At 63.2% G+C, this 57,671-nt stretch carries 40 protein-coding genes and 5 pseudogenes; 36 read left to right on the top strand and 9 right to left on the bottom strand.

The features are described from left to right. Nucleotides 1-281 precede the first annotated feature (281 nt). The 4 genes from EX20_RS21095 to yjfF all read left to right on the top strand — a co-directional run bounded on the left by EX20_RS21095 (nucleotide 282) and on the right by yjfF (nucleotide 4,936). The gene (locus EX20_RS21095; RefSeq protein ID WP_034194609.1) at nucleotides 282-1,244 is read left to right on the top strand and encodes an ABC transporter substrate-binding protein; all 963 of its coding nucleotides are present in this window, start codon (nucleotides 282-284) and stop codon (nucleotides 1,242-1,244) included. A gap of 70 nt (nucleotides 1,245-1,314) precedes the next feature. Next, nucleotides 1,315-2,829 carry a sugar ABC transporter ATP-binding protein gene (locus EX20_RS21090; RefSeq protein WP_034194608.1) on the top strand — a complete coding sequence of 505 codons (1,515 nt, stop codon included), beginning with the start codon at nucleotides 1,315-1,317 and terminating at the stop codon, nucleotides 2,827-2,829. Further along, complete coding sequence (locus EX20_RS21085; protein WP_034194607.1) at nucleotides 2,826-3,851, top strand: ABC transporter permease; 1,026 nt, start codon at nucleotides 2,826-2,828, stop codon at nucleotides 3,849-3,851. The genes EX20_RS21090 and EX20_RS21085 overlap by 4 nt, the downstream gene beginning before the upstream one ends. Further along, nucleotides 3,848-4,936: a galactofuranose ABC transporter, permease protein YjfF gene (gene yjfF, locus EX20_RS21080; protein WP_011880600.1), complete on the top strand. Its 1,089-nt coding sequence runs from the start codon at nucleotides 3,848-3,850 to the stop codon at nucleotides 4,934-4,936. The genes EX20_RS21085 and yjfF overlap by 4 nt, the downstream gene beginning before the upstream one ends. A gap of 100 nt (nucleotides 4,937-5,036) precedes the next feature. On the opposite strand, the gene EX20_RS21075 is transcribed toward yjfF, so the two are convergent. Further along, entirely contained in the window at nucleotides 5,037-7,391 is a 2,355-nt protein-coding gene (locus EX20_RS21075) for a sensor histidine kinase (RefSeq protein ID WP_034194606.1), read from the bottom strand. After that, nucleotides 7,384-8,208, bottom strand: coding sequence for a response regulator transcription factor (locus EX20_RS21070; protein ID WP_011880598.1), 825 nt, complete (start codon nucleotides 8,206-8,208; stop codon nucleotides 7,384-7,386). The genes EX20_RS21075 and EX20_RS21070 overlap by 8 nt, the downstream gene beginning before the upstream one ends. A gap of 1,745 nt (nucleotides 8,209-9,953) precedes the next feature. On the opposite strand from EX20_RS21070, the pseudogene EX20_RS32965 reads away from it, so the two are divergent. The 4 genes and pseudogenes from EX20_RS32965 to EX20_RS32945 all read left to right on the top strand — a co-directional run. Beyond that, nucleotides 9,954-10,211, top strand: a pseudogene (locus EX20_RS32965) (response regulator); the annotation flags it as partial. Between the two features lie 106 nt (nucleotides 10,212-10,317). Beyond that, the gene (locus tag EX20_RS32960; RefSeq protein ID WP_309486126.1) at nucleotides 10,318-10,683 is read left to right on the top strand and encodes a winged helix-turn-helix domain-containing protein; all 366 of its coding nucleotides are present in this window, start codon (nucleotides 10,318-10,320) and stop codon (nucleotides 10,681-10,683) included. 64 nt (nucleotides 10,684-10,747) lie between these two features. Continuing rightward, nucleotides 10,748-11,564: pseudogene (locus EX20_RS33285) on the top strand (YadA-like family protein). Nucleotides 11,565-11,698: 134 nt separating this feature from the next. Next, a pseudogene (locus tag EX20_RS32945) lies at nucleotides 11,699-12,230 on the top strand (OmpA family protein); the annotation flags it as partial. A 40-nt stretch (nucleotides 12,231-12,270) separates the two neighbouring features. Here the strand turns inward: EX20_RS32945 and EX20_RS21045 are convergent. Next, entirely contained in the window at nucleotides 12,271-13,431 is a 1,161-nt protein-coding gene (locus EX20_RS21045; RefSeq protein WP_011880592.1) for a porin, read from the bottom strand. Nucleotides 13,432-15,125: 1,694 nt separating this feature from the next. On the opposite strand from EX20_RS21045, the gene EX20_RS21040 reads away from it, so the two are divergent. Further along, on the top strand, nucleotides 15,126-16,178 hold the full coding sequence (locus tag EX20_RS21040; protein ID WP_011880589.1) for a GlxA family transcriptional regulator: 1,053 nt from the start codon (nucleotides 15,126-15,128) through the stop codon (nucleotides 16,176-16,178). Nucleotides 16,179-16,266: 88 nt separating this feature from the next. Here the strand turns inward: EX20_RS21040 and EX20_RS21035 are convergent, their stop codons facing one another. Further along, the gene (locus EX20_RS21035) at nucleotides 16,267-16,728 is read right to left on the bottom strand and encodes a GDP-mannose mannosyl hydrolase (RefSeq protein ID WP_011880588.1); all 462 of its coding nucleotides are present in this window, start codon (nucleotides 16,726-16,728) and stop codon (nucleotides 16,267-16,269) included. Between the two features lie 146 nt (nucleotides 16,729-16,874). Here EX20_RS21035 and EX20_RS32065 point away from each other — a divergent pair, with 146 nt between their 5' ends. From EX20_RS32065 to EX20_RS20960, 16 genes are all read left to right on the top strand, one after another. Then, complete coding sequence (locus tag EX20_RS32065; RefSeq protein ID WP_124260117.1) at nucleotides 16,875-17,210, top strand: hypothetical protein; 336 nt, start codon at nucleotides 16,875-16,877, stop codon at nucleotides 17,208-17,210. Nucleotides 17,211-17,518: 308 nt separating this feature from the next. Beyond that, nucleotides 17,519-17,776, top strand: a complete 258-nt coding sequence (locus EX20_RS21030) for a hypothetical protein (RefSeq protein WP_011880586.1) — start codon at nucleotides 17,519-17,521, stop codon at nucleotides 17,774-17,776. 614 nt (nucleotides 17,777-18,390) lie between these two features. Beyond that, nucleotides 18,391-19,353: a GlxA family transcriptional regulator gene (locus tag EX20_RS21025; protein WP_034194603.1), complete on the top strand. Its 963-nt coding sequence runs from the start codon at nucleotides 18,391-18,393 to the stop codon at nucleotides 19,351-19,353. 92 nt (nucleotides 19,354-19,445) lie between these two features. Further along, entirely contained in the window at nucleotides 19,446-20,963 is a 1,518-nt protein-coding gene (locus EX20_RS21020) for a mannose-1-phosphate guanylyltransferase/mannose-6-phosphate isomerase (RefSeq protein ID WP_034194627.1), read from the top strand. A gap of 45 nt (nucleotides 20,964-21,008) precedes the next feature. Continuing rightward, a complete protein-coding gene (locus EX20_RS21015) occupies nucleotides 21,009-22,388 on the top strand; it encodes an undecaprenyl-phosphate glucose phosphotransferase (protein ID WP_034194602.1) in 1,380 nt (459 codons plus the stop codon). Between the two features lie 111 nt (nucleotides 22,389-22,499). Beyond that, nucleotides 22,500-23,669 (top strand): polysaccharide biosynthesis/export family protein, encoded by a 1,170-nt coding sequence (locus tag EX20_RS21010; RefSeq protein ID WP_374702174.1) that lies wholly within the window; start codon nucleotides 22,500-22,502, stop codon nucleotides 23,667-23,669. A 121-nt stretch (nucleotides 23,670-23,790) separates the two neighbouring features. After that, complete coding sequence (gene gmd / locus EX20_RS21005; protein ID WP_034194601.1) at nucleotides 23,791-24,909, top strand: GDP-mannose 4,6-dehydratase; 1,119 nt, start codon at nucleotides 23,791-23,793, stop codon at nucleotides 24,907-24,909. 5 nt (nucleotides 24,910-24,914) lie between these two features. Beyond that, nucleotides 24,915-25,892 (top strand): GDP-L-fucose synthase family protein, encoded by a 978-nt coding sequence (locus tag EX20_RS21000; RefSeq protein ID WP_034194600.1) that lies wholly within the window; start codon nucleotides 24,915-24,917, stop codon nucleotides 25,890-25,892. Nucleotides 25,893-25,930: 38 nt separating this feature from the next. After that, entirely contained in the window at nucleotides 25,931-26,431 is a 501-nt protein-coding gene (locus EX20_RS20995; RefSeq protein WP_051974456.1) for a low molecular weight protein-tyrosine-phosphatase, read from the top strand. A gap of 59 nt (nucleotides 26,432-26,490) precedes the next feature. Further along, nucleotides 26,491-28,725, top strand: a complete 2,235-nt coding sequence (locus EX20_RS20990; RefSeq protein WP_051974455.1) for a polysaccharide biosynthesis tyrosine autokinase — start codon at nucleotides 26,491-26,493, stop codon at nucleotides 28,723-28,725. 53 nt (nucleotides 28,726-28,778) lie between these two features. Further along, on the top strand, nucleotides 28,779-30,089 hold the full coding sequence (locus EX20_RS20985) for a lipopolysaccharide biosynthesis protein (RefSeq protein WP_072465552.1): 1,311 nt from the start codon (nucleotides 28,779-28,781) through the stop codon (nucleotides 30,087-30,089). Further along, a complete protein-coding gene (locus EX20_RS20980) occupies nucleotides 30,064-31,206 on the top strand; it encodes a glycosyltransferase (RefSeq protein WP_072465551.1) in 1,143 nt (380 codons plus the stop codon). The genes EX20_RS20985 and EX20_RS20980 overlap by 26 nt, the downstream gene beginning before the upstream one ends. Beyond that, nucleotides 31,203-32,438, top strand: a complete 1,236-nt coding sequence (locus tag EX20_RS31060; RefSeq protein WP_072465550.1) for a polysaccharide pyruvyl transferase family protein — start codon at nucleotides 31,203-31,205, stop codon at nucleotides 32,436-32,438. The genes EX20_RS20980 and EX20_RS31060 overlap by 4 nt, the downstream gene beginning before the upstream one ends. A 53-nt stretch (nucleotides 32,439-32,491) precedes the next feature. Continuing rightward, the gene (locus EX20_RS31055; protein ID WP_034194622.1) at nucleotides 32,492-33,646 is read left to right on the top strand and encodes a glycosyltransferase; all 1,155 of its coding nucleotides are present in this window, start codon (nucleotides 32,492-32,494) and stop codon (nucleotides 33,644-33,646) included. Nucleotides 33,647-33,670: 24 nt separating this feature from the next. Then, entirely contained in the window at nucleotides 33,671-35,029 is a 1,359-nt protein-coding gene (locus tag EX20_RS20965; protein WP_034194597.1) for an O-antigen polymerase, read from the top strand. A gap of 112 nt (nucleotides 35,030-35,141) precedes the next feature. Further along, on the top strand, nucleotides 35,142-37,157 hold the full coding sequence (locus EX20_RS20960; RefSeq protein ID WP_034194596.1) for a hypothetical protein: 2,016 nt from the start codon (nucleotides 35,142-35,144) through the stop codon (nucleotides 37,155-37,157). Nucleotides 37,158-37,684: 527 nt separating this feature from the next. On the opposite strand, the pseudogene EX20_RS31050 reads toward EX20_RS20960, so the two are convergent. Together EX20_RS31050 and EX20_RS20955 are read right to left on the bottom strand one after the other, a co-directional pair. After that, a pseudogene (locus EX20_RS31050) lies at nucleotides 37,685-38,501 on the bottom strand (IS5-like element IS402 family transposase). Nucleotides 38,502-38,587: 86 nt separating this feature from the next. Further along, nucleotides 38,588-39,736: a glycosyltransferase family 4 protein gene (locus tag EX20_RS20955; RefSeq protein WP_074469667.1), complete on the bottom strand. Its 1,149-nt coding sequence runs from the start codon at nucleotides 39,734-39,736 to the stop codon at nucleotides 38,588-38,590. Between the two features lie 256 nt (nucleotides 39,737-39,992). Here EX20_RS20955 and EX20_RS20950 point away from each other — a divergent pair, with 256 nt between their 5' ends. Further along, nucleotides 39,993-40,553: an LbetaH domain-containing protein gene (locus tag EX20_RS20950; RefSeq protein ID WP_034194594.1), complete on the top strand. Its 561-nt coding sequence runs from the start codon at nucleotides 39,993-39,995 to the stop codon at nucleotides 40,551-40,553. Between the two features lie 17 nt (nucleotides 40,554-40,570). Continuing rightward, nucleotides 40,571-41,380, top strand: a complete 810-nt coding sequence (locus EX20_RS20945) for a glycosyltransferase family 2 protein (RefSeq protein ID WP_231572269.1) — start codon at nucleotides 40,571-40,573, stop codon at nucleotides 41,378-41,380. Nucleotides 41,381-41,483: 103 nt separating this feature from the next. Here the strand turns inward: EX20_RS20945 and EX20_RS31045 are convergent, their stop codons facing one another. From EX20_RS31045 to galU, 3 genes are all read right to left on the bottom strand, one after another. Further along, nucleotides 41,484-42,719: a glycosyltransferase WbuB gene (locus tag EX20_RS31045; protein WP_072465548.1), complete on the bottom strand. Its 1,236-nt coding sequence runs from the start codon at nucleotides 42,717-42,719 to the stop codon at nucleotides 41,484-41,486. 190 nt (nucleotides 42,720-42,909) lie between these two features. Then, nucleotides 42,910-43,488: a phosphatase PAP2 family protein gene (locus EX20_RS20935; protein ID WP_034194591.1), complete on the bottom strand. Its 579-nt coding sequence runs from the start codon at nucleotides 43,486-43,488 to the stop codon at nucleotides 42,910-42,912. A gap of 98 nt (nucleotides 43,489-43,586) precedes the next feature. Next, nucleotides 43,587-44,471, bottom strand: a complete 885-nt coding sequence (galU, locus tag EX20_RS20930; RefSeq protein WP_011880563.1) for a UTP--glucose-1-phosphate uridylyltransferase GalU — start codon at nucleotides 44,469-44,471, stop codon at nucleotides 43,587-43,589. A gap of 348 nt (nucleotides 44,472-44,819) precedes the next feature. Here galU and EX20_RS20925 point away from each other — a divergent pair, with 348 nt between their 5' ends. The 9 genes and pseudogenes from EX20_RS20925 to EX20_RS20885 all read left to right on the top strand — a co-directional run. Then, nucleotides 44,820-45,044: a flagellar transcriptional regulator FlhD gene (locus tag EX20_RS20925; protein WP_014726206.1), complete on the top strand. Its 225-nt coding sequence runs from the start codon at nucleotides 44,820-44,822 to the stop codon at nucleotides 45,042-45,044. Nucleotides 45,045-45,251: 207 nt separating this feature from the next. After that, nucleotides 45,252-45,485, top strand: coding sequence for a flagellar transcriptional regulator FlhD (locus tag EX20_RS20920; RefSeq protein ID WP_011880561.1), 234 nt, complete (start codon nucleotides 45,252-45,254; stop codon nucleotides 45,483-45,485). 279 nt (nucleotides 45,486-45,764) lie between these two features. Further along, nucleotides 45,765-46,220, top strand: a complete 456-nt coding sequence (bcsD, locus tag EX20_RS20915; protein ID WP_034194590.1) for a cellulose biosynthesis protein BcsD — start codon at nucleotides 45,765-45,767, stop codon at nucleotides 46,218-46,220. A 27-nt stretch (nucleotides 46,221-46,247) separates the two neighbouring features. Next, the gene (gene bcsP / locus EX20_RS20910) at nucleotides 46,248-46,685 is read left to right on the top strand and encodes a cellulose biosynthesis protein BcsP (protein WP_309600069.1); all 438 of its coding nucleotides are present in this window, start codon (nucleotides 46,248-46,250) and stop codon (nucleotides 46,683-46,685) included. Continuing rightward, a complete protein-coding gene (gene bcsQ / locus EX20_RS20905; protein ID WP_034194621.1) occupies nucleotides 46,682-47,461 on the top strand; it encodes a cellulose biosynthesis protein BcsQ in 780 nt (259 codons plus the stop codon). Before bcsP ends, bcsQ begins: the two co-directional genes overlap by 4 nt. Continuing rightward, the gene (gene bcsA / locus EX20_RS20900; protein ID WP_034194588.1) at nucleotides 47,458-49,665 is read left to right on the top strand and encodes a UDP-forming cellulose synthase catalytic subunit; all 2,208 of its coding nucleotides are present in this window, start codon (nucleotides 47,458-47,460) and stop codon (nucleotides 49,663-49,665) included. The genes bcsQ and bcsA overlap by 4 nt, the downstream gene beginning before the upstream one ends. A gap of 16 nt (nucleotides 49,666-49,681) precedes the next feature. Then, nucleotides 49,682-52,216: a cellulose biosynthesis cyclic di-GMP-binding regulatory protein BcsB gene (bcsB, locus tag EX20_RS20895; protein ID WP_072465547.1), complete on the top strand. Its 2,535-nt coding sequence runs from the start codon at nucleotides 49,682-49,684 to the stop codon at nucleotides 52,214-52,216. A 1-nt stretch (nucleotide 52,217) separates the two neighbouring features. Next, a complete protein-coding gene (locus EX20_RS20890; RefSeq protein WP_034194587.1) occupies nucleotides 52,218-56,666 on the top strand; it encodes a cellulose biosynthesis protein BcsC in 4,449 nt (1,482 codons plus the stop codon). 545 nt (nucleotides 56,667-57,211) lie between these two features. Next, nucleotides 57,212-57,671 (top strand): annotated as a pseudogene (locus tag EX20_RS20885) (phosphomannomutase/phosphoglucomutase); the annotation flags it as partial.

Genomic DNA, 57,671 nt, shown 5'->3' with positions numbered 1-57,671 from the left:
CCAGGGCCGATTGCACGGCCTGCGGCACGGCTCGCGGTGGCGCGCGCCGCGGATCAGTGTTTATACGTATGCCGATAGTTGTATCGCTTCAATCCAAGATTTCATTGGCAGGTTATCGGACTTGTTCCTAGACTGATGCGGGGCGTCTATTCCGGGCCGGCCGCAAGCTCCGGCTCGCGTGGCCCCGCACCGCGCCCGCGCGACGCAGAACCACAACAGCGCAGCGCGGCACCGCGCCACGCCGGCGCCGCGGCATACAACGACATCATCGGAGACGGACCATGACATTCATCAGGAAGCTGGCGACCGGCGCGATCGTCGCGGCGGCGACGCTGCTGACCACCGGCGCCTACGCGCAGCAAAAGCAGATCACGCTCGGGTTTTCGCAGGTGGGCGCGGAGAGCGCGTGGCGCACGGCGAACACCGTGTCGGTGAAGAGTGCGGCGAAGGAGGCCGGCATCAACCTGAAATTCTCGGACGCGCAGCAAAAGCAGGAGAACCAGATCCGCGCGATCCGCTCGTTCATCGCGCAGAAGGTGGACGTCATCGCGTTCTCGCCGGTCGTCGAGTCGGGCTGGGAGCCGGTGCTGACCGAAGCGAAGGCGGCGCATATTCCGGTGATCCTGACCGATCGCGGCGTCGACGTGAAGGACCCGTCGCTGTACGTGACGATGATCGGTTCCGACTTCCTCGAGGAAGGGCGGCGCGCGGGCCACTGGCTCGAAGAGCGCTACAAGAACGACGCCGGCCCGATCAACATCGTCGAGCTGCAGGGCACGGTCGGCTCGGCGCCGGCCAACGACCGCCGCGCGGGCCTGCTCGAGGTGATCAAGAACAATCCGAAGTTCAAGGTGATCGCGTCGCAAAGCGGCGACTTCACGCTCGCCGGCGGCAAGCAGGTGATGGAAGCGTTCGCCAAGACCTACGGCAAGCAGATCAACGTCGTCTACGCGCACAACGACGACATGGCGCTCGGCGCGATCCAGGCGATGGAGGAGGCCGGCATCAAGCCCGGCAAGGACGTGAGCGTCGTGTCGTTCGACGCGACCAAGGGCGGCTTCCAGGCGATGGTCGCGGGCAAGATCAACGTCGACGTCGAATGCAGCCCGCTGCTCGGCCCGCAGCTGATGACCGCGGTGAAGGACGTGGTGGCCGGCAAGCAGCTGCCGAAGCGGATCGTCACGAACGAGACCGTGTTCCCGATGAACGTCGCCGCGCAGGTGTTGCCGACCCGCAAGTACTGAGCGTCGCTTGCGGCGCGGACGGTGGCCGTCGCGCCGCCGTCCGGCCACTTCAACGAATCGAGGGCGATCCATGACGAATCCGCCGGTGGTCGAGATGATCGGCATCGACAAGGCGTTTCCGGGCGTCAACGCGCTGCAGCGCGTGAACTTCCGGCTGTTTCCGGGCGAGATCCATGCGCTGATGGGCCAGAACGGCGCGGGCAAGTCGACGCTGATCAACGTGCTGACCGGCGTGCATGCGCACGATGCGGGCGAGATTCGCGTCGGCGGCGCGCCGGTGAACTTCGCGGCGCCGCGCGAGGCCGAGGCGGCCGGCATCCAGACGCTGTACCAGGAGGTCAACCTGTGCGCGAACCTGTCGGTCGCGGAGAACATCTTCGCGGGCCGGCAGCCGATGCGGCGCGGCGCGATCGACTGGAAGGCGATCCATGCGCGTGCGCGCGACGCGCTCGCCGAGCTCGACCTGTCGCTCGACGTCACGCGCTCGCTCGACGCGTATCCGATCGCCGTGCAGCAGATGGTCGCGATCGCGCGCGCGGTGTCGGTCGACGCGCGCGTGCTGATCCTCGACGAGCCGACCTCGAGCCTCGACGACGGCGAGGTCGCGCGGCTGTTCGACGTGCTGCGCCGGCTGAAGGCGTCGGGGATCGCGATCCTGTTCGTCACGCACTTTCTCGAACAGACCTACGCGGTTTCCGACCGCATCACCGTGATGCGCAACGGCGAGCGCGAAGGCGAGTACCTCGCGCGCGAGCTGCCGGTCGACCTGCTGGTCGCGAAGATGACCGGCCGCGAGCCGGTGTCCGGCACGCTGCAGGCGGGCGCGGCGGCCGTGCAGCGCGATGCCGGCGCGAGCGCGCCGTTTCTGTCGATGCAGCGCGCCGGCCGGCGCGGGATGATGAGCCCGCTCGATCTCGACGTGCGGCCCGGCGAAATCGTCGGGCTGGCCGGGCTGCTCGGCTCGGGGCGCACGGAGACCGCGCGGCTGGCGTTCGCCGCGGAGCGCACCGACACCGGCGCAATCGAGATCGACGGCCGGCGCGCGCGGCTCGCGTCGCCGCACGACGCGGTGCGCAACGGCATCGCGTATTGCCCCGAGGACCGCAAGAAGGAGGGCATCGTCGCCGCGCTGTCGATTCGCGAGAACATCGTGCTCGCGCTGCAGGCGCGGCGCGGCTGGTGGCGGCTGATCGGGCGGGCGCGCCAGCGCGAGCTCGCGGACCGTTACATCGAGCGGCTCGGCATCAAGGCGCGCGACGCCGAGCAGCCGATCGGGCTGCTGTCGGGCGGCAACCAGCAGAAGGTGCTGCTCGCGCGCTGGCTCGCGACGGAGCCGAAGCTGTTGATTCTCGACGAGCCGACGCGCGGCATCGACGTCGCCGCGAAATTCGACATCATGGAGCGCGTGCTCGCGCTGTGCGCGCAGGGGCTCGCGATTCTGTTCATTTCGTCGGAGATCAGCGAAGTGGTGCGCGTGAGTCACCGGATCGCGGTGCTGCGCGACCGCCGCAAGGTCGCCGAACTGACCGGCAGCGATGCCTCGGAGGAGCAGGTGTACCAATTGATCGCGGGAGGCCGCTCATGACGCGGCTGCGTTCGCTGTTTCGTCATTCGCTCGCGTGGCCGGTGCTGACGCTCGCGCTGCTGTTCGCGCTGGACGTCGCGCACCGGCCGGGCTTCCTGTCGATCTCGCTGCTCGACGGCCATCTGTTCGGCGCGCCGATCGACATCCTGAATCGCGCGGCGCCGCTCGTGATCGTGTCGCTCGGGATGACGCTCGTGATCGCGACGCGCGGCATCGACATCTCGGTCGGCGCGATCGTCGCGATCGCCGGCGCGGCGGCTGCGATCGTGCTCGACGGCGACCCGTCGCGCGTCGGCGTCGCGCTCGCCGCGGCGCTCGGCGTCGGGCTGCTGGCGGGCGCATGGAACGGCGTGCTGGTCGCGTTCGTCGGGATGCAGCCGATCATCGCGACGCTGATCCTGATGGTCGCGGGGCGCGGGATCGCGCAGCTGCTCACGGGCGGACAGATCATTCCGATCGGCGCGCCCGGCTACCTGGCGCTCGGCGGCGGCTATCTCGCGGCCGTGCCGTGCTCGGTGTGGATCGCGATCGCGACGATCGCGGCGATCGCATTGCTGGTCAACCGCACGGCGCTCGGCCTGTTCATCCGCGCGATCGGCGTGAACCCGGTCGCGACGCGGCTCGTCGGGCTGCGCGCGGGGGCCGTCGTGTTCGGCGTCTATCTGTGTTCCGGCGTGCTGTCGGCGCTTGCCGGCATCCTCGCCAGCTCGAACGTGCGCAGCGCCGACGGCAACAACGCGGGGCTGCTGCTCGAGCTCGACGCGATCCTCGCGGTGACGCTCGGCGGCACGTCGCTGCTCGGTGGCCGTTTCAGCCTCGCGGGCTCCGTGCTCGGCGCGCTGATCATCCAGACGCTGACCTACACGACCTATTCGATCGGCGTGCCGCCCGAGGCGACGCTCGTCGTCAAGGCGATCGTCGTGATCGTCGTCACGCTGATCCAGTCGGACGCGGCGCGCGCGCTGGCGCTGCGCCACGCGACGCGCGCGCTGCGCGCCACCACCGGAGCGACGCCGCGATGAACCGATTCCTCGCACGGCTCACCGACCCGCGCACGCTGCCGATCGTCGTGACGATCGCGCTGTTCGCGGCGCTGTTCGGTTTCGGGTCCGTGATGTATACGGGCTTCTTCTCGATGCAGGTGCTGACCGGGCTGCTGGTCGACAACGCGTTCCTGCTGATCGTCGCGATCGGGATGACCTTCGTGATCGTGTCGGGCGGCATCGACCTGTCGGTCGGCTCCGTCGTTGCGCTGACAACCATCCTGTGCGCCGTCGGCGCCGAGCGGCTGCATTGGCCGGTGTGGGCGATCGTGCCGATCGTGCTGCTGTTCGGCGCGCTGTACGGCGCGGCGATGGGCGCGCTGATCCACTACTTCCGGCTGCAGCCGTTCATCGTCACGCTGGCCGGGATGTTCCTCGCGCGCGGCGCGTGCTTCCTGATCACGACGCAATCGATCACGATCAACGAGCCGACGTTCCATGCGCTCGCGGGCATCAGCGTGCCGCTCGGCGGCGGCATGCTCAGCGCCGGTGCGCTGATCGCGCTCGCGACGCTGGCCGGCGCGATCTACGTCGCGCATTTCACGCGCTTCGGCCGCAACGTCTACGCGATCGGCGGCAACGAGCGCTCGGCGTTGCTGATGGGGCTGCCGGTCGCGCGCACGAAAGTCGGCGTGTATGCGTTGAGCGGCTTCTGCTCGGCGCTCGGCGGCGTGGTGTTCACGCTGTACGTGCTGTCCGGTTACGGGCTGCAGGCACAGGGAATGGAGCTCGACGCGATCGCCGCGACCGTGATCGGCGGCACGCTGCTCACGGGCGGCGTGGGCTACGTGATCGGCTCGGTGTTCGGCGTCGGGATTCTCGGCACGATTCAGGTGCTCATTACGTTCGACGGCACGCTGAGCTCGTGGTGGACGCGCATCGTGATCGGTGCGCTGCTGTGCGTGTTCTGTCTGCTGCAGCGGGTCATCGAGCGGCACGCCGCACGGCGCCGCACCGGCGGCAGCGGGCTCGATCCGAAGCGCGCGACGCGGGAAACCGCTCGGCCCGCGGCCGCTGCGCCGGGCGACGACGCGGCGCTGGTGTCGACGATGCCGCGGTTGTAGCGTGAGGACGGTGCGGGCCATGCGGCGGCGCGGGGTGCATGCGTGGCGCGCTGGCCTCGCACCGCACACCGCCCGACGACGGCCTGCGCGCATACCGCGATCAGGCGGGCCCGGCCAGATCCGGCTCCGCGTCGAGCGACGGCGCACTCGGTGCATCCACGATGCCCGTATGCTTCAGCGCTGCGGCCAGGCGTTCGATCGCTTGCAGGTCGAGCGTGTCGAGCCGCTCCCGCACGGCATGCACGAACGCGGCATGTCGCGGCGCGGGCGCATGCTGTCCAAGCCATTCCTCGATATCGGTGAGGCGGCCCTCGCCGGCCAGCACGATCAGTTCATCGAGTGCATCGTCGGGCGGACAGCGCATCCCGCGCGCATCGGCGAGCAGGTCGATCTGTTCCGCTGGCTGCACGGTGCGCGCGAGCGCGGACGCCGGGATCAACGCATGCCCGAGCGCCGGCGCGACGATCTGAAACGTGAACGACGTGCCCATGCCCGGCTGGCTCGATACGGCCAGCTCGCCGTTCATCGCGCCGACGATCCGCTGCGCGATGAACAAGCCGAGGCCGGTCCCGCCGTTCACGGCCTGCACCTGCCGATACGCGCGGAAGATGTCGGTCGTCTGGTCGAGCTCGATGCCGATGCCCGTGTCGGCGACTTCGAACACCAGCCGCCATGCGCCCGCTTGCCGGTACGCGCCGACCGACAGCGTGACCGTGCCGTCGCGCGTGAACTTCGACGCATTCGACAGCAGGTTGAGCAGCACCTGCTGCAGCCGGATGCCGTCGATCGTCAGCTTGCGCGGCAACGGCGTCAGCGGCCGGTAGTCGAAGCGGTTGTTCTGCTGCGCACACAGCGCGAGCGCGTAGTCGCCGATGTCGTCGAGCAGGCCGGGCAGGTCGGTCGCGTCCGGCGCAATGCCGAGCGGCTGCAGCTCGGCGCGCGTGTACTGCAGCAATTCGTCGATCAGCGTGAGCTGGTAGCGGATGCTGCGGTCGATCGAGCGGATCAGGCGCGCCTGGCCGGGCGTCGCGGTTTGCAGCAGCAGCTTCGCGTAGCCGTGGATGGTCGACAGCGGCGCGCGCAGGTCGTGGCTGACGTAGCCGAGCGTCTCGATCTTCTGCTGCATGTGCGTCTTGACTTCCTGCAGCGCGTCGTTGAGGGCGACCGTGCGCTTCGCGACCTCGTCGCGCAGGCGGTCCTGTTCGGTGAGTTGCCAGTGCTCGAGGCGCTTGCGCGCTTCGGTGCGCTGACGGCCCACGTGGTTGATCCACGCGGCGAGCACGAGCAGGTGCGTGGCGAGGCCGATGATCGCGATCACCGGGTTCGGATAGATGTCGGATCGGAGCCACGGCAGCCAACCGGGAATCGCGCCGCGCGCGTCGAGCACGCGGATCAGCATGTTGAATCCAGCGAACGAGATCGCGATCAGCATCACGCGCGCGGTCGGCGTGCGGCGGAACGCGAGGATCAGCGCGAGGCTGATGTTCATCACCGCGAGCGCCGCGTTCACCCGCAGGCTGAGCCACGTGAACGTCAGCAGATCGCCGCACGCGGCGCCGGCCATCCCGACGCATTCGAATGCGAGGAACACCAGGTACGCCGCGCGCATCGGCATGCCGGTCTTTTCGCGATCGGCGATCAGCAGAATGAACGCGATGAAGCATGCGAGCGACAGATACACGGACACCATTTCCGCGCGCGCCGACCATTCGTACGCACCGGGCCACAGGTACAGCGCGGTGTAGCCGCGATAGGTCGCTTCGAACAGCGCCGTGCCGAGCGCCAGCAGCGCGAGCACCGCGAACGTGCCGCTGCGCGAGAAGAAGCCGATCAGCAGCGCGCACCACATGAGCGCGAGCAGCCCGCCGAGAAAGCCGAAGTTCCACATCGCCGCGCGCAGCTCGTACGCATGCCACGCGTCGCGCGTGAATGCGCTCGGTGCGAGCTTCAGTTCCTTGCGCGACGTGACGCGCACCAGCACCGGCAGCCGTTCGCCGGCGTCCAGTGTCGCGGCGAGCACCGGATATCGCGACACCGGTTCGCCCAGGCTGCCGTCGCGGGCCGGGAAGCGGCCGGCGAGCGTCCATTGGCCGCCGTGTTCGACATAGAAGTCGGCGCGATCGACGCGCGCGTCGCGTATCGCCAGCACTATCGGCTGGCGGGTCGCCGCGCGGTTCACGAGCGTTGCGCCGACCCACCACGCGGAACGGGAGAATTCGATGTTGAACGACGGCCGCGCCGGCGCGGCAGCGCGACGTTGACGCTCGGCCACCCGCGTCGCGACCTCGCTCGCCGACAGCGCCGCGCCCGGATCCTCGAGCAACGAGACTGCCTCGAGCTGCGCGGGGTTGTCGTCGGCCGCGGCCGCGGGCGCGGCGTATGCGGCGAGCAGCGCCAGCACGAGCCGCACGAGCAGCCCGAACGCATACGCGGCCGACGCGCCGCGCCTACGCATGGTCATGCGACGGCGGCTGCGCATCGACCGTCGGGCGCTGGCGGCGCCAGTCGGACGGCGTGACGCCGAAGCGTTCGCGGAACGCCGTCGCGAAGTTGCCGGGCGTCGAAAAGCCGATCTCCTCGGCGATGTCGCCGATGCCCATCGACGTCGCGGCGAGGAAGTGCTGCGCCGCGCGCAGCCGCGTGTCGCGCAGATATTCGAATACGGTCTGCCCGAGATGATCGCGGAACACGCGCGACAGCCGCTTCTCATGGGTGCCGACCTGCCGCGCGAGTTCGTCCAGCGTCGGCGGGTTGCGCAGTTCGCGCAGCAGGATGTCGCTGGCCGCGCGCACCAGCGCGGTGTCCGGGTGATCGGGCAGCTCGGGCAGATGCGCGAACGGCTGGCTGCGCCGCGCGCGTTTCAGGTGATTGCGGATTCGGGCGATCACCTCGGCCGGCTCGAACGGCTTCACGATGTAGTCGAGCGCGCCCGTCTCGAGGCCCGCGATGCGATCGTCGAGATCGCCGGCGGCCGTCAGGATGATGACCGGAATGTTCTGCGTGTCGGGCGTCGACGCCAGCAGCCGGCACGCGGCGAAGCCGTCCATGCGCGGCATCCGGACGTCCATCAGGATCAGGTCGGGCACGATCGCCTGCGCGCGGTGATACGCCTGCAGGCCGTCGAACGCGACGCTGATCCGGCACCGCGCTGAGCGCAGGATCTCGGTCAGGAGCCGCAGGTCGTTCGGGCGATCGTCGACGACGAGAATATGTGCGCCGACGAGCTCAGGCGTGGCGCGGAGCGACGCCGGACTGGACGAACGGGATGGCATGGTTGCGAGCGCGTTGGAGAGGGTTGGCCTGGGCTGGCTCGATGCATCTATGTGCGCGATTATTGCGAAAAATTATAGGTCGAGGGCGCGCGCCGCGGTAACGATTCCGTGCGATCCGTGTGGACTTGATTGACAGCGCACGGCACGCGCGGCGCTGCGCGGAGCAATCGCGAACGGATCGACAAAAACCGTGCCGCCACGTCCGCTGAATACCGGTCGTTATTTCCGAATCCGGCGAATGGAAATCGAATTGGCCCGAACGATGGATTGAAGCGGATTTTGTCGTGCGGGACTCCGTACGCATTGCAGATCGAATTCATCGTTTTATCGTCTCCGTGAGCGGGCATCGTATTTATTGGGCGTAAAAAAGCGTTCACACTCGGCATCCGTCGCGATGCGCGATTGTATGAATGTAAATATCGTCCGGCCGGGGAAACATTTAGTCCGCTCGGGCAAAGGTTTGCGAGTTCGAATGCCTGCAAACTAGGCCCGAAGCAGTGGAACCGGTTTGGCCAATCAACTGGTATTCCACGCGAAATTCAACGGTCGAAGCGGCGCTTTGTTGCGCTCGGCGCTCGATGTGACATCGCGTACTTATGTTCCCAGAATCTGGGATTCCTAGGCTGCGACGACCGTAGGCACGAGGGCCGTTGCGAGCCGCCTATCCTTCGAACGCACTGACGCGGAAAACGAAAGAAAGGACGCGGAACCGGACGAGAGTTTGACACAGCAGAAAGACAGAAATAGTTAAATAAAGTCAGTTGATAAATGTGATGTCGTGGTCATGCGGTCAATCACTGAATGTTGTGGAAAAACCGGAAAATAGTGGGATGCCGGAATGAAAAATGGGTGAGTGAACTTGCGTCGATCGCCGGTCGCGCGCGACGTTTCGTGAGTCGCGCGGCATGAAAGGAAATGAACATGGCGAACTCGGCGGATCGATGTGCGGGACAGATCGAACCGGTCGTGGCTGTCGGTGTTCGCGAGCACGCGGCGCGTGCGTCGGCTCAGCGGTGGGTGTCGCGACGTCGCTGGCGCGAACCGACCCGTGGCGCCGGTCGGCATGCGTTCGTTCGGCGACTTAATGGCGTCGTCCGGCGGAATCCGGCGTTGCACGCGCATCGGTGTGATGACGCGGGCCGGCGGCGTGCCATCGCATGATCGCCGCCTTCGGCTGCGGCGATCCAATGAGGCGCGAGGGCGTCCGCGAAGCACGCCGGCTGAGCATGTATGGCTGTTGCGCTCAAACATCTGTCGTCACATGACAACCATTACCCTCATGCGAAAATCCGCCCGGCTTTTGGCTCGCCAACGACTACAGCGTCGGCGGATCGTTCGGATCGGAAAAAAATTGCTCGTGAGTGTTCCGGACGCAAACGTTTGCCGAGAAACCGGCTGCGCGACGCGGCCGATTCCATCCGGTACCACCGAAACACATGCAGCCCGATGAAGGCACTGCAACCATGAGCATCCCGATGCTGAGAGCCCCGTGGAACGCCCATAACGGGCCTGCTGGACCATTCGCGCCGTACCTACCGGTCGCGCGAGGTAGCGCGACGAATGCGAACCGCCATGAGCGTGGGCGCGGACGCGCGCGCTGTTTGGCTCTGCACCGTACGCGCATGATTCGTTCGTATCCCATACGTATCCCATACGATGTCGTGCCCGCGGCGAAGCGACGACGGCCAGGTCGCTCGTCCGCCGATGACGAGGATGACCGCTGATGCGTGTGTTGATAGTCGAAGATGATCCCGTTCATGCGAAGGCGCGCCGCGCGGGTAGTGGAGCCGCTCGGTCATGAGGTGATCGAAGCGGCCGACGGCCAGGAGGCGCAGCGGCTGCTGCGCGCCGAGCCGTTCGACCTCGTGATCCTGGACTGGCTGCTGCCGGGCATGAGCGGCTTCGAAGTGCTGTACTGGATCCGCCGCACGCTGGGCGCCTCGCCCGCCGTGCTGTTCGTGACGAGCAAGACGCTGGAAGACGAGATCGTGCTCGCGATGGATGCGGGCGCGAACGACTACATCGCGAAGCCGTTTCGCGTCGCCGAACTCGCCAGCCGCGTGAACGCGTTGCTGATGCGCTCGGCGCGCTACCGACCGCTGCGGCGCGATCGCAGCCGGCGACTACCTGCTCGATCCGCGCGAGCGCACGATCACGCTGCGCGGTGCGCCGATCAAGCTGACGCCGAAGGAATTCGATCTCGCCGAACTGTTCTTCAACAACGTCGGCAAGCTGCTGTCGCGCAAGCTGGTCTGCATGAGCACGTGGGGGCGCGAGCTCGATCCGGAGTCGCGCACGCTCGATACGCACATCTACCGGCTGCGGCAGAAGCTCGAGCGCTGCCCGGAAACGGCGTGCGGCTCAGTGTCGTCTATACGCACGGCTATCGCCTCGAAGCGGTGTCGTCGTAGCGCGCTCACGGCGGCGCGGCGGCGTTGCGTCAGCCCGCCGAGCCGGTGTCGCCGGCCCGGCTGACGCCGGTCGGACTCGAGTGCGAGTGAGCTGCCGCTGCGCCACGCGCATGCATGACGAGCCGCCTCTGATGCGCGGCGACGACGCACACTTGCCCGCCGGCTTCATCCGCGAATGCATCGTGATGGGCGCGTTCGTGCTGCTGGTGTGCGTGTCGCTGAGCGCGTCCAGCGTGCTGCGCCGCGCCGATCTCCTGTTCTTCGACATCGTGCAGCGGCTACTGCTGCTGCGGCCGTCGCCGCACAAGATCGTGCTGATCGCGATCGACAGCGCCAGCGCGCACGGCTCCTACACGTCGAATCCGGCCGGCGGCAACGTGCCGCCCGGGGGCGAGCGGTTCGAATTCGTCGGCCGGTTGCTCGGGCTCGGTTGCGTCCGGCTCGAACAGCACGGCGGTCGGCAACAGTTCGACGGCGTCGGGCAACGACTCGACGGCGCTCGGCGCGGGCAGCAACGACGGCGGCCGCTCGAACGTCGTCGCGGTCGGCTCGGCGGATTCGGCGCGGCAGGTGGTGAACGTCGCGGCCGGTACGCAAGGCACCGACGCGGTGAACGTGAATCAGCTGAATGCCGTATCGAACCAGTTCACGCAATCGCTGAACACGGTGAACAACCAGCTCACGCAGATGCAGCGGCCGATCCAGCAGACCGATTCGATGGCGCGCGAGGGATCGCCGCGACGGCCGGGATGGCGTCGATTCCGCACATGGACCGCGATTCGAGCTTCGCGATGGGGGGGCGGCACGGCGACGTTCCAGGGCCGGAAAGCCATGGCAGTCGGCGTGCAGGCGCGCATCACGGAGAACCTGAAGGCGACGGTCAACGTCGGTTTTGCCGGCAGCCAGCGCGTGGTCGGCGCGGGCATGCTGTATCAGTGGAAATGAGCGTCGCAGCGGCATGCGCCGGCACGCACGGCCGACGCGTGCCGCGTCGCACCCCGAACACCATCGCACGCGCATGCGGCCGCGCCATCGCGCCGCCTGCGCCGTGCCCCTCGCATTTACGGAGCTCTACGTGAAACGCGTCGGGGCCTACGTTCAACGCCTATGAACGGCAGTCGCGGGACGGCATCAAGACGTTCCGTGTCGATTGCCACGGCTTCCTGTCGAGCGAGAAGACCTGCATGAAGGTCGCGACGCGCATGTGCGGCAGCGAACCCGTGCGCGTGGTCGATTCGACGACGCCGTACTGCACCGGCCCCGGCCGAGAAGGTCACGCTGACCGGAGACGCCTATTTCGCAACCGACTCGGCCGTTCTGACGCCGGCCGCACGCGCCGCGCTCGGCGCGTTGCTGAACTAGCATCGCGACATGCATTTCGCGCGCGTGGGCGTGGACGGCTATACCGACTCGACGGGCTCGGCCGCGCACAACCAGGCGTTGTCGAAGCGTCGCGCCGACGCCGTCGCGGCGTACTTGCGCGAGCATGGACTGCAGGCCGACGCGTTCGCGGCCGCGGCGCACGGGCCAGCGAACCCGGTCGCGTCGAACGATATGCAAGAAGGGCGCGCGCGCAACCGGCGCGTCGAGATATCGCTGCACGCGCAGTGAGACTGCGGGCGCCGACGCGGCCGGCTGCCCGCGACGGCGATCAGAACCGGTGACGGAGTCCCAGATTGACCATGGTCTGGGACTTCGTGCCGTTGTAGCCGTATGACCCGATCGAAGCCTCTGCCGCCATCGAGCCGCCGGCTCCGTCGGCGGTCGTGCCGCTGGCATGCTGATACGCGGCCGTCATGTAGACGTCCGTACGTTTCGACAGGTTGTAGTCGGCGCCGAGCGATGCCTGGTGATAGTTCGCCGCGGTGTCGCCGCCCGACTTCGTGAAGCTGTAGCCCACGCCGACCAGCAGCGCCGGCGACGCCTGATAGTTCAGGAATCCTTGCGCGGTGTTGTAGTGCTCGTTGCTCGCGAACACCGAGGCGCCGTCGCGTCGGTACTGCGAATTGCTGTAGCCGGCCCCCACCGTGAATGCGCCGAACACGTACTGGCCCGCCACGCGCGCGATGCCGATCGAATGCGCGCTCTGATAACCCGTGTTGATCGCGCCGTCGAACGTGCCGTCCGACGTGCTCGACCATGTCGTGCGCGTGCCCGCGGACGGGTTCGCGTTCGCCGCGTAGAAGTATCCGCCGGCGAGACTCAGCGGACCGTTGGTGTACGACACGCCTGCCGAATAAGACTGCTTCGAGCCGGTGCTGCCCGCGACACCGCCCAGCGAATACATCGCCGCGAACTGGAGGCCGGCGAACACCGGCGACGTGTACTTGATCGCGTTGTCGACGCGGAAGCTGTTGTCGTAGTTGTCGACGTCGCCGGCGGTCGCGAACGCGCTGCCGAAGTAGTTGTCGGCAGTGATCGGCTGGACGAGATCGATCAGCGGATCGTACTGGCGGCCGAGCGTGAGCGAACCGTACTGATTGCTGGCGACGCCGACGTAGGCCTGACGGCCGAACATGCGGCTGCCCTGGCCGAGACCGCCGGTGCTCGGATTGAAGCCGTTCTCGAGCTGGAAGATCGCCGAGAGGCCGCCACCGAGGTCCTCCGAGCCCTTCAGACCCCAGCGGCTGCCCGACAGGTTGCCCGCGCTGCTGTTGCCGAGCGCCCAGAGATTCTTGCTGCCGTCGGCGTGATTCACGTACGTCAACGAGGTGTCGATCGTGCCGTACAGCGTGACGCTCGTCTGCGCGTGCGCTGCACCGGCCACCATCAACGACGCGATCGTCAGGATCGGAAAAGTTGCTTGTTTCATGGTCTCTCCGCTTTGTGTGCGTGTTTGCGTTCGAATAGTGCAGTGCAGCGTACATCGAGATATTTTTGTGCGGAAATTCAGGGGTGCGATGTGTCGTGGAAAAGAAACGGGGATCGGTATGTCCCGGACATGTGGGGGCGAGGGTGATTTGCGATGATATTGATCGATATCGGGCGGATTACGATACTGGGCGCCGCTTTATTTGATAGATTTTCGAGAAGGCAATGGATCTAATAAGGTGTATTCGGACAAAGTCTTGTCTAGATCGGACGGTGAAATTTGGCGGATTATTATGGGATTCTTAGTTTCGTGTGTGACGGTAGATCGATCGTTTTCGCTTTCCATGCGGTGTTCAAAGCTCACCGCCGACGCCGAGTGCTGAGAGTTTCAAACCATTTTTAGCATCGATTGATAAACAGAAATACTGTGCGGGATTATTGCCGCTGCGCGAGCTGAATCTTATGGAACGGTTGTGCGATGCTTTCTCGTCGTGCAGTATGTTGATGGTGTCCTGTCGGATTGAAGCCGCGTTCTTTATGCGCTTGAATTGTCACCATGTGATGGAAACTGATTCGCCGTACGGTGCACTCCGGCCACCCGCGGGCGTGCCAATAAATTTATGCAGTCACGTAGGCAAGATCGGCGTGATGGTGTGCAATACAGGCGCCGAGAAAGCGATCGTTCGTCAACATCGCGAAACTCTCGCGTTGGCGAATTGACATGAGTAGCGCGAATCCGGATCCGATTCGGCGAGGCATGCAACGAGCGATACGGCCCATGTCTTATCCGACAGCGATCCGGGCTATTTGCCGAAATCGCGCGGTGAGGTATGGCGCTCGACATCGAATGTGCGTGGCGCTGGCAATCGTGCAACATCCGTTGTTCTAACTATCGGTGATCCGGTACGGATTGTTCCGTCTCGTTCGCATACGGCGCGAGCTGCGGTGGCGTTGGGGCCTGGCGGAGTCCGGTGGCGTTGCAGGGCGCGTTGCTCGTCACGCGCCTGACACATTCCGCAGGCAGTCGGCGGGCGTGTGCGGCCCCGGACCACTGCGCGACGGTGCCCACTTGCGTGTCGGACACGATCTGCTTGTCACGGCGGGCAACCCGCAAAAAGCGCGAGTTCCCGCTGTCACTTTTAATTACGGCGTGTTACTGGATATTAAAGCGTTGCCAGGACGACATGCGACGGCCGGCGAATAAGTGTTCTAGAACCAATTGTGCTGGATTCCACATTCTGCGCAAACGTTAAAATCGACAGGCATATTGCCCTGCGATGTACTGCCGGTAGATACGTTTGATCACCGGTGAATGGCTCGTGAGATCCGTTGCGGCTGCTAATGCCGAGCACCGCTTCAATGACGTGAACTCGCGATACCATCGGCGCCGCCGCGCCATATCCATTTGGGCCCCGCAGCCGCAACGGCACACGAACAACGCCCGCAATGCACGCATTCCATACAGCGGCGCGATACATTGCAAAAATATTAAGGCAATGACCTGGATCAAGGGAGGTCAATTCCGCGGCGGTCGGCGTGATTGATTTTCTTGATTACCAACAAATAATTGGTAACGGATCGCCGTCTTGATTGATTCCGTCAACAATGAGGCGAGATCGGACACTGACGGAACGGCGGCGTATTTGCCGCATATGATGCGCTGCAGAAAATGCAAAAAATTGTTAAAGGGCCGAGATGATGCTGACAGTGCCGAATGTAATTACAACGGGGTCGCGAGTGAGCGGGGATCGGGGTCGAACTATCGGTCGTCGACGTGACAGCGTAATCATTCTGTTGCTCGACGGTTTTTCCATTATGCAAATGGGCAGGCTGGCTGCAGTATTCGAACTCGCCAATCGGCTCGAGCGCGTCAATGCGTCGTTTGAGGACCGTTATGAATTGCGGCTTCACTCGAGTCATGGCGGCGCCGTGCGCTCGTCGTCGGGCGTGCAGATCTGGACCGACGCGCCGCGTCCGCTCGATACGAGCAGCGTGCAAGCGATGTTCGTGCTGGGCGGGCAGGGGCGGGTGAACGGGCTCGACGAGCCGTTCATCGGCTGGCTGCATCATGCGCATCAGCGTGCGCGCGTGGTCAAGGGGGACGGCGCCGGCGTCGAAATGCTGAGCGCGATCCGGTTGAACCAGAAGACTCCCGAGACCGTGCCGCCCGCGCTGCAGGCGTCGTTGGCGGTGTGCAATCCGGGCGAAGCCGAGCAGAGCAGCGATGGCGACGAGGGCATGTTCGCCGCTGCGTTGTCGATCGTCGTGCGCGATGCCGGCTACGAGATCGCGCAGGAAATCGTCGCCTGCATGATGCCGGGCGCGAGCCGCAAGTTCGCGAGCGTGTTGTTCGGCGCGCAGGAGGCGCGCGCCAGCGAATTGATTCGTGCTGCCGCGCTTCATCTGCGCGCGAACAGCGCAAATCGCATCTCGATCGCCAATGCCGCTCAGGCGGCGGCGATGAGCGAGCGGAATTTTCTGCGGCGCTTCAAGAACGAGATCGGCGTGACGCCCACCGAGTTCGTGCTGCGAGTGCGGCTCGAGAAGGCATGCTGCATGCTGGTCGAAACCGACTTGCCGGCCGACAAGGTCGCGCGCCGTGTCGGTCTCGGCAGCGGAGACCGTCTCGCGAAGCTGTTCCGACAGCATCTGTCGATGTCGCCGACCGAGTATCGCGCGGCCGCTCGGGACCGCATGATCGCGTCCGCGGACGGCGTCGAATGGCGCAACGGCACGTTCCGCCGCTGAAACGCAGCGTCGCATTCGCCGTGGGTGTGATGGCCGGCGTCTTGCTGGCCGATTCGGGAATGTGCGCACGCGTGGCTCGGGGCGGTGTTCAGCGCGCGGGCGCGAAGTAGGCCTGCGTGTTCGGATGGATCGACCGGTCGGCGGCAATCTCGTCGGCAGTCGCCCATCGGTACGCGGTGTGCTGCGCGTTCGGAAGCGATACGAGGTTCAGATTGCCGCGCAGCTTGTATCCCATCACGACGTAATGTGTCGTGATGTCCGGTGCACCGCCGAAGTTGTCTTCATAGAGATGATCGTAGATGCCGACCAGCTCCGCGTCGGCGCGCTCGAGATCGCTGCATCCGAGTTCATCGCGCGCAATCCGTCGAAATGCATCGTCGAGGCGTTCGTTCTTGTGAATGCGTCCGCCAGGCACGAACCAGAAGCCCTGAGCGGGACGGTTGGTGCGATGGCCGAGCAGGTATGCGCCGTCCTCGTTCGAGATGATCAGGTCGATCGCAACGAGCGGCGTTGCGTCGACGATGCGCAAGAAGGTATCGAGCGGCAACATGGCGGAGAGGCTCCATGAAGTTTGTGGGAATGTGCCGGCGTCGGATCGCGATGGCGTTTGCGTCGGTCTGTGAATCGGTGTGCCGATTTCGTAGACCCACAATGCCGCGGAGTTGTCGCCGACGGTGTTCATCATCATTGCCCGGCATGATCGCGCTCGTCGGTCAAAACCTCGAAGCATTCCGCCAATTGGCGCTCGCAAATCGGCGCGTTATCGCGATGTCGTTGGCGTCGAGCGTGCGGCGCGCATCGACACAATTGCATTCGGCCATGATCGTGGCGGCAGCCGCCATCTCGATTCCGAACGATCGTTTCGGCGCTAGTCTTTGGTCTGGCCTTTCGAGGAGACGCGTTCACCCCGGAACCTCCTCGGAACTTCACCTGCGCGCGTCGCGCGCGCAGGTCTTTTTATTCAGCACGGGTCGAGCTGCAGGTGCGGCGCATGTCTTTGCCGCCGCTCGACTCGCCGACGCCACGCGATGATGCGTGCCGCCTCTATCGAAGGCGGCGATGCAGCAAGCGCCAATCTCCAGAACCTCACTCTTGCCGAACCCGACGGCACCGTGCGCTGCGCTCGACGCGTCCGTCGCGTAGCACGGCATTCACGCACGACCGCGCAAAAAACGGCTGGCGCGCTCACTAACCTTCATCTACGTCAAACGCGATCGTCAATGGCGGAATCGAGGGGAAGAATGTCATGTGCGGCATGTTGCACCGCAATGTACGCTAGCAGTAGCGAATCGCGCATCGGTTGAGCTGCGCGACTTCACCGATAACTTGGCATTGCGGATATGAACGTCGCTCTCCTGATCTTCTCGAGAATCTGCTTCGTGTGGATTCTGGTCTACCTCGTGTTCAGCGTGACATCTGGCCTGTGGGCCGGTGCCCGACATGGACGTGCGATGCTGCTGCTCGAGTTTCGGCCGCGGCGGGCCCGTGGTTCGCGTGAAGTGGCGCGCGCTCGCGTATTGAAGAGAATGGCGCTCTCGGCCGTGTTCGCGCTGCCGATCGGTGTCGCGGCCCTCATCGCCGGCATAGCGCTCACATAAACGCTCGTTGAAGCGGTAAGTGATGCGCGCGACGCCGCTCATATGCGACAGCACGGGCACGCGAGACCAAACGCGGTGTTCGGTTGCCTGGCGGAATCTGCCTACTGCGGCCGCGGCCGTACGCGTGGCCGAATACGCCGTATCGATGCGGCACATGCACGAGTGACACCGATTGCATGTTGCCGTCGAATCGCATGCGTTTGCCACATCGATGTGAAGGCATCGGACCATCCCGTCGCCGTGAGCCGCATCGCATTCGCATATGGCCTGGATCGATGGGGAACCTGCGAAGCGGTGCGTGAAGTGCGCGTTGGCGCGTGCTGTCGTCACATCGCAGTGCTACTCGATTCGACGCATTCGGAAGCGGCGATTCCCGCATCTCGCTCGTCATGCATCTTTCTCCAGCACACGTGCTTCATTTCGCTGCTACACGGTAGTCAGAAAACGCCAATTTCTGGCCGATCAGGGAATTCCCGCAGGCTAATCCGACGACTGTTTGTTCTGATCGGCCAGCGTTTAAACGCCACTCGGCGCCGTCGGTATGATGCATCGCAACGGAGTCAAATTACCGAGCCGGACCGAAGTCGATTGGAAGGGATGTTCGAGAGTACGCCATGACGCACACGAATGTCGCTCATTCGGTAGATGAAGCGGAAGGAGATGTTGGAGGGAGACGGTCGCGCAAGAGTCGGGAAATCGGCGTTGTCGTATTCGAGGGATTCTCGTTGCTTGCAGCGGCTGCGGTATGCGAGGTGTTCGAGGCAGCCAATGAGATCTATGCGCCTCAAGCGGCCTCGCTTCCGCTGTATGACGTTCGGTTCTATTCGTCGCGAGGTGGAAACGTCGTGTGGTCGTCGGCCGTCAGCGTACGCACGTTTGCTTGCGATGCGGCGTTGGCCGATACCTTCGACGCGGTGTTCGTCGCCGGTGGAGAAGGTGCGCGGCGCGCTGCGCGTGACGCGCGGGTGATCGATTGGCTGAGGGTCGTCGTGCCGAAGGCCGGCATGGTCGAGACCATCAGCGAAGGCAGGATGTTGATCGACGCCGCGCGAAGCGGTGCGCACGGGGCCGATGCAGTCGTCGTCGATTACGACGGTTACGGGCCGGCTCGCGCAGCGTTGTCGCTGGTCGAGCGCGATCTCGGCGGCGATGCGGTGCGAGCGATCGCGTCGCGGCTCGCGCTGAACGACGCGCTGGTTGCGGCAGAGCATGACGACGCGCGCCACGGTGTGCCCGTCGAGCGGGTACGGGCGGCAGCGGACTGGTTGCGCAGGAACTGCGATCGGTCGATATCGGTTAGCGACGCGGTGCGGGTTGCGGCAATGAGCGAACGGAACTTCCTGCGGCATTTCAAGCAGGAGATCGGAACGACACCGTCCGAGTTTCTGCTGCAGGTGCGCCTGGAGCGCACGGTGCAGCTGCTGATGGAGACCGACATGCCGATCGGCACGATCGCTCGGCAATGCGGGTGGGGAAACGGTGATCGCCTGGCGAAGATTTTCCGGCGGCACCTGGATGTGACGCCCTCGCAATATCGGTTGCAGGCTCGCTCGAACGAGGACGTGCGACCGATTTAGCAAACACGGGATGTGCCGCGGCGACGGGACGGTGCACATCTTCTCGGATTTTCGAATCGAATCATTGCCCTAAGAGAATAGGAGTGCAGATCATGTCGGCATTCACCGAGACAGCACACGACGAAACGGGATCGGTCGATCCCGACCGCGGCGACGCAGTGCGGGCGAAGGTTCGAGTCGCGCCGGTCATTCTCGCGGGTGGATCGGGGTCGCGCTTGTGGCCCATGTCGCGCGAGCAATATCCGAAACAGCTGATCGGCGTGCTGGGTGCCGACTCGCTGCTGCAGGCGACGGTTCAGCGCATGGCCGGCTTTACAGCCGGCGAGAGCGAAGTGTCGGCGCCGATCGTCGTATGCGGCGATGAACACCGCTTCGTCACGGCGGAGCAGCTTCGTGCGAGCGGGCTCGCCGCAAGCATCGTCGTCGAGCCCGCGCGGCGCGATACGGCACCTGCACTGACGCTCGCCGCAGCCGTGGCGCATGCCGATGGCCAGGACGCGATCGTCGTCGCGATGCCGGCCGATCACGCCATTGCCGATACTCCGGCGTTTCACCGTGCGATCGCATTGGCGGTCGAGCATGCACGGCGCGGTGCGATTGCGACGCTGGGCGTGCCGCCCACGCGTCCAGATACCGGTTTCGGCTACATCAAGCTCGGCGAAGCGCTCGACGGCGGCGCGCATCGCATCGAGCGATTCGTCGAGAAACCGGCTGCCGAACTCGCCGCGCAGTATGTCGAGTCGCGCGCGTACTGGTGGAACAGCGGGATCTTCGTCGTGCGTGCGAGCGTGTGGCTCGACACGTTGCGTGCGCTGCAGCCGGACATGCACGCGGCCTGCCTCACTGCGTACGTGCAAGGCAAGACCGACGGCCCGTTCTTCCGCCCGCATGAGCAAGCCTTCCTGCAGTCGCCGGCGGATTCGATCGACTATGCCGTGATGGAGCGCCTGGCGTCCACGGCGGTCGGGGCGGAGGGCGTGGTCGTGCCGCTCGATGCGGGTTGGTCGGATCTCGGCTCGTGGGACGCCGTGTGGGAGGCGCTCGACAAGGACGCCGACGGCAACGTCGGTCGCGGCAAGGTCGTATTCGAGGGCGCGACGTCGAGCTTCGTTCATTCGGAAGGGCGCCTCGTCGCATGCGTGGGTGTGACCAATGCGGTGGTCGTCGAAACGGCGGATGCCGTGCTCGTGGCGGATCGCTCGCGTGTGCAGGATGTGAAGGGCCTCGTGAGCCGCATTCGCGCGCAGCAGGCGCCGGAGGCCGACGCGCACCGCAAGGTGCGGCGCCCGTGGGGCTACTACGACTCGATCGATCACGGCGCACGCTTCCAGGTCAAGCGCATCGTCGTGCATCCCGGCGGCCGGCTGTCGCTTCAGCTACACCATCACCGCGCCGAACACTGGATCGTCGTGAGTGGGACTGCGCTCGTCACGCGCGGCGACGAGCAATTCATGCTCGGCGAGAACCAGTCCACCTTCATTCCGCTGGGCGTGACGCATCGTCTCGAGAACCCGGGCAAGTTGCCGCTCGAGCTCATCGAAGTGCAATCGGGATCGTATCTCGGCGAAGACGACATCGTGCGGTTCGATGACACGTATGGGCGTGCGTGATGCGCCGATTCGGCTGTATTCGTTGACATCAGACGGGAGATTGAAATGTTCGGTCTGCAAGGAATGATGGCTCGACTCGTCGATATCGCGGTGATCGTCGCCGGCTCGTTGCTGGCGTCGCAATTTCGCTATCAGACGGTTTCTGAATCGCACTTCGACAGCGCGCTGGTGACGTTCTCGATCGCCTTTGCACTCGTGCTGTTTCCGGCGTTCGGCGTGTATGAATCGTGGCGTGGGCGCTCGATGCTCAGGCTGAGCGGAAAGATCTCGCTCGCGTGGTTCGCCGTGCAGGCGTGCGGCATCGTGCTGATGTTCTCGCTGCATCGATCGGACGTGATCTCGCGGTTGTGGTTCGTCTACTGGACCGCGATGACCGGGAGTGCGTTGATCGCGTCGCGCATCGGCACGCATCTGTTCCTGCGCAGCGTCCGCCACGCGGGCATCAACCTGCGTCGTGTTGCCGTGGTGGGGCATGCGCAGCATTGCCAGCAGGTGATTCGCAACATCGAGGAGTCGCCGGCGAGCGGGTTTCGCCCGGCTGCGGTGTTCGATCTACAGCCGGTCGTCGCGGGTGTTTCGCCTCGAGTGCCGGTATTCACGGAGCTCGACGAGTTCGCGAAGTTCGTGCGCGAGACCGGTGTGCAGGAAATCTGGCTGGCGCTGCCCTTGTCGGAGGAGACGACGATCCTGCGGTTCGTCAATGCGTTCGGCGACGACCTGGTGAACATCCGCTTCATTCCCGACGTGCGCAGCGTCGCGCTGTTCGACGGCGCAATGGTCGACCTTATGGGGGCGCCGGCGATCAATCTCGTGGCATCGCCGCTGCCGCGCCAGGCGATGTGGAAGAAGGAACTGTTCGATCGCCTGTTTGCAGCCGTTGCATTGATCGGGCTGCTGCCGGTGATGGTGATGATCGCGATCGCGGTGAAGTTGTCGTCGCGCGGGCCGGTGTTCTTCAAGCAGTACCGCAAGGGGGCCGATGGACGAGAGTTCCAGATCCTCAAGTTCAGGACGATGCGCGTGCACGTCGAGCAGGCCGGCGTGGTCACGCAGGCGACGAAGACCGATTCGCGCATCACGCGGGTGGGGCGCTTCCTCAGAAAGACCAGTCTCGACGAGTTGCCGCAATTCCTCAACGTGCTGCGCGGCGAGATGTCGGTGGTCGGGCCGCGGCCGCACGCGATCGAGCACGACCGGCTGTATCAGAAGGTCGTCGACGGCTACATCCATCGCTATCGGATCAAGCCCGGCATCACCGGATGGGCACAGGTGAACGGGTATCGCGGGGAAACCGATCGGCTCGAGAAGATGCAGAAGCGGGTGGAGTACGACCTTTATTACCTGCGGAACTGGTCGTTCGCGCTGGATATGCGGATCGTGTTGGCGACGGTGGCGAAGGGGTTGGTCAATGCGAATGCTTATTGAGCGGATACAGCCGACCCTGCTCAACCATATGGTTTCGGCATTTTTGGCGCACGCAGCGCGGCAGCGTGCGCCTATGGGAAACGGATGCAACTTGGGGAAATTGTTTTGATGATGTCGACAGTACGCTCGGAGCGTGAAATATTCCCGTACGTGTTCGGCCGCCTGCCGAGCACAATACTGGTCGCCGCATGCGCTGCGTTGTCAGCGTGCTCGTTCGCGCCGGGAATGCGTATGCAATCGCCTGCGTCGATTCCCGTTAGTGCAGCCGACAACCAGCACCAAAGTGTGCGGGCCGAGGTACCCATAACCGAAATCACAGTCGATCTGATCAAGCAGATCAAGGATCAACGTCGGGTGATAGGTAAACCCGAATATGCCGCCCTTTTTTCGAAACCGACACCGTATGTAATCGGTCCGGGAGACGTGCTGCAAATCACGGTTTGGGATCATCCGGAACTGGTTGAATCACAGGGTCCTCAGCTCTCTGCGCCAAACTCGCGACCATTCGATCCGGCACCTGGCCATCTGGTCGATCAGAATGGTGACATTCAGTTTCCGTATATCGGCAAACTGCACGTCGCATCCCTTCAACCGGACGAGGCTCAAAAAAGACTGACAGCTCGGCTGTCAAACATGTACCGCGATCCGCAGGTGACGGTCAGGGTTGCATCGTTTCGGTCAAAGCAAGTCTATGTGGACGGGGAAGTTCATACGCCCGGCGCGGTTCCAGTCAACGACGTCCCAATGACACTGTATGAGGCTGTCACGCGCGCCGGAGGCTTCAATGCAACAGCTGACCAGAGCCGAATGGTGCTCGTTCGGGGCGCGCAATCCTATCCCATCAATCTGACGGCCATGCTCGCGCACGGGGACAATCCGGCGCACATCGTGTTGCGAGATGGAGACCTGCTCCGTGTGCTGCCGCGAGATCAGAACGGCGTCTATGTGATGGGAGAGGTAAATAAGCCGCTGACTGCGTTGCCGATGCGAGACGGCTCCTTGTCGCTCAGTGATGCGATTTCGCAAGCCGGCAGCATCAATGTCAATACGGCCGATGCTGCGCAAATGTATGTGATTCGTGGTGCGTTGAACGCCCAGCCGCATGTCTTCCATCTCGATGCACGGTCACCTGTCGCAATGGTTCTGGCCAACCAGTTCCAGCTTCAACCCAATGACGTCGTTTATGTCGACGGCAATGGCCTGGTTCGTCTGAACCGGGTTCTCAGCTTGCTGTTGCCCGCGGTTAACGCCGGGCTAACGGGGGCAGTGGTCACGAAGTAACAAAACTACCGCTGTGCGGGAGCGACCGGCGTGATGGCACGTCATCGCTCGAGCGGCTGTGAACGTGGCTGGGATATTCCGGCACCGCTGTAGTGGTGAATATTGTATGTGGAGCGAAAAAATGACACGTAAGGTTGCGCTGGTTACCGGTGTGACGGGACAGGACGGCTCGTATCTCGCGGAGCTCCTGCTGGAGAAGGGTTACGAAGTACACGGTATCAAACGGCGAGCATCGCTGTTTAATACGGACCGTATCGACCATCTGTACCAGGATCCGCATGTATCGGACCGCCGGTTCGTGCTGCATCACGGTGATCTCACCGATTCGACGAGCATCGTGCGGATCATTCAGCGCGTGCAGCCCGACGAAATTTATAACCTTGCTGCGCAAAGTCATGTGGCCGTGTCGTTCGAGGAGCCGGAGTACACGGCAAACGCAGATGGCATAGGAGCGCTCCGTGTTCTTGAGGCGATTCGCATCCTGTCGCTTCAGGAGAAGACACGGTTCTATCAGGCGTCGACTTCGGAACTCTATGGGCTTGTGCAGGAAATTCCGCAGCGGGAAACCACGCCCTTCTATCCGCGCAGCCCGTACGCCGTAGCGAAACTCTATGCCTACTGGATCACCGTGAACTACCGCGAGGCCTACGGCATATATGCGTGCAACGGAATTTTGTTTAATCACGAATCCCCGGTTCGCGGTGAGACTTTCGTCACGAGAAAGATAACGCGTGCGCTCGCGCGAATCGCCACCGGTCTGCAGGAGTGTCTGTATCTCGGCAATCTTTCAGCTATGCGCGACTGGGGGCATGCGCGTGACTATGTCGAGATGCAATGGTTGATGCTCCAGCAGGACACCGCGGAGGATTTCGTCATCGCAACGGGTATTCAGCATAGCGTCCGTCGATTCGTCGAGTGCGCGGCCCTCGAGCTCGGGATCACTCTTCGTTTTGACGGAACTGGTGCCGACGAGGTCGCGATTGTAGAAGCAGTTGAAAACAGTGAGGTCAAGGTCAAGCCCGGAGACGTGATCGTACGCGTTGATCCGCGCTACTTCCGTCCGACAGAGGTCGAAACCTTGCTCGGCGACGCAACGAATGCCAGGAAAAAGCTGGGATGGACTCCGAAGATTCCGTTCGAAAGCCTGGTAAGAGAAATGGTTCGCGCTGACTATCAGGCGGCGAAGCGAGACGCGTTGGTCAAGCTGGCAGGGTTCACGGCTTTCGCATACAACGAGTGACGAAAATGGGCGAACACATCAAGGTATTCGTCGCGGGCCATAACGGGATGGTCGGGCAAGCGATCATCCGGCGGCTGTCGGAAATCACGTCGTGCACGATCATTACGCGCACGCGGGCTGAACTCGACCTTGCCGATGCTGATGCGGTCGCGGCTTTTTTTCAGAGTCACGAGATCGATCAGGTGTATCTGGCTGCGGCAAAAGTGGGAGGGATATACGCAAATTCGGTATATCCAGCTGACTTCATTTACGACAACCTCATGATCGCGACGAACGTGATTCATAACGCATACAGGGCAAAGGTCGGTAGGCTCATGTTCTTCGGCTCGTCATGCATTTATCCGAAATTTTCAGAACAACCGATTCCTGAGCATGCTTTGCTATCCGGGTATCTCGAACCTACGAACGAACCCTACGCGATTGCAAAAATCGCTGGGTTGAAGCTGTGCGAAAGTTATAACCGACAGTACGGTACAGATTTCCGAAGCGTTATGCCGACCAACCTTTATGGCCCGGGCGACAACTACCATGCAGAAAACAGTCATGTCGTACCGGCCCTAATACGCAGGATGCACGAAGCCAAGATCACGGGAAGCGCTTCGGTCACGGTTTGGGGTAGTGGAAACCCGCGACGCGAATTGCTCTATGTCGATGACCTCGCGGCTGCAGCAGTAGCCATCATGCAAATTCCGGCCGAAGAGTGGAAGCAAAGGACACATTCGTCGAACGGACATGTCAACGTTGGCACTGGTGTGGATCTGTCGATTGCCGATCTGGCGCGAACGATCGCGCAAGTAGTGGGGTTCGACGGTGAGATCGAATTCGACAAGTCGAAACCTGATGGTACGCCGCGGAAGCTGCTCGATGTCGGTCAACTGCATTCGCTAGGAATTTGCGCGACGACGAAGTTGGAAGACGGACTATCGGCTGCGTACGCGGATTACCGGGCGAGATCGGCAAAGCCAGCAATGCTTCAGGCTTAACCGGCAGCGCTGCGCTGGATTTCTATCGGGAAGATTCGATGATTCGTTCGATTTTGGTTGTCTGCATAGGAAATATATGTCGGAGCCCAATGGCAGAAGCCATGCTCGCGAGCGCACTACCGGGTTGCATTGTGCAGTCCGCTGGGGTTGGCGCGCTGGTCGGCGCGCAGGCCGACCCTATCGCGAGGGAGCTGATGCGCGAGAAAGGGTTCGACATAGAGTGTCATCGTGCAAGGCAACTGCTGCGCTCGCATTGTATGCACGCCGATCTGGTGCTCGTGATGGACACAGAGCAGAAGCGCCATGTCGAAAGGCTTAACCCGCTTTCGAGGGGGAGGGTATTTCGCATGGGGGAGTTTGGGGACGTCGATATTCGAGATCCGTTCAGAGGCGGTCGCGATGCGTTCGTGTCGGCACTTGGTTCGATCGAACGAGGCGTGAGCGAATGGTCAAAGAGGATCGCAAGTTCCGGCCCGCGCACGATGGAGGCCGAGTCACAACAGGCGTTGGCGCAACTTGAAGTCCGGGGGGATCGGTAGAGGCAATGAAGGCGCCGATTCGTACATGTATCAGTAACTCACCTATTTGAATCAAGCCCATGCAAGAAGCAGATGAACTCCTGTCCAGGCAACGTGGTGCCTCCGTCGACGAAGGCACCAGTCTCGGCGAGCATTTGGCCGCACTGCTGGAGTATAGGAACTTGATTCTCGCGTTTTCGCTCGCTGCGGCATTGCTTGGCGCCGTATACGCGTTGATCACGAAGCCGACCTACGAGTCGAACATCCTGGTCCAGGTGGAAGAGAATGGCAATTCGATCGGGTCCGCCTTGGGCGATCTGGCGAGTATGTTCGAACTGAAGACGGCTGCTACCACCGAGATTGAAATTCTTCGATCGCGGATGATTCTTGGCCCCACTGTCGACACTGTGCACCTGGATATCGACGCAAAGCCGATGTATTTCCCGTTGGTAGGGCGCTTCCTCGCGTCCAGGCTTCCTGTTCCGCTTGATGGATCTCCACGGTTGAACTTGCGATCCTTCGCGTGGGGAGGTGAGGCGATCGAGGTCACGAAGATGGAGGTGCCGTCACAGTACAACGGCGCTATCTGGACGCTGACGGTGCTGGAGAACGGTAAGTTCAATCTGCGCTCGCCCGACGATGAAGTCGCAATCGACAATTGCGACGTTGGCAGAGAATGTCGCGCAACGGCACGTGGCGGTGCGGTCGTACTTGTGGTTTCGCGATTGATAGGCCGGCTCGGGACGAGATTCCAGCTTGTACATTCGAAGCGGCTTGACGTTATCACGCGGCTTCAGAAGTCTCTCAACATCTCCGAACAAGGCAAGGATTCGGGCATCATCAGTACAGTCTGGCGCAGCGACGATCCTCATAAAACGCAAGCTGTTCTCAACGAGATTGCCCGACGCTATGTAAAGCAAAACGTCGACAGGAAGTCTGCCGAAGCCGACAACATGATTCGATTTTTGGATCGTCAATTGCCCGGGCTGAAGGACAACCTGACGAAGGCGGAAACGAAGTACAACACCTACCGGACGAAAAATACCATCGTCGATCTGCCCGTCGAAGGACAGACGTTGCTGAATCAGATTGTGCAGGCGGAGGTTCAGAAGAGTCAGCTCGTGCTTCAGCGGGACCAGTTGCTTCAGCGCTTCACGTCACGACATCCGAACGTTGACGCGGTCAACAGACAGCTCGATACCGTCAACGCACAAATCGCCGGTTTCAATCAACGATTGAAGGCGATCCCGGCGAGCGAGCAGGATGCCATTGGCCTTGCGCGGGATGCAATGGTCGCTCAGGAAATCTATACGACATTGCTCAACAACGTCGAACAACTTCGAGTGCTAAAGGCAGGAAAGACTGGAAATGTCCGCCTTCTGGACGAAGCGGAACTCATTACGGTGCCCGTGTGGCCGCGCCCAGGCTTGATTGTGCTCGTGGCTACGACACTGGGCGTGTTTCTCGGGCTGCTCACCGCTTTTGCGCTCAAGGCGCTGCGTAGCGGAATCGAGGATCCCGCAGAGGTCGAAGACAAGTTCGGGCTTCCGGTTTATGCGACGATTCCTCATAGTGATCAGCAGTCGACGTTCGGTCGAATCGAACGCTCGGGGGCGAACGATACCCCTTTGCTTGCCATGGCCTCACCTCATGACCTCGCCGTCGAGGCAATCCGCAGCTTGCGTACTGCTCTACAGTTTGCGCAATTTGACGCCAGTAACAATATCGTCATGTTAACTGGGCCAGCGCCCGGGGTTGGCAAATCATTTATCGCGATTAACCTTGCCGCGCTAATGGCAAATACCGGCAAGCGCGTTCTGTTGATCGACTGTGACCTCCGCCGCGGCTACTTGCACCGCTACGTCGGTGCGGCGCGCGGCCGTGGATTGACGGAGCTGATCCGATCGGGTGGCGATGCCGAAGAATTCATTCAGCGGGACGTGATCGTGAATGGCTTGGACTTCATGTCAACTGGAGAACTGCCGCCAAATGCGGCCGAGCTGCTGTTGCATCCCAACTTCGAACAGGTATTGAAACACTTGGCGTCACGATATGACAACGTGATTGTCGACACGCCACCAGTGCTGGCGGTAACGGACCCGGCCATTGTCGGTCGTTATGCTGGCGTGACGTTGCTCGTGTTGCGCTTCGGTGCGAACCCGCCTCGCGAGGTCGAGATGGCGATTAAGCAATTGCGCCAGGGTGGCGGCACGCTGAAAGGAGTGATCTTTAACGATCTGCCGCTGAACACCGCAGGTTATGCATACGGAAAGTACAAGTACGCATATCAGTACGAGTACGCGCCACGGCAATGACATCTATACCGCGCATGGAGGACACACCGTGCGCGGCAACTCCCGGGTTCACCATGTCGGCACAACGCATCATCAAGGCATTCATTGCTCACGGTCTCGGGCAAGCCGTAAGCGTATTCGCACAGATCGTATCCGTTCCGCTGTTTTTGTCGGTGTGGGGCGCGGCGAAATACGGTGAATGGATTCTCATTTCGACAATTCCCACCTACCTCGCGTTGAGCGATCTCGGTTTGTCTACTGTTGCTGCAAACGAGATGGACCAGCGTGCGGCTATCGGGGATCACCGACGGCTTCAGGTCATTTACCGGACACTCTCGGCAACCATTGGATTGTTTGTACTTTCGGTACTGATCGTGTCGGGCGTGGCGTGGTGGGTGTTGGGCGCAGGCACGCACGTATTTCAGTACATGTCTGAGAATGAGGTCAGATTCGTCGCGTTGATTCTGATCTGCGACGTATGCCTAAGCGTAATGTATGGTCCACAGACGGCCGCATTGCGAAGCGCAAATTGCTATGCCTTATCGGTTGGCATTCTTAATATGACGCGTTTTGGGGCCTTGGCGTTCGGCCTGGTCGCTCTGACTGTGTTCAAAACACCGATTGCGGTTGCCATCGGAATGCTCATCGCGCGCGTCATTGGGTTCGGCGTCCAGCACCTGGTAAAGAGCCACCATTGCCCTTGGGCCACGCTATTTCCATTGACGATCGACTGGGCGTGGCTCAGGAAATCGTTGATCCCGTCGTTGGCCTTTCTCGGGTTCCCGCTGAGTAACGGCCTGAACTTTCAGGGAATCCTGTGGGTGATCGGGACCGCACTAGGACCGGCCCAGGTTACAACGTTCTCTACCATGCGAACGTTGACTCGCGTTGCGGTCCAGATGATGAATCTGCTGTCGAATTCGGTCTGGTCGGAAGTGTCGAAGCTTTTTGCGGTTGGCAGAAAGGGTGACGTCACACGTATTAAGCTCAGGCTGACTGTCGTTACGCTCGCTGTCGCTGGTGTACTCGGCATCGGCATGAGTGAATTTGGTGAACGATTTTATGCGGCGTGGACCGGAAAGCACGTTGTATTCGACACCACGTTGTTCAATGTCCTGTTGCTATCAATGGTCGCCAATTCCCTCTGGCAATCGGCTTCCATATTCGTCATCGCAATCAACCGCCATATTCGATTCGCATTCGCTTATTTGTCTGCAGCGAGCGTTGCGATCATCGTCGGCTTGTTCGCTGTTCGCCACGGAGGACTTGTATCTGTTGCTGTGTGTCTGCTGGGGCTCGATGTTTTCCTAGTCGTCTTCGGTGAATGCGAAGTATTTCGAGAGTATCGCGAGAAGCACTATGAAGGTTCTGTTCTTGATCGGTAGCGTCGGCGATTACCACACCGCACGGCTGAGTGATGCCGCGCGCCGTCTGGCAGAATTCAACGTCGAATTTAGCGCACTAGTGATGAATCACAAATCGGCAGACTATTTGCATCGCGATCCGCAGCGCGATGTGCTCAATCCGGCCGGCACGAATTGGCGCTATATGACGAAGGACGGCAAGCGACGAAGGCAGCCGATGATTTTGGCACGTCTGTTTGCGGAAGTCGTCAGGGAGAAGCCCGATCTCATCGTGACCATTGGCTATAACTTTTCGTACTCCGTGGTCGGATTGATCTACCGATGGATGACTGGGCGCACGCGGATCGTATTTTGTGCGGACAGCAAGTTCGATGATGGTACACGCTGTCCGAGCCGAGAAATGGTCAAGGCATGGATCGCGAGCCTGTACGATGGTGCCATCGTGGCGGGGCGCCGACAGCGCGTCTATTTTGAATTTCTGGGAATTCCAGCCCAGCACATTCTCGTAGGGTATGACGTTGTCGACAACGACAGGTTTATGACCTCGGCAGCAGCAGCGCGTATGCAGGGCGCGGAGTTTCGCCGGCGAATGGGACTGCCGGAAAAGTACATCATCTGCGTGTCGCGACTGATTGCGCGCAAGCGCGTCGACAAGGCGATCGATGCATATGCGCGTTCGCGAGCGAGGGAGAACGGTGTTTCGTTACTCGTCATCGGCACGGGCGAACTGGAGTCATCGCTGCGAGAACGTTGCGTTCGTTTTGGCCTTGCGGATAACGTTGTATTCAAAGGGTTGGTGCCAAATCACGAGATGCCGATCTTCTTGGCGCTCGCCAGCTTTATGGTGCTTTTGAGCGACTATGACCAATGGGGCCTGTGCTTGAACGAGGCGCTGGCGTGTGGGACGCCCGTCCTGTGTAGCGATAGCTGTGGGGCGGCGCACGAACTGGTGCGGCATGGCGAGAATGGATTCGTCACAGATGGAACAGATGCGGACATTGATCGCGGCATGGAGCTTCTGCTCGACGACGAAAAGCTCTCGGCTATCAAGCACAACTTCCCATGGAATCTGGGTGACTGGGATTTACGCCGGTTTTCCGACAATGTGTTGAACTTCGCGAACAGGTTCTCTAAATGAAAGTGAGTCATGTCGTTGTGGCCAATGTATTTGGTGCAGTGAACAAAGGCGATGCGGCGCTCATCGAAGTATGTATAGATGAGATTCTGGAGGCCTACCCGAACGCAGAGATCAGCGGAATCGCATATCAGCCGACCACGCAACGTGCCCATCTCCCGCGCGTGACGTGGCACGAGCGTCTCGGTAACTGCGTATCGGACAGCATATGGCGGCGTCGGCTGTGCAACGTCGTACGACAGGGCATTACGATTTGCTATGTATTCTTGCGACGACCATGGCTCCTCGGGCGACTGATCCCGGGAGAGCAGAGGCGTGCCATCGATGCACTCGGCAATGCCGACATCGTTGTCAGCTGCCCGGGCGGCTATCTCGAGGACTCCAATCCTTCGTATTACGCAAACCTGATACAGATATGGGCGGCCGCCAAATTCGGGGCGATTGTGGTTCTTGCGCCGCAAAGCGTCGGACCAATCCGCTCGCGGCGTGGACGATGGTTCGCCGCGAAAATACTCGCCAAGGCTTCCCTCATCTGTGTCAGGGAGAGTGAGTCATACCATTTCGTGGTCGAAGAGCTGGCATTGCCTGCAGCGCGTGTTGCAAGGACGGGCGACCTTGCTTTCTGGCATGCTCCCGCCGCAGCAGCAACCTCTGCAATGAGAGCAGAACTGGGGCTCGCTCAGAACGAACCATATATTGCGGTCTCGGTGATTCAGTGGGCATTTCCCCTCGCAACAGATCAGGCTCAGGCAAAAGAGCGATACGTGCGCAACATTTGCGAGTTGCTGCATCTGCTGTATGACACGCTCGGCGTCCGTATCGTGATCGTCAACCAGGTTGCGGCCGATCTGCCGGTAGGGCGCGAAATCGAATCGCGGTGCTCCGGGATCGCCATCCTTGATCAGAAGGACCGGCCGGTATCAGATGTGAGGAGCATCATCGCTGGTGCGTCGGTATTTCTGGGAAGCCGATTCCATTCATGCATTTTCGGACTGTTGGCAGGTCGGCCCCTGGTCGCGCTTTCCTACCTTCCGAAAACAAGCGGCATCATGAGCGATCTCGGTCTCAGTTCGCGCGTTCACGACATCGATGGCTTCGATGTCCATGAGGTGGCAGAAACCATGATCTCGGACTACCGAGCACCAACCAAGGGGCAGGCGGAGATTGTTCGGGCGGTCGAGCGCTATCGGAGCTTGTATCCGCGATTCGCAGATCTCTTGAGGGAGGCGGCGTGAGTAGGTCGACTGGCTATGGCTTCGAGCGGACCCTCGGTCCGCGGGTCGGATTTGTGACTGCCTCCGCGTCGAGAACCGGCGGCGGCCTGTTCGACGCGGTGCGAGGGCTCGCCCTTGCGCTTCCGTCGAATGGGTTTATACCGAGTGTCTTCGCGTTAAAAGATTCGAACACCGACAGCGACCGTTCGCATTGGCGCGACACGCATGTTTCAACACATGATGTAGTCGGGCCCGCAATGTTTGGTTACTCGCCGGCACTCCGTGCTTCGCTGTTGGCCTCGGGTTCACATGTTGTTCATACGCATGGTATCTGGATGCATCCCTCAGCTGATGTCGTTGCATGGCATCGGCGCCGGCGCAAGCCATACATTATTTCGCCACACGGGATGCTCGATAAATGGATCTTGAATCGATCTAAGTTCAAGAAGTGGCTTGCGCTGGCGGCTTATGAGCGGAACCATCTCACTCGAGCAGCAAGCTTTCACGCGCTCAATCTCGAGGAGGCGAACTCGATCCGGACCCTCGGGTTCAAGCAGCCGATTGCCGTCGTGCATAACGGCGTCACGATTCCTGAACTCGAAAATCCCGGGCTGCCGCCGTGGTGGAAAGGAGAACTGGCATCTCGGAAACTGCTGCTCTACTTTGGACGGCTTCACCCCAAAAAAGGGGTTGAGAATCTACTGGCGGCTTGGAAAGCTCACGTCGGAGAAGAACCGATCAACGCGCAGTGGAATTTGATTATCGGTGGTTGGGGAGATTCTTCATACATTGAACGATTGCGCGGTATGGTTCGCGAGGGCGTAAATGGTGATGGCGTCCATTTCGTCGGCCCCCAATTCGGCCAAGAGAAGGCAAAGACCTACGCGGCATGTGATTGTGTGATCCTGCCATCGTTTAGTGAAGGGTTGCCAATGGTCCCGCTTGAGGCTTGGTCGTTCCGAAAGCCGGTCGCGCTTACGCGTGAATGCAATTTATCGATTGGATTCGATCGATACTCGGCCTTCGAGATCTTCAATTCAGTCGACGGGCTACGAGCTTTTCTCGACGAACTCAGCGTCGTAGACACCGGCCGACTGGTGGCCATGGGAAATGCAGGGAGAGCGCTGGTCGAAGAACGCTTCACTTGGGACGTCGTCGCAGCGCAAATGGCCGATGTCTACGGTTGGCTGATGGGGTTACGTGACATGCCTTCATGCGTTATCGAATAAGGGCCCGACAGGCAAAGAGATGATATGGAAATCATAGGTTATATAGCCGTAATCAATCTATTGTGTTGGGGAGTTTGCTTCGCATTCGTCATGTCGATGCGGATGCCAATTTATCATCCCATATTTTTGTATTTGATTTATCACCTGCTGGGCTATGTGATTCGACCGATCAACATTTACATGATTGGAAAATCTCTCCTGTGGAACACCATCGGCTTGACGCCGTCGGACGGGACGCTATGGCTGACTTGCCTCAATATCAATTGCGCACTGCTTGCTGCGGTTATCCTGCCCGCGCTAGTCGAGCCGCGCAACCTCCGCGAATTACGGATTCCGCCGACGCGCCTCGTCATTAAAGACAAAGTGCGATTCTTCGCGGTTCTGTTGGTCCTAGTTGCGCTCGGATTGTATTCGACGCACGTTGCCTATGGTACGGCAGGTGTCGACTCGGTACAGTCATTTGAAGTGCAGGTCGATGCGAACGGCGGACAGCGTCTGGTAGGAGTGTCGGGCTATTTGATGGCTTTTGCGGAGTTCATTCCGGCCGCGTTACTGATTCTGATTCTCGCATATGGCGTGACACCTCCAATGGTGGCGGGCATTGGTGCATTCGTTCTGTTGCGTATCCTTGTTGGCGCCCAACGACTATCGTTCGTCATTGTCGTACTCAGTGCATTGACCATTGGCCTAATGCGACGTGGTCGCCGCACGTTCGCGATGAAGACGATCATCATCGGCGTATGCCTGATCCTCGTGTTTGACGTTGTGGGGTCCGACCGCTTGGCGGCCCGCAAGATTCTGACCGGAGACACCAGTATTTCCGAAATCATAGATCGCTACCAGAAGTCGCGAGCCGTCGGCGCAGGCACGAGTGATTTTCAGGAATTCGATGTTTCATCGGCGATTTACGAACTTGTTCCGGAGCGAACAGGGTTTAACTGGGGAACGCAGTACCTACGTCTGCTCGTCTGGCCGATTCCGCGCGCGATATGGCCTGATAAACCGACGACAACGCAGCGGATCAACCTTCTCCAATACGGAAATTTCTTCGCGCTGACGTGGTCGCTTCATGCAGATTTGTATTCGATATTCGGATTCCCGTCATTGGTCGGCGGTATGTTCCTGGTCGGGCTGTTCCTGTATAGACTCCATCATCGCGTCGTCTACACCGCAAACCCGATATTGTTTTCGTCGTATTGGGTTTTCAATGGCTATATTTCAACGCTGTTCCGAGATGGCGGTGTGCCTATGGCATATTTCTTCGGATTTTCGTTCGTTGCCATCTATCTACTCGTGAAGGCAGGAAAAATCAGGATGGCTCGCATCCAGGCGTCGTTGGATGCCGGACGCGTGGTTCCGCGCGCAGTTGGCTCGGTGGCGTGATCTCGTATGATCGACGTCAACGAGGAAGGCGTCGCGATTTCGGGTGAGCGACGATTTCCAGGAACGGAATGATTGCAATGACAGAGAGAACACGGTGAAACGATCGCGGCGAATGTTCCTGAAGCTCCTTGCAGCGGCGGCCGGCGCTGATGCGGTCCCGCACGCGGCCGCGGCTTCAGACCTAGGCACTCGCGCGTCTGTTCGGAACGTGATCGACGCCGCACAGTATGGAGTTTCGGCTGATGCATCTGCGGAACAGAACACCCGTGCACTCTTAAAGATCCGTGCGCGGATGCGCTCGGAAGGAACGGCATTTGACCTCATGTTGCCGGATGGTCGGCTCAATATCCTAACCGGCAGGTGGCTGCAAGGCGTTGCGGACGTACACGTCAAGGGCGGACGAAATACCCGTTTATGCAACGTCGGGACGTCGAATGCCACAACCGAATGCGTTCCGCTCATCATCAACCAGGACTATTTTCTCGACAACGCCGGGTCGATCCCGGGCTTCGGCGACTTCGTGAATGGGGACCGTATCGAGTCGGTGCCGGCCGGCACATTGCAGATCCGTTTGTCTAGCCCAGATGCGGGAACGAAATATCGGCCGGGGATGGCTGTATTGGTTTACGGATTCAACCAGGACTCGCAGGGGTATCCGCCTTCGATCCGATATTTCGAACGCAATATGATCACCAAAGTCGGTGCCGGCATCCTCGAACTAGCTGTACCGTTGCGAAATGCTTATGACACGCGGTGGGCGGATATCGTGCAAGACGCGGACGACCGAGGACTGACTGCAAAGGCCACCGGCGCCGCACGCGTCCTAAGTCTGAGTCGACCGGGTTTTCGTATCGCCAAGCGCGTCGTCCTCGATGATCTGGAATTTATATCGTCGCGTGAGCATCGGGATGATCGCGTCACTTCGCTCGACGGAAGCCTGTATGCGTTTTCTGCTGACGAGATTATATGCAACCGGGTTCGGGTCAACGGCTACTTCTATCCGTCCGCCAGTGGAACCATCATCGTTAACGACTCGTACATCCGTTTCGTCGAGAATGACAAGCTCGTTGACCGGATCGAATACAACCGCTGCCGGATAGGTTTTTTTTCGAACGGCCCTGCAGTCAACCGTATCGTCGTTAACGATTCAACAATAGAGGAACCGATTCCGATCATCAGTTGCCGAAATGTCGAGTTCAACGATGTCACATTTTTGGGGGCGCGGTCGCGAGCTAGTGCGTTCGTTACGTTGAGCTTTTCCACGCCAATGGAGTCCGTCGTCTTCAATCGCCCCAGGCTATATGCGTCGCAAAGTGGCGTTCTTCCCCTCACGACGGGCGGCGGAGTGCTCAGATTCAAAGTTACCGGTATGCGAGCTGGCGTCTTGTATACCGATTTTTCCGGTATCAACGATCCGGTGCCGCGCGCTTTGACGATAGGATCCATACTTCGAGACGAACGCGGTGAACCCCAATTCGACGTAACAGGAATATGGCTCGAGGATAGCCATACAGCCATCGGTGTTAAAGCACGACATCCTGCGGAAAGTGTGGAAATCAACCAGATCCTCCTTGCAAATATGTGCAAGCGTTTGACCATAACGGACCCCGTCGTCGTCGGGATGCGGCCTCGTGCCGACGCCCTGTTTTATAGTCCGCGCAGTAGTTCGAACGCGTTTGTCGATGTGGCCGTTCAGTTGAATGTGGACGATGCGCGGATTAACGATGCACATCATGACGACACTATGATCGCAGCCGGGTTCGATTTCAACGGCAGCACTGGTCTGCGACCGGACGACATTACGATTCACCGGCGGGCACGTCAGTTGATCGTCGAGATCGGCGATTCTCATGAATCGGTACAAGTGGGTTCTGATGTGATACTGGTCCTGACCGGATTCGATTACGTGGGGACTGCGGTGTGGCATAGCGCCATTGACATATCAACGCCAGGTACGAGGAAGATCAATGCACGCCAAACGCGGGGAATGCCGGGTGACCGGCTATCACCATTGCCGGATGTTCGAATCGCTAGATTGAGAGCCGTGTGCAATGTACGAGGGTCGGCCTTCGCGACCCACGTGGATATCAAGGTCTTGATGACTGACGAGGTAAATCGTGATCAATGAATCGACGGGCTTTCTCAACGCAGGCCGATTGGCAACAATGCTGTGTGCGGCATCGGTCGTGTTTGCGATGACTCCGAACGTGTCGCAGGCCGCGTGTACCCTACCTGGATGTCACGGTCGAGAAGGTGCCGCTGCCTCCGCGGTGCACCGCAACGCCTATGGTGATCCGGGAGGCAGTGCATTGGAGGCATATTCCGGGGACTATCGAGGATCGGTGTCGAATTCGAGCGAACTTCAGACTATTGCGACGTCGGCTGCTATTGGAAAGAACCCGTACGCGGATGATTTGGCGCGGATGGGGTATGGGCAAAGCGGCCTATATTCCGGAATGGGGGGCGGGTCGACATCGAGCTTCCACTCTTCGATGCGAGCGAATGTTCCGAACCCGGTGGCCAATATGCTTCCTGCTATACAGGGGCTCGCGGCCGGGATTCCGGGCGCAACCTCCCGGCTCGGTCGGTAGATCTGTATCGACAGTGACTTTCACCGGGGCGAGGCGGGATTTCAATTCCATCTAAGAGACGGTTTCATAGAGACTGGTCGGCCCGCCGAAGGGTATTCCAGCAGATCAGGCAGCAACCGAGTTTGAGGAACGCGCCGTGAATGTCTGCACGGCGCTCGAAACGAATGCGGAGACGACGGAAGTGATGCAGCCAGGCATGCGTGCGTTCAACGACCCAGCGATATTTTCCAAGGCCGCTGCCATGTTCGGTGCGGCGCTTGGCGATAACCGGCTCGATACCGCGATCGCGCAACGCGCGTCGATGCCGCTCAGAGTCGTAACCGCGATCGGCGTAGACCACGCGCGGTCTCTGCAGTGGGTGGCCGCGCAACCCACGAATTGGCGGAATCGCATCGATCAGCGGCAGCAGCTGCGTGACATCGTGAACGTTCGCGCCGGTCAGGATCGCCGCGAGCGGCGTGCCATTGGCGTCGGTGACGATGTGGTGCTTGGAACCTGGTCGCGCGCGATCGGTGGGGTTTGGCCCAGTTTTTGGCCCGCCCCAACGGCGCGAATCGATGAGGAATCGACTGCGGCTCGCGAGAAATCGATTTGGTCTGCTGCTCGCAGCTTCGCAGCAGCAATTCGTGCAGGCGATCCCATACGCCCGCAGCCTGCCAATCGCGTAGCCGTCGCCAGCAAGTCACGCCCGAGCCGCAGCCCATCTCGGCGGGCAGGTCGCGCCAGCGCAGTCCGGTCTTGAGAACGAACAGGATGCCGGTCAGCGCGGCGCGATTCGAAACAGGCAGGCGGCCTGGGTTCTTCTCGCGCCGCGGCTTGGGTGGCGGCAATAACGGCTCGATCAATGTCCACAGTTCGTCGTCAATGATCGGCTTGGCCATCTCCTCGGTCTCAGTTGTTCCGATGCCTGAGGTTAACAGCTCGCCGCGCAAGTTAACAGCCCCACCGGGCCTTTTTGAAACCGTCTCTAACTCAAGCAGTCGGTATAGAGGCGCTGCAGTTTGTCGACATACTGTGCCCAGTTGTGCGAGCCGGTCGCCGCGATGCTTGCCTGACGTGAGAACTCCATGGTTCGTTCCGGCGAACTCGCCATCTCAATAATGGCTTTGGCGAGTGCTTCGACGCAGCCAGACGGGACGATTTTGCCGCTGCGCTCGTGCTCGATGATCTCTGCAGCGCCCGACTCACGCGTTGCGACGATTGGCAACCCAGTTGCGAGTGCTTCACACAAGACGACAGCGAGTCCTTCTTCAAGCGACGGCAGTACGAACAGATCTGCCGCGTTGTAGTAGGAATTGAGCTGAGCGTTGTCGACCCGCGGAATGTGCGTGAACAAGTGTCGATATGGAGATAGCAGCGATTCGATCGTCGAATCGATCTGTCCGATCAACGTCACATGCAAATGCCTGTCGTTGAGTTGCTTGACTGCTTCCAGCAGATAGAGTTGCCCTTTACGCAGACTGATCTGCCCGACGCACAGGATATTGAAGCGGTTAGTGTCCCTTCCGCGCTCTTCCAGCGGGTGAAACCTGGTCACGTTGGCGGCGTATGGTATTACCTTGATGATGCTGTCCGGGACGCCATGTTGGATGAACGAATCTCTCACGATCGACGATGGTGCGAGGATGTAGTCGTACATCTCGACCTCCTCGATCAACCTCCGTTGTTGGCGGTTGATCCGCTCGACGCGAGGCAACCCTCGCTTGTCCTCTTCAGCTGAAAGTAGGCGATCGCGATACAGCGGGTGCGTGTTAACCACTTCGCCAATGACGATCGATCCTTCGCGCTTCGCATTCGCGACGATGTGTCGGGAGGTGCCGTGTGCCATGACGTGCAGCAGTGGCGTCGGCCGCCAACGGAGGCGTACGCCAAGCTGCCACAGATCGTGGTACGCCGGAAACAGCTGATTGCTTAATCGCGCCTTCAGCACCTTCGCGTGGAATCTAACCGCATATTCCTTTGCCCATATATTGACAGCTCGGCCATTTGTCAGCGCGGTTCCAGAGGAACGTGCTTTGTGCGAGTAGTAAAACGTGTCGAGAATCCCGAGCTCGTCGAGTCGATCGATGTAGTTGTGGAAGTGAAACCGACCGCATACGGCAACGCTAACCTTCATGATCCGGCTCTCGAAAAATTGACGTACATCGAAACGAAGATTCGTTGGATAGATCATAGCGGGCAGCTAGTGGGAGACGGGGCTGGCGTGCTCGAACAGCTAGATTTTGGCGGATTGATGTGCGTTGAACCGGCGCTGAGGGCGGTAGACTTACGGCTCGGCATGTCCGAGTCGGTTGTCGTTGACTGCGACGCAGAATATCGGGCTGTCCCCTTGCCGTTGGGGCACAAATATCTTTCGCTGATTTCTCGATCGTATGATTATTGACGGTAACGATCCCTTCACCGAGCCGTCGTTCAATTTTTCGAATCGACTGCGCCGAGCCGTTTGGGGCGTAGCCTACGTCCTGCTATTCAGATTCAGCCCAAGGCCACTGCATGTCTGGCGCGCTCTGTTGCTCAGGTCGTTCGGCGCCAAACTTGGTCGTCATGTTCACGTATATCCGCGCGTGAAGATCTGGGCACCTTGGATGCTCGAGGTCGGCTCGCACGTTGGCATTGCGGATGGTGCAATTCTCTACAACATGGCCGATATCAAGATCGGAAACTACGTCGTCATATCCCAAGGTGCGCATCTCTGCGCCGGATCGCACGACATCCATTCCCGTAATTTCCAGCTGGTGACGCAGCCGATCACGGTGGCCGATCACGCGTGGGTTTGTGCAGAAGCGTTCCTGGCACCGGGCGTGACCGTACCCGAAGGGGCGGTGATAGGGGCGAGGGCCGTGGTATCGAGGCCGCTCGAAGAACAGTGGGCGGTGTACGCCGGTATGCCTGCCCGGCGAATCAACTCGCGCAAGCGCAGAGGGGCTGAATGACATACGGATTTTCGGTCTTGATCCTGACGAAGAACGAAGAGGCAGACTTGCCGGGATGCATGAAAAGCATCAACGGAGTGGACGATATCTGGGTGCTCGATTCGATGAGTGAAGACTCCACTGTGCAGATCGCCAGTGCATTCGGGGCGCAGGTCGTGGTACGCGAATTCGATGGCTTCGCAGCGCAACGAAACCATGCATTGCGGAACTTCGAATTCAAGCACGAGTGGTTGTTGATTCTGGATGCAGACGAGCGCCCGTCATCCGAACTGATGGATGAACTGAGGCGCTTCGTCGCCAATGCCTCGGACGCGACGGGGGCCGCCCGCGTGCGTCGTCGAGACTATTTCCTGGGTCGGTGGCTGAAGCATGCGCAAATCTCTCCATATTTCATCCGATTCGTGCGTCCGTCGCGCGTACATTACGAGCGGGAGGTGAACGAGGTGCTCATCGTCGATGGAGATATTCACGAACTCGCCGGTGATCTCGACCATTTTCCGTTCTCCAAGGGCATGGCGCACTGGATCGGCAAACACAATCTCTATTCTTCGATGGAAGCGGGCGAACTTCTTCGTCGTCGCCAAGCCGAGTTCTCATTGTCCAAAGCCTTGTTCGACCGGGATTTCAACGTTCGACGGTTCCATCAGAAGGCGCTGTTTTACAGAATGCCGTGTCGACCATTGTTCAAATTTTTCTACATGATGGTTGTCCGTCGATCGTTCCTGGACGGGCGCGCAGGATGGCACTACACGTTCTTACAGTGCGTCTATGAATATCTGATATCGGTCAAGGCTATCGAGCTTCAGCGCCACGAGGCGCGTCGTTGAGCGTCTCGCCCCAAGGAGAACTTGAGGGCGAGAACAAAAGAGTATTTCCCCCGCTGGGGTGGGCCACATCTCATGCATGCCGCGACTTCGGTATTCGGCTTGCTCAGTTGCCTTGCGAGATAGGCCGCAACGCCGACAATCTGGCTTCGAATTCTCGGAGCACCGCTTCACGTGACAATGCGGCTTCAGCGAAGGCTCGTCCGACCAATCCTAAGTGAGCTCGCTTTCGCACATCGGTAGCCAGTGAATCGATTGCGCTTGCGAGGGATTCTGGATCGCCGGGCGGCACCAGAACCCCGCGTTGCGAAACGACGTCGTGCAACTCTGTTCCTGAGTTCGCCATTGCGATTACCGCACGTCCGCTCGCGAACATGCCCGTCAATTTCGAAGGCATCACGAGATCGGCGGCGTCGGCACGTTGCGGAAGAACATGTATGTCTGCAAGATTCAGCAATTCGTTGAGCCGATTGGCTGGCTGCAGGTTCATGAATCGGCAGTTGCGCAGGCCGCTGCAGCGCGTGATGAGGTCGTCACGCGCAGGCCCATTACCGCAGAAGACAAACACGATGTTGTCGCGCATGGCGAGCCGTTGTGCTGCATCCGCCAGTACATCGAGTCCCTGCTTAGTACCCATGTTGCCGGAATAGAGTACGACGGTGGCGTCCAATGAGATATTGAGCGTAGCTCGAAGCTCGCTCGGCCGCTTGAGCGGATAGATCGAGCGAGTGTCTGCCCAGTTCCCAAAATGCACGAGTTTACTTGGGGGAATGCCCTTGTGCATTGCGCGTTCGATCATCTTCCCTGAGATCGTCGAGACGGTGTCGAACCGCTTCAATAAGGTGCGCTCAAGAGTAACTGCCGTGCGGCGAAGCAACGATCCGTCCAGCATACCAAGATTGAAGGCAGCGTCGACTTCGTAGTCCTGGATATGAAGCCATGCGTGGGCACCGCTCAGCCTGGCAACGACTAACCCACCTGGTGCGTTCAGCAAGCTCGGTGCGATACAGATGACTACGTCAGGACGCCAAAGCGCATGACGCAGCATTACCGGAAAGCTGGACAGCGCAAAGCTTGCGAGATGGACCACGCGCGAGACGGCACTTGGCCGCTGCGGCACCCACAGCGGCGCTCGCCACAGCCTCACGCCATTGCGATACTCGGTTCCGTATCGTGTCCCGCGATATCCCGATGCGACGCGCCACTCGGGATAATACGGGGGAGCACAGACCACGCGGACGTCGTGGCCTTTTGCGGCGAGTGCTTCGGCCATCTCTGCCGTGTACTTGCCTATGCCGGTGAGTTCAGGTGCGTAGTTGATGCCGTAGACGAGGATTTTCATCGGTTTGCGGCGTTATTCGTAGGGGAAGGGTGCGAGGCGTATCGGCAGCATTGTGCGTAACGTGTGGCGTGCTTGGACGACAGAATGTTGGCCAGAAGCGCCGCCCCGCGATTGCAGCTCGAGCGATATGTGAGTGACGATTCGATATCTTGGCTGTGCCGCATAGTGTCGGTATGGTAGGGGCGGCAGGCTATCTGAACGGTGCGCACAGGAATGGCGAGTACGTATCGATCGCGGCTTGAATTGGCGAGCGGTACCCGTATGCGACGACGCAGACGGCAAGCATCGATGCGGCTGCGGGTGAGCGCCTCCAGGGAAGTAGCACCGGTGCGGTTTTCCAGCGGAGCAAACCTGCCACGACGAGCATGCCGATGGTCCAGCCTCCGGCGACTTCAGATACGGTATGCGCATGATCGAACACGCGTGCGACTGCGACGGCCACGGCGACGGCAGCGCCCGGCAGCAGCGCGGCGCGGGCACGAACATGCCATCCGTCGTGCAGCGTCAGGATGGAAACCATCGACCATACAGATGCGGCTAGCATCGTATGGCCGCTGATAACGCGAAAGTGAATCGCGTGGATCTCTATGCCGCAGCCGGCATAGAGAATTTTCGTCACGCCGACAGCTAACATTCCGGCGCCGAGCAAGACCCACCATGAGACTGCAATTCGCCACCCGTGCATTGACGTCGCGAGCCATGCGGTGCAAACGGCTGCCAGCGGGATGGTGAGAGTCGCATCCCCCAGGCCGCTAATTGACGTCCACACGCGTGACAGTCACCGCAGACATGCGCGAAAGAGAAGCCGATCTAAGCGGCAACGAACTAGATAGTGGATGAAATATCCGTCGGCGGTCAGCATTCATGTCAGACGACCAGTTGCTCCGACATCCGCGCGAGCAGATACCGTTCGAAATCCGCCGCGACCTCCGGATGCCGCAACGCAAATTCGACCGTCGCCTTCAGGTAGCCGAGCTTGCTGCCGCAGTCGAAGCGCGTGCCGTCGTAGCGGTACGCGAGCACCTGTTCATCGGTGAGCAGCGACTGGATCGCGTCGGTCAGCTGCAGTTCACCGCCCGCGCCCGGCTTGAGCCCGCGCAGATGCTTGAAGATCTTCGGCTTCAGCACATAACGGCCCACGACGCCGAAATTCGACGGCGCCTGCGCCGGTTCGGGCTTCTCGACGATCCCCGACAGCTTGAAGAGATCGTCTTCCCAGCGCTTGCCGTCGATCACGCCATAGGACTTCGAATCCGCCGGCGCGATCTCCTCGACGCCGATGACCGACGCATGATAGTGGTCGAATACGTCGATCATCTGGCGCAGAACCGGCGTCGGGCCGTCGAGCAGGTCGTCGGCGAGAATCACGGCGAACGGGTTGTCGCCGACGAGCTTCTCCGCGCACAGGACGGCGTGACCGAGCCCGAGCGCTTCGGCCTGGCGAACGTAGAAGCAGTCGACGTGGCTCGGCTTGATGCTGCGCACGAGCGACAGCAGCTTCTCCTTGCCGCGTGCCTCGAGTTCGGCCTCGATCTCGTACGACTTGTCGAAGTGATCTTCGATCGCGCGCTTGCTGCGCCCGGTCACGAAGATCATCTCGGTGATGCCCGCTTCGATCGCCTCTTCGACGGCATACTGGATCAACGGCTTGTCCACGACCGGCAACATTTCCTTGGGGCTCGCCTTGGTGGCGGGCAGGAACCGCGTGCCCAGGCCGGCGACCGGAAAGACGGCTTTCGTCACTTTCAACATAGCGATATTTCCATGATTTCGGAGTGAAGAGCGGACCACGCCGGTTTCCGATGCGGCGTCCGGGCGCCCAGACAATCGACGTTGCACACCGCGCAATCGCATTGCGTCGAGCGTGTGCAGTTGCACAAATCCTAGGGGCGTTCCGGATTGAAACGACGACTGAATCCTGGGCGAATCGGACAGGCCGATCACGACATCACGAATTGCACAACGAACTATTTTGAAATGGTATTCATTCGACGGCAGCCGCGTCGAAGCGCGGCTTGCATCCGCACACCGGAACGGCATCTGCCGACGCGTCGGAATGCCGATCCATCGACATCACGGGCGTGTTATCGGGAGGGCGCGATGATGGAGCAAGGCGACATTTGCCGCGCATTGGAAGCGCTGGATCCGGCCTACCTGGAACTGATGCAGCAGATGCTGAAGATCGATTGCGACGTGGCTGCGCGCGAGCTCGGCATCTCGAATGAGATTGCGTCGTTGATCATTGCGCTGAAGCCGGCGGAGCTCGAGGCGCTCGTCGAGCGCCTGACGCAGGCCAGGCCGGACGCACCGGTTCCGTCCCCGTAGGTCCCATTCCGCGCCGGCGGTAATTGCGGTAATTGCGGCGATTGCGGCAATCGCAGAACATCGCGATTTGGCGGATTACATCTATGCTTTGTCCGTTCAGCGGTGCATACGTCACATACAGTATCCGGTCGAGAATGTCGGGCGTCGGGAACATGCGCCCCGTGGCTTGCCGAATCCGACGGCCGGCCGACAATAACAGGAACGATCATGGCCGAACAGGACGACGTCTTCGACGCAATCGCTGAATTCAACCGTTCATACCTGACGCTCGCGCAGCGCCTGCTGCATGCGGATCGCGAAGTCGCGAAACAGCAGCTGGGCATGTCCGACGAAGTCGCATCGATCGTCGCCGGATTGACGCCGGAGCAGATCGAGGTGCTCGCCGATCGGCGCGAGTTGTTCTGCGAATTCCGCGATGAATCGTCGCCGGGCCTGGCCTGATACGACACCCGCGTAGTCGCTCGATGCAGCGCGGCGCGCCCAGCGCCGCGTGAAGTGTGTTTGCCGCCCGGCGACGGGCGAGCACACGAAACGGCCGCACTGACGCAGCCGGCCCGTTGTCCGTTACGTCTGCCAGTTTGTCGCCTCCGGGCTAGATGTTGGCGCCCATCCGCGAAGCGGGATTCGCTACGATTTCCAAAACGCCGTTGGCACGATGCCCGCACACGACAGGCACGATGCGGGCACACCGATCATCCAATTTCACCGGGGCCGTCTCGCATGCAGGAAATCTTGGAGCACCTTCTCGAGCGCCAGGTGTCGCCGCAATGGCGCGGGTTCCTGGAGGCGCTTGCCGGCGAATTCAGCGATCAGCTCGATCAGGACGAACTCCGCCAACTGATGGCGCGCGTCGGCATGCGCTTCGCGGCCGCGCATCCGCTCGGCCCGTGCGAGTCGACCGACGATCTCACGAACGCCTTGAATGCGCGCTGGCGCGAAATGGAGTGGGGCTACGCCGAGCTGTCCGACGAGCAGGCATTTCTGCGCATCGTTCATTACGCGGCGCCGTTGCGCGCGCTCGGCGCGTGCCATCTCGGCTGGTCGGCGGCGTTCCTGCAGGGCGCGTATCAGGGCTGGTTCGACAGCGTCGGCGCGGCCGGCCTGCGTGTGACGCAGGACGTCGTGCCGCAGGACGACGCACGGATCGAGTTGCGCATCGCTCGCGCGCCGCACTGAACGGTTCGCGCGACCGGACTCTCCGTCATGACAACAGGGCAGCTTATGTCGAGCTCACGGGATATCGAATCGTTGTTCAAGCGTTTCGGCGGCGATGCCGGACGCTATCACGAGGTGCGCGCGGAAGCGGATGCCGATGCGGCGCGCGCGCGCTGGCCGCTGCTCGCTGGTGTCGAATTGCAAGCGGACGACGCGCCTCGCACGCCCGCGCCGATCGCTGCCGAGCACACGCAGCCCGAGGTCGACGCCGTGACGGCCGACACGCGCGCAGCGTCCGCAACCGACGCCGCCGCACGCGATCGAAGCGCCGGCGCATTGAAGAAACTGGTGGGCAAGTCGCCGGCGTGTGACCGCACGCGCGCACCCGGCTCGTCCGAGCCGCTGCAGACGCTGTTCGAGCGGCTGCGCGGTTACGCGCCGGCCGACGCGCCGAAGCCGCCGCCGGTATGGACGGGCCGTTCATGAAGATCGTCGTGATCGCGTCGGCAAAGGGCGGCGTCGGCAAGACGACGCTGGCGGCGAACCTCGCGGCCGTGCTCGCGGCGTCGCGCCGGCATCGCGTGTGCGTGGTGGATCTGGATCCGCAGAATGCGCTGAAGCTGCATTTCGGCGTACCGCTCGAGATGAGCGACGGGCTGGCCGGCGCGGCGCTGAGCGAGCGGCAGTGGCCGCTCGCGGTGGTCGACGGCATCGCCGTGATGCCGTTCGGCGTGGTCGGCGAAACGGATCAGCGCCGCTTCGAGCGCATGCTCGATCGCGATCCGGCGTGGCTCGCACGCGGGCTCGCCGCGCTCGCGCTCGGCGACGACGACATCGTGATCGTCGATACGCCGCCCGGCTCGTCGGTCTACATGCGCGCCGCACTGACGGCTGCGCATTTCGTGCTGACCGTGTTGCTCGCCGACGCGGCGTCGTATGCGTCGATCCCGCAGATGCGGCGCATGCTCGACGCCTATGCGGCGACGCGCACCGACTTCATCGGCGACGGCTACGTGGTCAATCAGGTCGATCAGTCGCGCGAGCTGGGCCGCGACGTGCTGCGCGCGTTGCGCGACAGCGTCGGCGCGGCGCGCTTCGCCGGCGTGATTCACGCGGACCAGGGCGTTGCTGAATCGCTCGCGTGCCGCACGACCGTGAATCGCTACGACCCGCGTTCGCAGGCCGCGGCCGATCTGGGCGCGTGCGCCGAGTGGCTCGAGCGCGCGCTCGGGCGGCGCGCGAATGCGCGGAGCGTGGCATGAGCGCGGCTGTCGAGGCCGCTCGCGGATCGGCGCTCGACCGGCTGCTCGACCGGTTGCCGGGCAGCGGCTGGCTCGTCACGGCGCCGCTCGCCGCATGCGCGGCGCTGGCGCTGTATTTCGTCTGTACGGTGCCGCTCGACGACGCCGGCCAGCTCGCGTTCGCGACCTGCTGCCTGGCCGGTGCGCTCGCGATCCGGCGCGTGAACGGCCGCTACGCGACGCTCGTGATGATCGTGCTGTCGGTCGTGGCCACCGGCCGGTACATGTTCTGGCGACTCACCGAAACGCTGGTGTGGTCGCACCCGCTCGACGCCGCCTGGGGCGCGCTGCTCGTCGCGGCCGAAGTGTATGCGGCCGCGGTGCTGCTGCTCGGCTACTTCCAGACGGCATGGCCGCTGGGGCGCAAGCCGTTGCCGCTGCCCGCGTCGCGTGCGGACTGGCCGAGCGTCGACGTGTTCATCCCGACGTACAACGAGCCGCTCAGCGTCGTCAAACCGACGATCTACGCGGCGCTCGCGCTCGACTATCCGGCCGACAAGCTGTCGATCCACGTGCTCGACGACGGGCGCCGGCCGGAGTTCAGGGACTTCTGCGAAGCCGTCGGCGTGCACTGGACGATCCGCGATCACAACCGTTACGCGAAAGCCGGCAACCTGAACGAAGCGCTGAAGTCGACTCACGGCGAGTACGTCGCGATCTTCGATTGCGATCATGTGCCGACGCGCTCGTTCCTGCAGCTGTGCCTCGGCTCGTTCATCCGCGACCCGAAGCTGTCGATGCTGCAGACGCCCCACCATTTCTTCTCGGCCGATCCGTTCGAGCGCAACCTCGGGATCTTCCGCAAGGTGCCGAACGAAGGCGAGTTGTTCTACGGGCTGGTGCAGGACGGCAACGACCTCTGGAACGCGACGTTCTTCTGCGGATCGTGCGCGCTGCTGCGGCGCTCGATGGTCGAGGAGATCGGCGGCATCGCGACCGAGACGGTCACCGAGGACGCCCATACGGCGCTGAAGCTGCATCGCCACGGCTATACGACCGCCTATCTCGCGATCCCGCAGGCGGCCGGTCTCGCGACCGAAAGCCTGACGGGCCACATCGGCCAGCGCATCCGCTGGGCGCGCGGCATGACGCAGATCTTCCGCATCGACAATCCGCTGTTCGGCCGCGGCCTCACGCTGGGGCAGCGGCTGTGCTACCTCAACGCGATGATGCATTTCTTCTACGGCATCCCGCGGCTGGTGTTCCTCACCGCGCCGCTGTCGTTCCTGTTCTTCGGCGCGCACGTGATCCACGCATCGGCGACGATGCTCGCGCTCTACGCGCTGCCGCACGTCGTGCACGCGACGCTGACGAACTCGCGGATGCAGAGCCGGTTCCGGCATTCGTTCTGGGCGGAAGTCTACGAGGCCGTGCTCGCGTCGTACATCGCGTTGCCGACGCTGCTCGCGCTGGTCAATCCGCGGCTCGGCACGTTCAACGTCACGGCCAAGGGCGGCCGGATCGACCGCGGCTATTTCGACTGGGCGATCTCGAAGCCGTACCTGAGCCTGGTGATCCTGAACGCGTTCGGCCTCGCGATGGGCGCGCTGCATATCGCGCTGAATCGCGGCGTGGGCAGCGAGGTGCAGACGACGGCGTTCAACCTCGCGTGGACGACCTACAACCTGCTGATCCTCGGCCTCGCGGTCGCCGCGGCGAACGAGCGCCGGCAGGTGCGCGAGTCGCATCGCGTCGCCGCGCGCATTCCGGTGATGCTGCGATTCGGCAACGGCCGCACGCTGGCGTGCGAAACGCTCGACTACTCGGAAGGCGGCATCGGCGTCGCGGTGCCGGAGGACGCCCGAGTGCCCGACGGCGAACAGGTGACCGTGTCGCTGTTTCGCGGCGTCGACGAGTACGCGTTTCCGGGGACGATCGAGTACGCGGGACCGGGGCGGCTCGGCATCCGCTTCGAGACCCTGTCGCAACAACAGGAATTCGATCTGGTCAGCTCGACGTTCGCGCGCGCGGACGCATGGATCGACTGGACGGCCGGCCGCCGGCCGGACTCGCCGCCGCATGCGTTCCTGCATCTCGCGACGGTCGGCATACGCGGCTTGCTGCGCGTGATCGCGCGCCTGTACGGCGACCTGCGCGGCGACCGCGGTCACCACGGCGGCCGCAGCGGCAAGGGCGACGCCGCCGACACAATCACGAAGAAATAACACGAGGGCAGACAGCATGACGGGGATGTCGCGATGGCGCGGCGGCACGCGCGACGACGCGGGTGAAAACGCGCGCGTTTCGATGGGGGCGGCCGCGGCGTGCCGCGCGCGGGCCGGCAACTGGCACACGCACTTGCCGCGCAAGCTGCGGACGTGCGCGTTCGCGTTCGGCGCGCTCGCGAGCGGCGTCGCGTCGGGCCTCTGGGCATCCGCTGCGCTGGCCCAGCAGCCCGGCGCGGTGCGCGCGTTCGATCGTGCCGCGTCGCCCGGCGAGCCGCCGGAGCGGCTGGCCGATCGTTTGCCGTCACTGTCGATGGCCGTGCCGGCCGGCCCCGCCGTCGCGCCGCCGCCGCTGCTCGCCGAGCCGGTGCCGAAGGACGAAGCCGAGCGTCGCCGCGCCGGCCGGCTGCCGACCACGGCGGAGCCCGGCACGCGGGTGCCGGGCGGCCGGCGTCAGGCGCTGACGTTCGCCGATCTCGGCGCGCGCGATCCGTTGCAGTTGCACGGCACGGACGGCCAGAACGGCGTCGCGTTTTCGGTGCGGCGCGACGAGGTCGTCACGGCAGCGGCGCTGCACCTCGTCTACAGCTACTCGCCCGCATTGCTGCCGGATCTGTCGCAGCTGAAGGTGCTGGTCAACGGCGAAGTGGCGGCGACGCTGCCGCTGCCGACCGCGCAGGCGGGGATGACGGTCGCACGCGACGTGCCGATCGATCCGCGCTTCGTCACCGAGTACAACCATCTGAACGTTCAGCTGATCGGCCATTACACGAACGGCTGCGAGAATCCGGCCAGTTCGTCGCTGTGGGCGACGGTGAGCAACGCGAGCCGCCTGGAATTGACCTATGCGACGCTGCCCGAGCCGCCCGAGCTCGGCGTGCTGCCCGCGCCGTTCTTCGATCAGCGCGACGTGCGGCGGCTCGAGCTGCCGTTCGCGTTCGCCGCGCGGCCGTCGCGCGAGACGCTGGAGGCGGCCGGCATCGTCGCATCGTGGTTCGGCGCGCTCGCGTCGTATCGCGGCGCGCGCTTCCCGGTGCGCGTCGGCGCCATGCCGGAAGCGGGCAACGTCGTGGTGTTCGCGACCACCGACGATCGGGTGGACGGCGTCCCGCTGCCGGCCATCGACGGGCCGACGCTGGCGGTCGCCGACCGCCCCGCGCCCGCACACGGCCAGCTGTTGCTGGTGCTCGGACGCACGCCGGCCGAACTGAAGGCGGCCGCGCTGGCGCTCGCATTCGGCCGCGGCCCGCTCGCGGGCACGCGCGCCACGGTCACCGGTGTGCAGCCGCCCGCGCCGCGTGTGCCGTATGACGCGCCGAACTGGCTGTCGTCGGTTCGCCCGGTCCGTTTCGGCGAACTGGCGGCGGAACGCGCGCTGTCGGTGTCCGGCTACCAGGCCGGCCCGGTGCGGCTCGATCTGCGCATGGCGCCCGATCTGTTTACGTGGAACACGCGCGGCGCGCCGATCGATCTGCGGTATCGCTATACGCCGACGCTGCGCGCCGATCGCTCGTCGCTCAACCTGAGCGTCGACGATACGTTCGTGAAGGCGCTGCCGATTCCGGCGCGCGACTGGGCCAACTGGAGCCTGAGCCGCTACCTGCCGTTCGTCGCCGACGGCACCGCGCGCGCGACGCTGCACGTGCCGCCGCCGCTGGTGACGCCGCATGCGCAACTGGCGCTGAACTTCTTCTACGAGATGCCGGATCAGGGCAAATGCACCGGGCGGCTGCTGCAGAACGTCGCGGGCGCGATCGACCCGGGCTCGACGATCGACGTGTCGTCGTTTCCGCACTACATCGCGCTGCCCGATCTGGCCGCGTTCGCGAACAGCGGCTTTCCGTTCACGCGCATGGCCGATCTGTCGGACACGGCCGTCGTGCTGCCGAACGAGCCGTCGGCGGACGTCTACGGCCTGTACCTGCTCGCGATGGGGCGGATGGGCGCGTCGACCGGCTATCCGGTCAGCGGCGTGGCGGTGACCGACGCGGCCGGCGTGGACGCGTTCGCGTCGCGCGATCTGCTGATACTCGGCGCGCCGGACTCGCAGCCGCTGCTGAGCCGCTGGGCCGCGCGCATCCCGTTCGACGACGAGCGCCGCGGCGGCGTGTTCGGCGGCCTGTTCGGCCGCGCGGTCGCGGCCGATTCGCCGGGCGCCGAGCGCGTGCAGGCCGGCCTGTCGATCGTGGCGGACGGCGCGAGCGCGGTGATCGCCGGCTTCGAATCGCCGTTGCGCAAGACCCGCAGCGCGGTCGCGCTGATCGGCGCGACCGGCCATGCGGACGCGGTGCTCGGGCCGGCGCTGCTCGACGAGGATCTGCTCGCGTCGATCCGCGGCGCGACGGTGGTGATTCGCGATCGCACGGTGACGGTCGCGTCGACCGACACCGCGTATCACCTCGGCGCGCTGCCGCCGCTCACCTACGTGCGCTGGGTCATGTCGGGGCGGCCGGTGCTGCTCGCGCTGGTCGGCGTGCTGGGCGCCTTCATCGCGGCGGCGCTGTTCTATCGTTTGCTGCGTGCGCGTGCGGCGCGCCGGCTGAAGGAGTGACATGCGCGACCGACGGTTACGCGGGCTCGGCGCCCGCGCGGGCGGTGTCGCGAGCCTCGTGTGCGCGCTGGCGCTGCCGCATGCGGCGCAGGCCGCCAACGACGCGCTCAAAGTGCTCGTCGATCAGGGCCGCTACTGGCAGGCGCACGGTCGCGGCGATCTCGCGGCGCAGGCGTGGAACAAGGTGCTCGGCGTCGATCCGAATCAGCCCGACGCACTGTTCGGAATGGGGATGGTGCTCGCCGATCGCCGCGATCTCGACGGCGCGCGCCGCTATCTGGAGCAACTGCGCCGCACCGCGCCCGGCTTCGCGCGCATCGACGAACTCGCGAGCCGCCTGGGCGAATCGAGTGCGCGGGACGCCGAGCTGGGCGATGCGCGCCGCCTCGCGCAAAGCGGGCAGAGCGAACAGGCCGTGCGGCAGTATCAGCGCGCGCTGCAGGGCGTGCCGTCGTCGCCGGCGCTGCAGCGCGAGTATTTCCAGGCACTCGCGGCCACGCCGAGCGGATGGAACGATGCGCGGCGCGGCCTCGAACGGCTCGCGCGCGACAACCCGGACGATCCGCGCTACGCGCTCGCCTATGCGCAACATCTGACCTATCGCGACGCGACGCGCCGCGACGGCATCGACCGGCTCGAACAGTTGGCCGGCGACGGCAAGGTCGGCAAGGACGCGCTGCAAAGCTGGCGTCAGGCGCTGCTGTGGCTCGCGGCGCGGCCGTCCGACCAGGCGCGCTATCTCGCGTACCTGAAGGTCGCGCCCGACGATGCGCCGGTCAAGGCGCGCTACGACAGCATGGTGCGGCCCGATCTGGCGGCGCGCGAGCCCGATCGGCGCGGCGCGGCGAACGAAGCGCGCGGCCGCGCGATCGACGACGGCTTCGCGGCGCTCGATCGTGGCGACCTCGCCGCGGCGCGCGCGCGTTTCGACGCCGTGCTCGACGCCAACCCGAACGACAGCGATGCGTTGGGCGGGCGCGGCATCGTCGCGCTGAAGCAGGAGCGCTTCGCGCAGGCGCGCAGCGATCTCGAACGCGCGTCGCGCGGCGGCAATGCGGCGCGCTGGCGCTCGGCGCTCGACAGCGCGACCTACTGGTTCTACACGAGCAGCGCGCTCGGCGCGCAGAGCAACGGCGACTTCGCGCAGGCGAAGGCACTGTTCGAGCGCGCGATTCTCGCGGACCCGTCGAACGTCACCGCGCAGGTGCTGCTCGGCGACGCGCTGCTGGAGAACCGCGACGCGCCCGGCGCCGAGCAGGCGTACCGGATGGCGTTGCGGCGCCAGTCGGACAACCCGGACGCGATGCGCGGCCTGGTCGGCGCGCTGGCCGCGCAGGGGCGCGCGGACGAGGCGTTGCAGTTCGCGACGCAACTGAGCGCCGAGCAGCAAGCGAAGGCGGGCGGCTTCGAGCGCTTGCGCAGTACGGCCGAGGCCGCGCAGGCGCGGCAGGCCGAAGCGCACGGCGACCTCGGCGCGGCGCGCAGCCTGTTCGAGGATGCGCTCGCCGGCAATCCGGACGATCCGTGGCTGCGGCTCGACCTCGCGCGCGTGTACGTGCGCCAAGGTGCGATCGCCTCCGCGCGCAGCCTGATGGACGGCTTGCTGGCCGAGCGGCCCGACATGCCCGATGCGCTCTATGCCGGTGCGCTGCTGGCCGAGCAGACGCAGGACTGGAGCGTCGGCCTGCAGCGGCTCGAGCGCATAGCGCCCGCGCAGCGCACCGCGGCGATGACGACGTTGCAGCACCGGTTGTGGGTCGGCCAGCAGGTGGCCCTCGCGACGCGCCTGGTGCGCAACGGCCAGCAAGCGAAGGCGCTCGCCGTGCTGCACGAGGCGGACGGCATCGGCCTGTCGGTGCCGGCGCTCGCGGCGCAGCTGTCCGCCGGCTACGCGCAGGCCGGCGACGCCGCGCGCGCGCTGTGGATCGTGCAGCGTGCGCTGGGCCGGGAACCCGGCAACGCGGGCCTGCTGCTGCAATACGCGCGGCTCGCCTCGGCCGCGCACGACGATGCGCGCGTGGCCGAGGCGATGCGGCGGCTCGATGCGATGCAGTTGTCGCCCGCGCAGCGTGCGGACTTCGAACGGCTCAATCTCGACATCGTCGTGCGTCGCGCCGATCAGGTGCGCGACGAAGGCGACCTCGCCGGCGGCTACGCCGTCATCGCGCCGTGGCTGGCCGCGATGCCCGACAACCCGGAGCTGCAGGGCGCGCTCGCGCGGCTGTACACGTCGGCCGGCGATCCGGCGAACGCGCTGAAGTGCTATCGGGTCGCGCTGGCCCGCCGCCCGGACGACGTCGGCCTGCTGATCGCGGCGATCTATGCGGCGAGCAGCGCGAAGGCGTGGCGCGACGGTGAAGCGTTCGCGGCGAGCGCGCTGCGCAGTGCGCCCGACGATCCGGCGCTGCTCGCGGCCGTCGGCCGCCTGTATCGCGCGCAAGGCAAGCTCACGCTCGCCGCGCAGTATCTGCAGCGGGCGCTGCTGGCGGCCAATACGCCGCCCGCGTCCGGCAAGCCGACACGCGCGAACGTGCCGCGCGGCTGGGATGACGCGCTGCGGCGCATCGGCGCGAACCCGCTGCCCGGCACCAATCCGTTCGAAGGCAAGACCGCCGTCGATGCGGCGCGTCCGTCGACGCGTTCCGGCGCGGCGCTGCCGGCGCCCGGCGCGCCTTCGTGGCCCTCTCCGTCCTCTTACGTTCCGACCGTGCCTTATTCGATGCCGCCCGCGCCGCCCGCGACCTACGTCATACCGTCCGCCATGCCCGAGGCCCGTCCGGCGCCGCGCGCCGCGCCGCTGCCCGTTGCGCGCGATCCGGACGGTTACGGCGGCGACGGCGGCGGCTTGGCGGAGTCGGGACGCGCCGCGGCCGCGCCGCGCTATCGGTCGTATCGGGAGGCGGCGGCCGACGTGCCGTCGCCCGAATGCGGGGCGTCGGGCAGCCCTGACGACGACTGTGGTGCGGGCTACGTCGCGACGCCGTGGCCGATGTCGCCCGCGTCGCGTGCCGCGGCATCGGCGACTGCATCGGCGGCCGCGCCCGCGCCCGTGCCTGCGTCCCGGCCCGGCAGGCTGGCGCGCGGCGGCGCGAAGGCGCAGGCGACACGGCAGCCCGTGCTCGCGCAGACGGACGCGGATCCGTATGCGGCGCCACGCTACATTCCGCGTCCGCCGGCCGGCTATGCGGGCGGGCGGCCCGCGAGCCAGCCGCCGCAGCCGGACGGCGGCGCGAACGCCGATGCGCAGCTGCTCGACGTCGCGTCGGAGCTCGCGCAGGTGAATCGCGAACAGACCAGCGCGCTGACCGGCGGCCTCGTGTTCCGCAACCGGACCGGCGAAGCCGGGCTGTCGGCTCTCACCGATATCGAGGCGCCGATCGAAGGGCGCATCAAGGCCGGTAACGGCCACGTCGTCGTGACGGCCACGCCGGTCATGCTCGACGGCGGCAGCGCGAGCACCGACGTGCCGACCCTCGCGCGATTCGGCGCCGGCTTGTCGAAGGCGGCGGGCGGCGGCTCGCCGGGCTCGCAGACCGCGAGCGGCGTCGGCGTCGCGCTCGGCTACGAGGGCAAGCAGGTGCAGGCCGAGATCGGCGCGACGCCGGTCGGGTTTCCGTATCAGGACATCGTCGGCGGCGCGCGCTACAACGGCGCGATCACCGATCGCGCGGCGTATTCGCTGGCCGTGACGCGCCGCGCGGTGACCGACAGCGTGCTGTCGTACGCGGGCGCGCGCGACGCCGGCGCGGGCCTCAAGTGGGGCGGCGTGATGCGCAGCGGCGCGCGCGGCACGCTGAGCTGGGACGACGGCACGAGCGGCACCTACGTCGCGGCCGGATTCGACTTCTACGACGGCCATCACGTCGAGCGCAACTTCTCCGGCAAGGGCAGCGGCGGCGCGTATACGCGCATCCTGAACGACGCCGACCGGACGCTCACCGTCGGCGTCAACGCGACGTGGATGCGCTTCAGCAAGAACCAGTCGTATTTCACGTACGGGCACGGCGGTTACTTCAGCCCGCAGCAGTACGTGATACTGAACATTCCGGTCGAGTATTCAGGCAGGACCGGCGCGTTCACCTACGATCTGAACGGCTCGATCGGCGTGCAGCATTACCGGCAGAACGCGGTGCCGTATTTCCCCCTCGATCCGGGCATGCAGGCGCAAGCGGCGGCGAACGCGGCCGCCAGCCAGGCCGTGGGCCTCGATCCGGGCGCGCTGTACCCGTCGCACAGCAAGACGGGCGTCGCGTATTCGCTCGCCGCGCGCGGCGAATATCAGGTCGCGCCGCAACTCGCCGTCGGCGCGACCGCGTCGTTCGGCAACGCGTATCAGTATCGCGAATGGACGGCCGCCGTGTATCTGCGCTACAGCTTCACGCCGCAAGGCGGGCTGGCGCCGTTTCCGCCGCGCGTGTTCACGTCGCCGTATCTCGCGCAGACGGACTGAGCGCGGCGCGTGCGGCGCGTGCGGCTGGGGATGCGATGCCGTCGTAGCCGTGGCGCGCGCTGGCGGAATCGTTCAGAGCTTTGTCGGCCCGTCGGCGTGTGTGCGACGTACAGTGCCTGATCGAACGACCGGCGGGGGCGGAAGCGACGCGGCCGGCGCATCGGCAGCCGTGCATGCGGCTCGACCGTGGCAGGACGGTGGCGATTTGCAACGCGGTTCGCGAACGACGACGCGACGCGCGCGTCGTGTGGGCGAGCTGCATGCGCGTCGGCGGCCGCGGCGACGGTGCACGGCGATCCGCAGTGACGCGGAACCGGCGACATTGTGAAGCGCATCGCCGGCAGTCGTCCGTATCGGCGATCCGGTGCCCCGGCCACGCACGGCAACGCGCATTGCGCGCGCCGGGACGAGATGCCGCTGCTGCCGTGCGCGCATGTGAATTGGTCCGTCGCCCAGGTGCGCCGCGATTGCGCGGCGGCAGCGCAGGCGGCCATGCGTACGCGCCGGTCCGAGCGTTTTCCATGCACGCAACCGAGAGAGAACTGATGATCTCCCAATCCATCTTCAAGGCATATGACATTCGCGGCGTGGTCGGCAAGACGCTCGACGCCGACACGGCGCGCGCCATCGGCCGCGCGTTCGGCAGCGAAGTGCGCGCGCAAGGCGGCGACGCCGTCGTGGTCGCGCGCGACGGCCGCCTGTCCGGGCCGGAACTCGTCGGCGCGCTGGCCGATGGCCTGCGTGCGGCGGGCGTCGACGTCGTCGACGTCGGCATGGTGCCCACGCCGGTCGGCTATTTCGCGGCGAGCGTGCCGCTCGCGCTGAAGGGCGGCGAGCGCCGCGTCGATTCGTGCATCGTCGTCACCGGCAGCCACAACCCGCCCGACTACAACGGCTTCAAGATGGTGCTGCGCGGCGCGGCGATCTACGGCGAGCAGATCCAGGCGCTGTACCGCCGCATCGTCGACGAGCGCTACGACACCGGCAGCGGTTCGTACGAAGCAT

It is taken from the genome of Burkholderia sp. WP42 (assembly GCF_000745665.1).
Classification (GTDB): Bacteria; Pseudomonadota; Gammaproteobacteria; order Burkholderiales; family Burkholderiaceae; genus Burkholderia; species Burkholderia vietnamiensis.
This window is presented reverse-complemented; position numbering and strand designations above follow the sequence as displayed.

Excerpts from the sequence above, each read along its gene's own strand:
- EX20_RS21095 (WP_034194609.1), top strand. The coding sequence starts at position 282 with ATGACATTCATCAGGAAGCTGGCGACCGGCGCGATCGTCGCGGCGGCG.
- EX20_RS21090 (WP_034194608.1), top strand. The coding sequence starts at position 1,315 with ATGACGAATCCGCCGGTGGTCGAGATGATCGGCATCGACAAGGCGTTT.
- EX20_RS21085 (WP_034194607.1), top strand. The coding sequence starts at position 2,826 with ATGACGCGGCTGCGTTCGCTGTTTCGTCATTCGCTCGCGTGGCCGGTG.
- yjfF (WP_011880600.1), top strand. The coding sequence starts at position 3,848 with ATGAACCGATTCCTCGCACGGCTCACCGACCCGCGCACGCTGCCGATC.
- EX20_RS21075 (WP_034194606.1), bottom strand. The coding sequence starts at position 7,391 with ATGCGTAGGCGCGGCGCGTCGGCCGCGTATGCGTTCGGGCTGCTCGTG.
- EX20_RS21070 (WP_011880598.1), bottom strand. The coding sequence starts at position 8,208 with ATGCCATCCCGTTCGTCCAGTCCGGCGTCGCTCCGCGCCACGCCTGAG.
- EX20_RS21045 (WP_011880592.1), bottom strand. The coding sequence starts at position 13,431 with ATGAAACAAGCAACTTTTCCGATCCTGACGATCGCGTCGTTGATGGTG.
- EX20_RS21040 (WP_011880589.1), top strand. The coding sequence starts at position 15,126 with ATGATGCTGACAGTGCCGAATGTAATTACAACGGGGTCGCGAGTGAGC.
- EX20_RS21035 (WP_011880588.1), bottom strand. The coding sequence starts at position 16,728 with ATGTTGCCGCTCGATACCTTCTTGCGCATCGTCGACGCAACGCCGCTC.
- EX20_RS32065 (WP_124260117.1), top strand. The coding sequence starts at position 16,875 with ATGATCGCGCTCGTCGGTCAAAACCTCGAAGCATTCCGCCAATTGGCG.
- EX20_RS21030 (WP_011880586.1), top strand. The coding sequence starts at position 17,519 with ATGAACGTCGCTCTCCTGATCTTCTCGAGAATCTGCTTCGTGTGGATT.
- EX20_RS21025 (WP_034194603.1), top strand. The coding sequence starts at position 18,391 with ATGACGCACACGAATGTCGCTCATTCGGTAGATGAAGCGGAAGGAGAT.
- EX20_RS21020 (WP_034194627.1), top strand. The coding sequence starts at position 19,446 with ATGTCGGCATTCACCGAGACAGCACACGACGAAACGGGATCGGTCGAT.
- EX20_RS21015 (WP_034194602.1), top strand. The coding sequence starts at position 21,009 with ATGTTCGGTCTGCAAGGAATGATGGCTCGACTCGTCGATATCGCGGTG.
- EX20_RS21010 (WP_374702174.1), top strand. The coding sequence starts at position 22,500 with ATGTCGACAGTACGCTCGGAGCGTGAAATATTCCCGTACGTGTTCGGC.
- gmd (WP_034194601.1), top strand. The coding sequence starts at position 23,791 with ATGACACGTAAGGTTGCGCTGGTTACCGGTGTGACGGGACAGGACGGC.
- EX20_RS21000 (WP_034194600.1), top strand. The coding sequence starts at position 24,915 with ATGGGCGAACACATCAAGGTATTCGTCGCGGGCCATAACGGGATGGTC.
- EX20_RS20995 (WP_051974456.1), top strand. The coding sequence starts at position 25,931 with ATGATTCGTTCGATTTTGGTTGTCTGCATAGGAAATATATGTCGGAGC.
- EX20_RS20990 (WP_051974455.1), top strand. The coding sequence starts at position 26,491 with ATGCAAGAAGCAGATGAACTCCTGTCCAGGCAACGTGGTGCCTCCGTC.
- EX20_RS20985 (WP_072465552.1), top strand. The coding sequence starts at position 28,779 with ATGTCGGCACAACGCATCATCAAGGCATTCATTGCTCACGGTCTCGGG.
- EX20_RS20980 (WP_072465551.1), top strand. The coding sequence starts at position 30,064 with ATGAAGGTTCTGTTCTTGATCGGTAGCGTCGGCGATTACCACACCGCA.
- EX20_RS31060 (WP_072465550.1), top strand. The coding sequence starts at position 31,203 with ATGAAAGTGAGTCATGTCGTTGTGGCCAATGTATTTGGTGCAGTGAAC.
- EX20_RS20965 (WP_034194597.1), top strand. The coding sequence starts at position 33,671 with ATGGAAATCATAGGTTATATAGCCGTAATCAATCTATTGTGTTGGGGA.
- EX20_RS20960 (WP_034194596.1), top strand. The coding sequence starts at position 35,142 with ATGTTCCTGAAGCTCCTTGCAGCGGCGGCCGGCGCTGATGCGGTCCCG.
- EX20_RS20955 (WP_074469667.1), bottom strand. The coding sequence starts at position 39,736 with ATGAAGGTTAGCGTTGCCGTATGCGGTCGGTTTCACTTCCACAACTAC.
- EX20_RS20950 (WP_034194594.1), top strand. The coding sequence starts at position 39,993 with ATGATTATTGACGGTAACGATCCCTTCACCGAGCCGTCGTTCAATTTT.
- EX20_RS31045 (WP_072465548.1), bottom strand. The coding sequence starts at position 42,719 with ATGAAAATCCTCGTCTACGGCATCAACTACGCACCTGAACTCACCGGC.
- galU (WP_011880563.1), bottom strand. The coding sequence starts at position 44,471 with ATGTTGAAAGTGACGAAAGCCGTCTTTCCGGTCGCCGGCCTGGGCACG.
- EX20_RS20925 (WP_014726206.1), top strand. The coding sequence starts at position 44,820 with ATGATGGAGCAAGGCGACATTTGCCGCGCATTGGAAGCGCTGGATCCG.
- EX20_RS20920 (WP_011880561.1), top strand. The coding sequence starts at position 45,252 with ATGGCCGAACAGGACGACGTCTTCGACGCAATCGCTGAATTCAACCGT.
- bcsD (WP_034194590.1), top strand. The coding sequence starts at position 45,765 with ATGCAGGAAATCTTGGAGCACCTTCTCGAGCGCCAGGTGTCGCCGCAA.
- bcsP (WP_309600069.1), top strand. The coding sequence starts at position 46,248 with ATGACAACAGGGCAGCTTATGTCGAGCTCACGGGATATCGAATCGTTG.
- bcsQ (WP_034194621.1), top strand. The coding sequence starts at position 46,682 with ATGAAGATCGTCGTGATCGCGTCGGCAAAGGGCGGCGTCGGCAAGACG.
- bcsA (WP_034194588.1), top strand. The coding sequence starts at position 47,458 with ATGAGCGCGGCTGTCGAGGCCGCTCGCGGATCGGCGCTCGACCGGCTG.
- bcsB (WP_072465547.1), top strand. The coding sequence starts at position 49,682 with ATGACGGGGATGTCGCGATGGCGCGGCGGCACGCGCGACGACGCGGGT.
- EX20_RS20890 (WP_034194587.1), top strand. The coding sequence starts at position 52,218 with ATGCGCGACCGACGGTTACGCGGGCTCGGCGCCCGCGCGGGCGGTGTC.